This is a genomic window from Paracidovorax valerianellae, from assembly GCF_900102625.1.
Classification (GTDB): domain Bacteria; phylum Pseudomonadota; class Gammaproteobacteria; order Burkholderiales; family Burkholderiaceae_C; genus Paracidovorax; species Paracidovorax valerianellae.
Genome location: NZ_FMZC01000024.1, coordinates 1 through 43,253, shown reverse-complemented (window position 1 = coordinate 43,253; position 43,253 = coordinate 1). Strand labels below are relative to the sequence as shown.

Annotated in this window: 34 protein-coding genes; 11 read left to right on the top strand and 23 right to left on the bottom strand. The window is 68.8% G+C overall.

All coding sequences use genetic code 11. The annotated features are described in order from the left end of the window. The 9 genes from BLT03_RS22610 to BLT03_RS22570 all read right to left on the bottom strand — a co-directional run. Positions 1-1,298 (bottom strand): NAD-dependent succinate-semialdehyde dehydrogenase (locus BLT03_RS22610; protein WP_092746032.1); only part of this gene is annotated, 1,298 nt, incomplete at its 3' end. A 357-nt stretch (positions 1,299-1,655) separates the two neighbouring features. Next, a complete protein-coding gene (locus BLT03_RS22605; RefSeq protein ID WP_092746031.1) occupies positions 1,656-2,744 on the bottom strand; it encodes a tartrate dehydrogenase in 1,089 nt (362 codons plus the stop codon). Positions 2,745-2,760: 16 nt separating this feature from the next. Further along, entirely contained in the window at positions 2,761-4,449 is a 1,689-nt protein-coding gene (locus tag BLT03_RS22600; protein ID WP_092746030.1) for an ABC transporter ATP-binding protein, read from the bottom strand. 2 nt (positions 4,450-4,451) lie between these two features. Beyond that, positions 4,452-5,345, bottom strand: coding sequence for an ABC transporter permease (locus tag BLT03_RS22595; protein ID WP_092746029.1), 894 nt, complete (start codon positions 5,343-5,345; stop codon positions 4,452-4,454). 25 nt (positions 5,346-5,370) lie between these two features. Beyond that, a complete protein-coding gene (locus BLT03_RS22590; RefSeq protein WP_092746028.1) occupies positions 5,371-6,327 on the bottom strand; it encodes an ABC transporter permease in 957 nt (318 codons plus the stop codon). Positions 6,328-6,390: 63 nt separating this feature from the next. Next, positions 6,391-8,010, bottom strand: a complete 1,620-nt coding sequence (locus BLT03_RS22585; RefSeq protein WP_092746027.1) for an ABC transporter substrate-binding protein — start codon at positions 8,008-8,010, stop codon at positions 6,391-6,393. Between the two features lie 105 nt (positions 8,011-8,115). Next, on the bottom strand, positions 8,116-9,405 hold the full coding sequence (locus BLT03_RS22580; protein WP_092746026.1) for an NAD(P)/FAD-dependent oxidoreductase: 1,290 nt from the start codon (positions 9,403-9,405) through the stop codon (positions 8,116-8,118). Positions 9,406-9,443: 38 nt separating this feature from the next. Then, positions 9,444-10,109 (bottom strand): haloacid dehalogenase type II, encoded by a 666-nt coding sequence (locus BLT03_RS22575; RefSeq protein ID WP_092746025.1) that lies wholly within the window; start codon positions 10,107-10,109, stop codon positions 9,444-9,446. Between the two features lie 215 nt (positions 10,110-10,324). Then, positions 10,325-11,818 carry an aldehyde dehydrogenase family protein gene (locus BLT03_RS22570; protein ID WP_092746024.1) on the bottom strand — a complete coding sequence of 498 codons (1,494 nt, stop codon included), beginning with the start codon at positions 11,816-11,818 and terminating at the stop codon, positions 10,325-10,327. A gap of 245 nt (positions 11,819-12,063) precedes the next feature. On the opposite strand from BLT03_RS22570, the gene BLT03_RS22565 reads away from it, so the two are divergent. The 7 genes from BLT03_RS22565 to BLT03_RS22535 all read left to right on the top strand — a co-directional run bounded on the left by BLT03_RS22565 (position 12,064) and on the right by BLT03_RS22535 (position 19,168). Further along, positions 12,064-12,963: a GNAT family N-acetyltransferase gene (locus BLT03_RS22565; protein WP_092746023.1), complete on the top strand. Its 900-nt coding sequence runs from the start codon at positions 12,064-12,066 to the stop codon at positions 12,961-12,963. 84 nt (positions 12,964-13,047) lie between these two features. Continuing rightward, positions 13,048-13,998 carry a 2-hydroxyacid dehydrogenase gene (locus BLT03_RS22560; protein WP_092746022.1) on the top strand — a complete coding sequence of 317 codons (951 nt, stop codon included), beginning with the start codon at positions 13,048-13,050 and terminating at the stop codon, positions 13,996-13,998. 173 nt (positions 13,999-14,171) lie between these two features. Then, entirely contained in the window at positions 14,172-15,575 is a 1,404-nt protein-coding gene (locus BLT03_RS22555; RefSeq protein ID WP_092746021.1) for an aspartate aminotransferase family protein, read from the top strand. Between the two features lie 80 nt (positions 15,576-15,655). Then, on the top strand, positions 15,656-16,150 hold the full coding sequence (locus BLT03_RS22550) for an Lrp/AsnC family transcriptional regulator (RefSeq protein ID WP_092746020.1): 495 nt from the start codon (positions 15,656-15,658) through the stop codon (positions 16,148-16,150). A gap of 17 nt (positions 16,151-16,167) precedes the next feature. After that, positions 16,168-16,542, top strand: coding sequence for a (2Fe-2S)-binding protein (locus BLT03_RS22545; RefSeq protein ID WP_092746019.1), 375 nt, complete (start codon positions 16,168-16,170; stop codon positions 16,540-16,542). Beyond that, entirely contained in the window at positions 16,539-17,963 is a 1,425-nt protein-coding gene (locus BLT03_RS22540; protein ID WP_092746018.1) for an FAD/NAD(P)-dependent oxidoreductase, read from the top strand. The genes BLT03_RS22545 and BLT03_RS22540 overlap by 4 nt, the downstream gene beginning before the upstream one ends. Beyond that, on the top strand, positions 17,960-19,168 hold the full coding sequence (locus tag BLT03_RS22535) for an NAD(P)/FAD-dependent oxidoreductase (protein ID WP_092746017.1): 1,209 nt from the start codon (positions 17,960-17,962) through the stop codon (positions 19,166-19,168). The genes BLT03_RS22540 and BLT03_RS22535 overlap by 4 nt, the downstream gene beginning before the upstream one ends. On the opposite strand, the gene BLT03_RS22530 is transcribed toward BLT03_RS22535, so the two are convergent. Next, positions 19,113-20,111 (bottom strand): LysR family transcriptional regulator, encoded by a 999-nt coding sequence (locus BLT03_RS22530; RefSeq protein ID WP_092746016.1) that lies wholly within the window; start codon positions 20,109-20,111, stop codon positions 19,113-19,115. The genes BLT03_RS22535 and BLT03_RS22530 overlap by 56 nt on opposite strands. 185 nt (positions 20,112-20,296) lie before the next feature. Here BLT03_RS22530 and BLT03_RS22525 point away from each other — a divergent pair, with 185 nt between their 5' ends. After that, positions 20,297-20,740, top strand: a complete 444-nt coding sequence (locus BLT03_RS22525) for a RidA family protein (RefSeq protein WP_092746034.1) — start codon at positions 20,297-20,299, stop codon at positions 20,738-20,740. Between the two features lie 33 nt (positions 20,741-20,773). On the opposite strand, the gene BLT03_RS22520 is transcribed toward BLT03_RS22525, so the two are convergent. The 8 genes from BLT03_RS22520 to BLT03_RS22485 all read right to left on the bottom strand — a co-directional run bounded on the left by BLT03_RS22520 (position 20,774) and on the right by BLT03_RS22485 (position 27,453). After that, positions 20,774-21,127, bottom strand: a complete 354-nt coding sequence (locus tag BLT03_RS22520) for a cupin domain-containing protein (RefSeq protein ID WP_092746015.1) — start codon at positions 21,125-21,127, stop codon at positions 20,774-20,776. Positions 21,128-21,194: 67 nt separating this feature from the next. Further along, positions 21,195-22,475 carry an amidohydrolase gene (locus tag BLT03_RS22515; RefSeq protein WP_092746014.1) on the bottom strand — a complete coding sequence of 427 codons (1,281 nt, stop codon included), beginning with the start codon at positions 22,473-22,475 and terminating at the stop codon, positions 21,195-21,197. Positions 22,476-22,478: 3 nt separating this feature from the next. Then, on the bottom strand, positions 22,479-23,189 hold the full coding sequence (locus tag BLT03_RS22510; protein ID WP_092746013.1) for an HAD-IA family hydrolase: 711 nt from the start codon (positions 23,187-23,189) through the stop codon (positions 22,479-22,481). Between the two features lie 222 nt (positions 23,190-23,411). Continuing rightward, positions 23,412-24,521, bottom strand: coding sequence for a PA0069 family radical SAM protein (locus BLT03_RS22505; RefSeq protein WP_092746012.1), 1,110 nt, complete (start codon positions 24,519-24,521; stop codon positions 23,412-23,414). 159 nt (positions 24,522-24,680) lie between these two features. Next, a complete protein-coding gene (locus BLT03_RS22500) occupies positions 24,681-24,941 on the bottom strand; it encodes a hypothetical protein (protein ID WP_175537844.1) in 261 nt (86 codons plus the stop codon). A gap of 261 nt (positions 24,942-25,202) precedes the next feature. After that, positions 25,203-26,234, bottom strand: coding sequence for a trypsin-like peptidase domain-containing protein (locus BLT03_RS22495; protein ID WP_092746010.1), 1,032 nt, complete (start codon positions 26,232-26,234; stop codon positions 25,203-25,205). A gap of 109 nt (positions 26,235-26,343) precedes the next feature. Continuing rightward, positions 26,344-26,562 carry a transcription antiterminator/RNA stability regulator CspE gene (gene cspE / locus BLT03_RS22490; RefSeq protein ID WP_092746009.1) on the bottom strand — a complete coding sequence of 73 codons (219 nt, stop codon included), beginning with the start codon at positions 26,560-26,562 and terminating at the stop codon, positions 26,344-26,346. A gap of 186 nt (positions 26,563-26,748) precedes the next feature. Beyond that, entirely contained in the window at positions 26,749-27,453 is a 705-nt protein-coding gene (locus BLT03_RS22485; protein ID WP_092746008.1) for a Crp/Fnr family transcriptional regulator, read from the bottom strand. Positions 27,454-27,775: 322 nt separating this feature from the next. On the opposite strand from BLT03_RS22485, the gene BLT03_RS22480 reads away from it, so the two are divergent. From BLT03_RS22480 to BLT03_RS22470, 3 genes are all read left to right on the top strand, one after another. Continuing rightward, the gene (locus BLT03_RS22480) at positions 27,776-28,030 is read left to right on the top strand and encodes a DUF1488 family protein (protein WP_092746007.1); all 255 of its coding nucleotides are present in this window, start codon (positions 27,776-27,778) and stop codon (positions 28,028-28,030) included. Between the two features lie 121 nt (positions 28,031-28,151). Beyond that, positions 28,152-36,683, top strand: coding sequence for a GH36-type glycosyl hydrolase domain-containing protein (locus BLT03_RS22475; RefSeq protein WP_092746006.1), 8,532 nt, complete (start codon positions 28,152-28,154; stop codon positions 36,681-36,683). A 158-nt stretch (positions 36,684-36,841) separates the two neighbouring features. Beyond that, positions 36,842-37,246 (top strand): hypothetical protein, encoded by a 405-nt coding sequence (locus BLT03_RS22470; RefSeq protein WP_245711525.1) that lies wholly within the window; start codon positions 36,842-36,844, stop codon positions 37,244-37,246. A gap of 73 nt (positions 37,247-37,319) precedes the next feature. Here BLT03_RS22470 and BLT03_RS22465 read toward each other — a convergent pair whose 3' ends face one another. The 5 genes from BLT03_RS22465 to BLT03_RS22445 form a co-directional block, all read right to left on the bottom strand. Continuing rightward, on the bottom strand, positions 37,320-38,477 hold the full coding sequence (locus BLT03_RS22465; RefSeq protein ID WP_092746005.1) for an acyltransferase family protein: 1,158 nt from the start codon (positions 38,475-38,477) through the stop codon (positions 37,320-37,322). 177 nt (positions 38,478-38,654) lie between these two features. After that, a complete protein-coding gene (locus tag BLT03_RS22460; RefSeq protein ID WP_092746004.1) occupies positions 38,655-39,611 on the bottom strand; it encodes an NAD(P)H-dependent flavin oxidoreductase in 957 nt (318 codons plus the stop codon). Positions 39,612-39,718: 107 nt separating this feature from the next. After that, a complete protein-coding gene (locus BLT03_RS22455; RefSeq protein ID WP_092746003.1) occupies positions 39,719-41,509 on the bottom strand; it encodes an acyl-CoA dehydrogenase in 1,791 nt (596 codons plus the stop codon). 77 nt (positions 41,510-41,586) lie between these two features. After that, positions 41,587-42,519 carry an electron transfer flavoprotein subunit alpha/FixB family protein gene (locus BLT03_RS22450; RefSeq protein WP_092743548.1) on the bottom strand — a complete coding sequence of 311 codons (933 nt, stop codon included), beginning with the start codon at positions 42,517-42,519 and terminating at the stop codon, positions 41,587-41,589. 2 nt (positions 42,520-42,521) lie between these two features. Next, the coding region (locus tag BLT03_RS22445; RefSeq protein WP_245711328.1) for an electron transfer flavoprotein subunit beta/FixA family protein at positions 42,522-43,253 on the bottom strand (732 nt) is incomplete at its 5' end.

Here is a 43,253-nt window from a genome sequence, read left to right as displayed (position 1 = left end):
CGCCAGATGCGACGCACGTCCTGGCTGTAGAAGTACGCGGCCAGGCCGAACGGTGTGTCGTTGGCGGCGGCGATCACTTCCTCTTCCCTCTCGAAGCGCGTGAGCGGCGCCACCGGGCCGAAGGTCTCTTCGCACGCGCAGGCCATGGTGGCGTCGGCGTTCTCCAGCACGGTGGGGGCGTAGTAGGTCGCGCCCAGCTCGGTCAGGCGCTTGCCGCCCGTGAGCACTTTCGCGCCCTTGGCGATGGCGTCCTGCACGTGGCGGTCGATCTTCTCCACCGCGCGGTTGTTGATCATCGGGCCGATCTGCGAGGCCGGGTCGCTGGCTGGGCCGACCTTCAAGGCCGCCACGCGGGCGGTGAGCTTTTGCGCGAATTCGGCGTGGACCTGGCTGTGCACGAACACGCGGTTGGGGCACACGCAGGTCTGGCCGCCGTTTCTGAACTTGGCGGCCATGAAGCCTTCCACGGCGGCGTCCACATCGGCATCCTCGAACACGATGAAGGGGGCGTTGCCACCCAGCTCCAGCGAGAGCTTCTTGAGCGTGTCGGCACCGCGGCGCGCCAGGTGCTTGCCCACGGGCGTGGAGCCGGTGAAGGTGATCTTGCGCACGCGGGAATCATCGAGCCACACATCCACCACTTCGGGCGTCTTCTCGCGCGAGGCGGTGACGATGTTGAGCACGCCGGGCGGCACGCCGGCTTCGTGGGCGAGCAGCACGAGGGCCAGGGACGTGAGGGGCGTGTCTTCCGCGGGCTTGCAGACCACGGTGCAGCCAGCGGCCAGCGCTGGCGCGATCTTGCGGGCGATCATCGCGGCGGGGAAGTTCCAGGGCGTGATGGCGGCCACGACGCCGACGGGTTCTTTCAAGGCGAACATGCGCCGGCCGGGCACGGGGGCGGGAATGACTTCGCCGTTCATGCGCGTGGCCTGTTCGCCGAACCATTCGATGTAGCTGGCGGCGTAGGCCACCTCACCCTTGCCCTCGGCCAGGGGCTTGCCCTGCTCCAGCGAGATGAGGGCGCCCAGGTCGTCCTGGTGGGCCATTACCAGATCGTTCCAGCGCTTGATGATGGCCGCGCGCTGCTTGGCCGGCACCTTGCGCCAGGTGGGGAAGGCGGCGTGGGCGGCTTCGAGGGCGGCCAGGGCTTCAGGCGCGCCGGAGTCGGGCACGGAGGTGATGACGGTGCCGGTGGCCGGGTCGGTGACGGGCAGCAGTGCGCCGGGGCCGGGTTGCCACTGGCCGGCGATGAAGTTGGCGCTGCGGATCAGGTCGGGGCGGGTGAGGGTCAGGGGCATGGGAAAAAGGCCATAAAACGAGGGTTTGAATGAAATCGGACTCTGGCGCAATCAGCACTAGGGAGGTGTGCTATCGATTTAGTAGTGAATGGATTCGGGTCGGCTCACGGTGCGCAGGTGCCAGGGCGCTCACTCGAAGGGCCCAACTGCGCCATGCAGAGTCAGGCGTGCGAACGGTTGCCCGGTCACTGGATGGCGTTGCCGGCGGCGCTGCGCGGCAGTTCGGGAGCGGTGGTTTCATGGACAGGGGCTGTGCATGGGGTTTGAATGAAATCGGGCTCCAGCGCAATAAACACTAGGGTGGTTAGCTATTAATTCAGTAGCAAACTGCCGAAGCAGCCATTCAGGCGCCGCTCACTAAGCCTGGGCGACGCGGGCGGCAATCGCCTCCCCCACCTGCGTGGTATTGGCCGTGCCCCCCAAATCCGGCGTCTTCGGCCCGGTCTTAATGACCTCTTCGATCGCCGCCACGATCGCATCGTGCGCCTGCCTGCCCGCGCCCTGGCCTTGCGTCAGAAAGTCCAGCATCAGCGCGCCCGACCAGATCATGGCGATAGGGTTGGCGATGTTCTGGCCGTAGATGTCCGGCGCCGAGCCGTGCACGGGCTCGAACAGGCTGGGGAAGTGGCGCTCGGGGTTCAGGTTGGCCGAAGGCGCCAGGCCGATGGTGCCGGTGGTGGCAGGGCCCAGGTCGCTCAGGATGTCGCCGAACAGGTTGGTGGCGGCGACTACATCGAAGCGGCCGGGCTGCAGCACGAATCTTGCGGTGAGGATGTCGATGTGCTGCTTGTCCAGCGTCACTTCCGGGTACCCCTTGGCGATGTCGTCGGCGCGGGCGTCCCACCAGGGCATGCTGATGGCAATGCCGTTGCTCTTGGTGGCGAGCGTGACGTGCTTCTTGGCGCGGCTTTGGGCGAGGTCGAACGCGAACTTGAGCAATCGGTTGGCACCGTGGCGGGAGTAGACCGATTCCTGGATGACGATCTCGCGGTCGGTGCCTTCGTACATGACGCCGCCAAGGGACGTGTATTCGCCCTCGGTGTTCTCGCGCACGACGAAGTAGTCGATGTCGCCGGGCTTTCTGCCGGCCAGGGGACACGGCACGCCTTCGAACAGGCGCACGGGGCGCAGGTTGATGTATTGGTCGAACTCGCGGCGGAACTTGAGCAGCGAGCCCCAGAGGGACACGTGGTCGGGCACGGTGGCGGGCCAGCCGACGGCGCCGAAGAAGATGGCGTCCACCCCGGCCAACTGCGCCTTCCAGTCGTCGGGCATCATTTTTCCGTGGGCGGCGTAGTAGTCGCAACTGGCCCAGTCGATGGTGCGGCATTCCAGCTCGAAGCCGAAGCGCTCGGCCGCGGTGTGAATGGCGCGCAGGCCTTCGGGCATGACTTCCTTGCCGATGCCGTCGCCCGGGATGACGGCGATGCGGAACGTGGGGTGCATGGCGGTGTCTCCGGGTTCAGGCGGCCGCAGCGAAGGGAGCCGGCGTGGCCGGTGGCGCCAGCGAGGCGGATGCGGCCTGCGGCCCCTGCCCTGCGGGCGGATGGGCGCGCTCGTCCAGCCAGCCCTGGCGCAGCTCGGGAACCGAGCGCGCGAGCAGTTCGTAGTACGGGTGGTGGGGCCCGCGGTCGTAGTCGGCGCGCGCGACCTGGGCGAGCTTGCGGCCGTGCTGCATGACGACGATTTCGTCGCAGACCGAGCGCACGGTGTGCAGGTCATGGCTGATGAAAAGGTACGACACGCCCAGTTCGCGGCGCAGCTCGGCCATCAGGTCGAGCACGGCAGCGCCCACCACGGTGTCGAGCGCGGAGGTGACCTCATCGCACAGGATCAGGTCGGGGTCGGCCGCGAGGGCGCGGGCCAGGTTGACGCGCTGCTTTTGCCCGCCCGAGAGGCCGCCGGGCAGGCGCGCCGCCACGCCGTGCGGCAGCTTGACCAGGTCGAGCAGTTCGCGGATGCGCCGCTGCAGCGCCTCGCCCTTGAGCCCTTTGTAGAACTGCAGCGGGCGCGCGAGGATGCGCTCGATGGTCTGCGACGGGTTGAGCGCGGTGTCGGCCATCTGGAAGACGATCTGCACACGGCGCAGTTCTTCCTTGGTGCGCGCGGCCAGCGTGGGCTTGAGCTCGGCGTTGTCCAGCAGCATGGTGCCGTGCCAGGGCTGGATCAGCCCGGCGATGGCGCGCGCCAGCGTGGTCTTGCCGGAGCCCGATTCGCCGATGACGCCGATGGCCTGGCCGCGGTAGAGCTTGAAGCTGATGTCTTCCAGGATGGGCGCGGCCGGGCGGCCGGTGGCGTCCACCGGGCCGTAGCCGGCGGAAAGCTCGCGCACGTCGAGCAGCAGCTCGCCCTCGCCCCGGCAGTGCTCGGCCACGCGGGGCGTGGGGCGTGCGGCGGCCAGCAGGCAGCGGGTGTATGGGTGCGCCGGGGCGGCGAGGATGTGCGCGGTGGTGTCCACCTCCTGCATCTGCCCGTTGCGCAGCACGAGGATGTGGTCGGCCATTTGCGCGACCACGGCCAGGTCGTGGCTCACGTACACGGCGGTGGCGCGGCGCTCGCGCACCACGCGCCGGAAGGCGAGCAGCACTTCGATCTGGGTGGTGACGTCCAGCGCGGTGGTGGGCTCGTCCAGGATGACGAGGTCGGGGTCGGTGATGAGCGCCATGGCGGCCATCAGCCGCTGCAGTTGCCCGCCCGAGACCTGGTGCGGGTAGCGGTCGCCAATGGTGTCGGGGTCGGGCAGCGCGAGCTCGCGGAACAGCTGAACGGCCTTGGCTTCGGCCTCGGCGCGCTTCATGGTGCCGTGGATGCGCGTGGGCTCGATCACCTGGTCCATGATCGTGCGCGAGGGGTTGAAGGATGCGGCGGCGCTCTGCGCGATGTAGGCCACGGTGTGCCCGCGCAGCGCGCGCTGGGCGGCCGGCGCCAGGTGCAGCACATCGACATCGCCGATGCGCACGCTGCCGCCCGCGATGGTGCAGCCGCGCCGGGCATAGCCCATGAGCGCGAGCGCGGTGGTGGTCTTGCCGGAGCCGGATTCGCCGATCAGCGCCAGCACTTCGCCGGGCGCGATGGAAAAGCTCAGTGCATCGACCAGTGTCTGGCCGCCTGCGGTGATGTGCAGGTCTTTGACGACAACGGATGCCCCCATGGTCAACGCCCTCCGCGTTCGCGGGCCGCGCGGCCCGGCAGGTTGTCGATGATCAGATTGACCGCGATGGTCAGGCTGGCGATGGCCAGGGCCGGTGCGATGACCGAGGCGCCCGCGTCGGGCAGCGCGCCGATGTTCTCGCGCACGAGCGACCCCCAGTCGGCCGCGGGCGGCTGGATGCCCAGGCCCAGAAAGCTCAGGCTGGCCAGCAGCAGCACCACGTAGACGAAGCGCAGCCCCAGGTCGGCCAGCATGGGGCCGATGATGTTGGGCAGGATCTCGCGCAGCATGATGTACAGCGTGCCCTCGCCCCGCGTGCGCGCCACGGTGACGTAGTCGAGCGCGTTGACGTTCACCGCCAGCGACCGCGCGATGCGGAAGGCCCCCGGCACGTAGATGACCGCGGCCGTGGCCACCAGCACCGCGACGGACGAGCCGAAGCCGGCCACCAGGATCAGCGCGAACATCTTGCTGGGAATGGCGGTGACGGTGTCCAGCAGGCGGCTCAGCACGGTGTCGAGCCGCCCGCCGACCGCCGCCGCGAACAGCGCCAGCGTGGTGCCCGTGCCGCTGGCCAGCAGCGTGGCCAGCAACGCCACGCCCACGGTGTAGCGCGCGCCGTCGATCACTCGCACCAGCATGTCGCGGCCGAGGTAGTCGGTGCCCAGCCAGTGCGTGGCGCTGATGGGCGCGAACACGTCGGAGCCGCCGCCGGACTGCAGCGTGCGCGCCAGCAACATGGGACCGAACAGGGCCGCCAGCAGCCAGGCAACGAGCACCACCAGGCCCAGCAGGCCTGAGATGCCGAAGCCGCCCAGCCAGCGCCGCAGGCGGTGGGGCTGGGGCGCAGGCGCGGGCACGGCGTGGGGGCCGGAGGGGTTGGAGAGGGAATCCATGGGGCAGCCCTTCGGTGACGGGGTTTCAGCGATGCCGCAGGCGCGGATTGGCAAGAATGCCGCACACATCGGCCAGGGTGACGAGGATCAGGTAGCCGGCGCAGAAGATCATGGCGCAGGTCTGCACCAGCGGCATGTCGCGCTGGGTCACGCCATCGACCATGAGCTTGGCGATGCCGGGGTAGTTGAAGATGGTCTCGATGATGATCACGCCGCCCAGCAGGTACGACAGCGACAGCGCCACCGCGTTGGCGATGGGCCCGATGGCGTTGGGCAGCGCGTGGGCCATGACCATGCGCAGGGGCGAGGCGCCCTTCAGGCGCACCATTTCGATGTAGGGCGCCTCCAGCTGGTCGATGACGGCGGCGCGGCTCATGCGCATCATCTGCGCGACGATCACGCAGCACAGGCTGAGCACCGGCATGGCGAAGGCGCGCAGCATCTGCCCCATCGATTCGATGTCATTCACGTAAGACAGCGCGGGCAGCCACTTCAGTTGCACGGCAAACACCAGCACCGCCAGCGTGGCCACGAGAAACTCCGGCACCGAGACCACCGCCACGGCCGTGGATGACGCCACGCGGTCGAACAGCGAGCCCCGCCACACCGCCGACGCCACGCCGAGGGTGAGCGCGATGGGCACCGAGAACAGCGCGGTGACGGCCGCGAGCAGCAGCGAATTGGGCAGGCGGCTGGCCACCAGTTCGCCCACGGGCGTTTGCGTGGTGACCGACTGGCCCAGGTCGCCGCGTGCGGCGCCGCCCAGCCAGCGCACGTAGCGCAGCGGGGCGGGCACATCGAGGCCCATCTGGGTGCGCAGCGCGGCCAGGGCTTCGGGCGTGGCGTCCTGGCCCAGCTGCTCTTGCGCGGCATCGCCCGGCAGCACGGCGGTGATCGAAAAGACGATGACCGACACCGCCAGCAGCGACAGCACCGCCATCAGCAGCCGCTGCACGAGGAGCTTGAGGATCACACGGTTCATGAAAGGCTCCACTCCGTATCAGGGGCGCCCGGCGCGCAGGAAGAGCCTGCGCGCAAGGCAGCGTCACGCATCCAGCCAGACGTGCTCGGCGAAAGAGTAGCCCATCAGGCCGCCCAGCGGAATCGGGGACAAGCCCTTGAGCTTGGTGGAATGTCCGTCGATGCTGGCGAGGAACAGCGGAATGCCGATGCCCGCCTCCTGGTGGATCATGGTCTGCATGTCGGCATACATCTGGCGGCGTTTGGCCACGTCGGTTTCGGCGCGCGATGCCAGCAGCAACTGGTCGAACTGGGTGCTCTTCCAGCGCGACTCGTTCCACGCCGCGTCGGACTTGAAGAACTGCGTGAGCAGCGTGTCGGCGCTGGGGCGCGGGTTCACGTTGCCGAAACCCACCGGGCTGTTGAGCCAGTGGTTGGACCAGTAGCCGTCGGCCGGCATGCGCTTGATGTCCAGTTCCAGGCCGATGCGCTGGCCGGACTGCTGCAGCAGCAGCGCGGTCTCGGTCGAATACATGGCGGCGGGCGACGTGACGACCGGCACCTTGCCCGTCACGCCGGACTTCTGCAGGTGGAACTTGGCCTTATCGAGGTCGAACGCGCGCTGCGGCAGGTCCTTGAAGTAAAAGCGGTTGGTCGGATCGACGGGCTGGTCGTTGCCGAGCACGGCGTAGTCGAGCGCGATGCTTTTCTTCATCTGGTCGCGGTCGAAGAGGTACTTCATGGCCAGGATGAAATCGGGGTTCATGCCGGGGCCGACGTCCTTGCGCATCACCAGGTCGGAGTATTGGCCCGACTGCGTGACGAAGATCGCATAGCCGGGCGTGCCCTTGACGCGCGCCACGGCGCGCGGATTGACCGAGGCCACCAGGTCCATGCCGCCGGACAGCAGCGCGTTCACCCGGGCGCTTTCGTCGCCGATGCCCACGAACTCGATCTCGTCCAGGTAGGGCTTGCCGGGCTTCCAGTAGGCGTCGTTGCGCACCATCAGCGAGCGCATGCCGGGCTTGAATTCCTTGAGCTTGTAGGGCCCGGTGCCGATGCCGGCGTTGAAGTCGGTCGTGCCGTCCTTGACGATGTGGAAGTGGAACGTGCCCAGGATGACCGGCAGGTCGGCGTTGGGCGCCGTCAGTTCCATGGTCACCTCGCCCGGGCCGGTGGCCTTGACGGTTTCGATCTGGTCGGCCAGCACCTTGGCCTTGGAGGCCGTGGCGGGGTCTTTGTGGCGCAGGATCGAGAACACCACGTCGGCCGGCGACAGGGCCTTGCCGTCATGGAAGGTGACGCCCTTGCGCAGGGTGAACACCCAGGTCTTGGCGTCCGGCGTGGCGAACGATTCGGCGAGCGCGGGCTGCGGCGTGAGGCTGCCGTCCAGCGAGAACAGGCCGTTGTAGAGCATGGTGCCGCGCGAGTAGTCGGTCTGGTTGGACTGCTTGGCCGGGTCCAGCGTGTCGGTGGCGGCGGCCGTGGCGCCGGCCACGCGGATGCGGCCGCCGCGGCGCGGCGTTTGCGCATGCGCGGTGATCGCCATGCCCGCCAGGCCACCGGCCAGCGTGGCCTGCATGCCGCCGGCCATGAGCATCGCGAGCACGTCGCGGCGCGTGGCGCCCCGCCGCAGCGAGTCCATCACGCGAAGGCTTTCTCGGGGACCGACGAGGGTGTCGAACGGGGTGCGGCTGTCGCTCATGGTGATGCTCCTGTGGACGGGTGCAGTGGGGGACGGGGATTCTCGAAAAACGAAGGGCGGGACGATCGAACGGACGTGCGGTGGAGGACTCGGCGGAGGGCCGGCTCAGGCCAGCCGGTCCTTCAGGCGGTAATACAGCCCCACCGCCGGCAGGAACCACGGCGGGCCGAAGTGGCCGGGAACGGCGGGCCAGTCGCGCCCGCGCCAGGGGTTGGCCTGCGCATCGCCCGCCATCACGGAGGCCATGCGCTCGCCCATGTGCACCGACATCTGCGTGCCGTGCCCGCTGTAGCCCATGGAATAGAACAACCCGTCGCGCTCGCCGGCGTGCGGCAGGCGGTCTTGCGTCATGTCCACCAGGCCACCCCAGCAGTGGTCGATGCGCACGCGGCCCAGTTGCGGAAAGATCTCGGCCAGGCCCTTGCGGAGAATCTCGCCGCTGGCGGCGTCCTGCTGCGGGCTGGAGATGGCGAAGCGCGCGCGCCCGCCGAACACCAGCCGGTGGTCGGCCGTGAGGCGAAAGTAATGGTGGATGTTGGCGATGGTGACGTAGGTGCGCCGCCCCGCCAGCAGGGCCTGCGCGCGCTCGGCGCCCAGCGGCTCGGTCACCACGATGAAACTGCCGATGGGCACGATGCGCCGGCGCAGCCAGCCGAACGTGCCGTAGCCGCCGTGGCGCGAGGCGCCAGTGGCCAGCAGCACCTGGCTGGCCTGCACGGTGCCGCGCGCGGTGTGCAGGCGGTGCACTTGACCCCGCTCGCGCACGATGCGCTCCACGCAGGTGCCGGTGTGAATCTGCGCGCCCTGGCGCTGCGCCGCCACGGCCAGGCCCTGGGCGAACCGGCCCATGTGCATCTGGCCGCTGCGCTGGTACAGCAGCCCGCCTTCGAAGCGGTCGCTCTGCACCTCGTCGCGCACCTCGGCGGCGCCCAGGATCTTGATGTCGGTATCGACGCCGTCGGTGATGAGCCGCTCGGCACTGCGCCGCAGCGCCGCCAGGTGCTGGGGCCGGGTGGCCAGCTTGAGCTTGCCGTGCCGCAGGAAGTCGCAGTCGATGGCTTCGTCACGCACGATGCGCGCCACGGTGTCCACCGCCGCGTCGTACGCGTGGTACCAGTCGCGCGCCTGCGCCACGCCCACCTTGGCGGCTACCTCGGCGTAGTCCACCGCCAGGCCGTTGTTCACATGGCCGCCGTTGCGGCCCGATGCCTCGGGCGCCACGGTGGTGCCCGCCTCCAGCACGGCCACGCTCGCCCCGCGCCGGGCCAGGGCCAGCGCGGCCGACAGGCCGGTGAAGCCGGCACCGACGATGGCCACATCGACCTGCCGCGGCAGGTCGTGCGGGGCCAGCGCCAGCGGAGGCACCGAATCGTTCCAGTAGGACTCGAGCTTCATGGGCAGGGCCGTGCGGTGGGTGGAGAGAGCCGGTTCGATCAGAGGCCGACGACGCCCGGCAGACCGCCGATGTCTCCGATCTCCACGTAGTTGTAGGCCGCGTTGCCCGGGCCGTGGCCACGGTTCACGAACACCTTGTGCTTGATGCCGATGTCGTCGGCCGACATCAGGTCGTAGCGCAGGCTGGAGGACACGTGCAGCACGTCTTCGGGGTTGCAGCCCAGCGAGTCGAGCATGTATTCGAACGCCTGCAGGCGCGGCTTGTACGCCTGGGCCTGCTGCGCGGTGTACACGCGGTGGAACGGCGCGCCGAGCATGGCGACGTTCTTCTGGATCTGATCGTCGGAGGCGTTGGACAGGATCACCAGCGGAATCTCCTTGGCCACCTTGGCCAGGCCTGCGGGCACGTCGGCGTGCGGGTCCCAGGTGGGCACGGCGTCGTAGAACTTCTGGCCGTCGGCGTCCAAATACTGGATCTTCCATTGCTTGCACAGGCGGCGCACGGCGTTCTTCAGCACCACCTCGTACGGCTTCCAGTCGCCCAGCACTTCGTCGAAACGGTAGGCGCTGAAGTTGGCGATGAACTGCTCCATGCGTTCGGCCGGAATGCGGTCGGCGAACAGTTCGCGCGTCATCTCGCCCATGCGAAAGCGGGTGAGCGTGCCGTAGCAATCGAAGGTCACGTACTTGGGACGGAATGTCATGGTCTCGAAGTCCTCGGGTTTGGCCGGTCACCGACCGGGGCGGTTCGCAGTGCCTTATCCGGCGTTTGCGACGGTGTCATTACGAAGTGATTGAAGCACGCGGATTTGCGGGTGTCATAGGGAAATGCGGGGGTGCGGCGCGAGAAAGCTGCGGTTTGCCGGGGGGCTTGCGGCATGCCATGCGGTCTGCACCGCGGGCGTGCGGGTAAGCACTATTAGGGGGCCGCGGCAAAGTCGATGAGCACGCTTTTGAAGCGCAGGTTCGCCTCCACGGCCTGGCGCCCCAGGTCCTTGCCGATGCCCGACTGGTGGTAGCCGCCGGTGGGAATGACGAAGTCCGCACTGCGCCCGTAGCGGTTGATCCAGACCGTACCGGCGCTGATGCCGCGCATGGCGCGCAGCGCGCGGCCGATGTCCGCCGTGTGCACGCCGGCCGCGAGACCATAGTGTTCGTGCGCGGCCAGGGCCAGGCCTTCTTCCTCGGTGTCGAAGGTCTGCACCGTGAGCACGGGGCCGAAGATTTCTTCCTGCACGGCGGGGCTGCCGGCCGACACGCCTTCGATCAGCGTGGGCTGGAAATACGCACCGCCTGTGGCGCCGCCGGCGACCTCGTCGTACAGCCCGCCGCCGCAGCGCAGTTGCGCGCCCGCGTCCCGCGCGCGCTCCACGATGTCGAGGATGCGCGCGGCCTGCGGCGCCGAGATGATGGGCGGCAACGTGGCCGCGTCGTCCCAGGTGGCGCCGGGCCGCAAGGCCGCGAACCGGGCGGCGATGCGCTCCACCAGCGCCTCGGCGATGCCGCGCTGCACGATCAGGCGCGAGCCCGCCACGCACACCTGGCCGGCGTTGCCGGTGATGGCGCCGGCGATGATGCCGGCCAGCCGGTCGATGCCGGGCGCATCGTCGAAGACGAGCTGCGGGCTCTTGCCGCCCAGCTCCAGGGTGACGGGCTTGGGGCCTTGCAGCGCGCAACTGGCCATGATGGCGGCGCCCGTGCGCGTCGATCCGGTGAAGGTCATCTTGGCGATCTTCGGGTGCCGGGTGAGCGCATCGCCCGTGGTGCGGCCGTCGCCCTGCACCACGTTGAAGAGCCCCGGTGGCACGCCCGCCTCCACCGCCAACTGGGCCAGGCGCACAGCGGAAAACGGCGTCATCTCGGAGGGCTTGAGCACGACCGCGTTGCCTGCGGCCAGCGCCGCGCCGACCTTCCAAGACATCATCACCAGCGGAAAATTCCAGGGCGTGATGGCGCCCACCACGCCGTAGGGTTCGGCCACCACCATGCCCAGATGGTCGTGCCGCGTGGCGGCCACTTCGCCGCCCAGCTTGTCGGCGTATTCGGCGAAAAAGCGCAGGCCTTCGGCGGTGAACGGCACGTCCCAGGCGGCGGCATCGCGCACCGGGCGCGTGGAGCACACGGCTTCCAGCGGCGCGAGGTGCGGGCCGTCGGCCTCGATCAGGTCGGCCCAGCGGCGCAGCACCCGGGCCCGCTCGCGCGGGGCGCGGCGTGCCCAGTCGGTGGTGCGCCAGGCATTCCATGCGTCCTGCACGGCGGCGTCCACCGTGGCGGCGTCGGCCAGCGGCAGGTCGGCGTGCCATTCGCCGTCGGAGGGGCGCAGCACGGCGATGCGGCCGGCATCGGGCACGAGGCGCCCGCCGATGAAGTGGCCGGCGGGAACGGCGATGGACCGGGGATCGAAAAGCAGCATGGAACGTGGGGCGCGCAGGGGCCTGCGCACCGGTCTGGAAAAGGTGCTTCGATGCTAGGCAGGAAGGTCCAGCATTTGTGCCCGTAACGCACCGTGCCACCGCAGCGAATTGCAAAACGGACACGCCCTGCAGACGATGCTTGCAAGTTGCGGGCAAACCCGGATTCAGGGTGGTGCGGCGCACCGATGTCGTCCAAGATAGGCGCCCGATCCCACCGCAACGCTTCGCAACGAGGACACCGCCCATGCTCTCCACCGCCCTGCCCGCCACCCCCGCCACCGCCGAGGACGGCGTGCTGCTGCGCCCCATGAACCCCGACGACCTGCCCCAGGCGCAGGCGCTGTCGGCCGAACTGCGCTGGCCGCACCGGCTGGCCGACTGGGAGCAGGTGTTCGCGCATTCCGAGGGCCTGGTGGCCGAGCGCGACGGGCAGACGATCGCCACCGCGCAGCGCTGGAAGTGGGGCGAGCGGCACGCCACCATCGGCCTGGTGCTGGTCACGCCGGCCTGCCAGGGCCGCCGCATCGGCCACCGCCTGATGACCGCGTTGCTCGACGGGCTGCAGGACCACACCGTGCTGCTGCACGCCACCCCCGAAGGGCGCGGCCTGTATGAGCGCCTGGGTTTCGTGCGCACGGGCGAGGTGCGCCAGCACCAGGGCACGGCCCGGCCGACGCCGCTCATCGCCCTGCCCCCGGGCTGGCGCCTGCGCCCTTCGGGCATGAACGAGGCCGCCGCGCTGCACCGGCTCGACGCCCAGGCGCGCGGCATGCCGCGCGATGCGCTCATCGACGATCTGGTGGCGCGCAGCGATGCCTGCGTGGTGCTGGACCACGACGGCGAGCAGCGCGGCTTCGCCCTGCTGCGGCGCTTCGGCCGCGGGCACGCCATCGGCCCGGTGGTGGCGCCCGATGCCGAAAGCGCCAAGGCGCTGATCGCCCACCTGGCCGGCATGAACGCGGGCAACTTCACGCGCATCGACATCGACTTCGACAGCGGCCTGGCCGAGTGGCTGGAGAGCATCGGCCTGCTGCGGGTGGACGCGCCGACCACCATGGTGCGCGGTGCGCCGCTGCAGCCGACCGAGGGCACGGCGCATGGCGCGCCCCGGCTCTTCGCCCTGGCCACGCAGGCGCTGGGCTGACCGGGCAACGCACCGCCAAAGCCCCCGCCCGTCCACTGCACGTCAGCCCACCTCCCCCTGCCCCGCCCCGCCCCGAGCCCCACCGTGCCCACCACAACCACCACAACCACCACCTTCCTCTACAAATCCGACCCCGTGCGCGGGCGCCAGTGGGCGGGCGTGTTCCGCGAACGCGCGCCCGAAATCGACTTCCGCATCTGGCCCGACATCGGCGACGCGGCCCAGGTGCGCTTTCTTGCCGCGTGGGAGCCGCCACAGGACCTGGCCACGCGGTTTCCGCAGCTGCAGGTGCTGTTTTCTTCCGGCGCGGGGGTGGACCAGTTCGACTTCGCCGCGCTGCCGCCCGCCCTGCCGGTGGTGCGCATGGTGGAGCCCGGCATCGTGCAGGGCATGGTGGAGTACGTGACGCATGCCGTGCTGGGCCTGCACCGCGACATGCCCCAATACCGCCGCCAGCAGCAGCAAGGCGAATGGCGCGCGCTGCCGGTGCGCCCGGCCAGCAGCCGCCGGGTGGGCGTGCTGGGCCTGGGGTCGCTCGGGCAGGCGGTGCTGGAACAGTTGCGCGGCCTGGGCTTCGACTGCGCGGGCTGGAGCCGCTCGCGCCATGACATCGGCGGTGTGCAGTGCCATGCCGGCCCGCAGGAGCTGCCCGCCTTTCTGGCGCGCACCGACGTGCTCGTCTGCCTGCTGCCGCTCACCGATGCCACGCGCGGGTTTCTGAACAAGGACCTGTTCGCGCAGTTGCCTGAAGGCGCCGGGCTGGTGCATGTGGGGCGCGGCCCGCACCTCGTCGAAGCCGACCTGCTGGCCGCGCTGGCCGTGGGGCAGATCGGCGATGCGGTGCTCGACGTGGCCGACCCCGAGCCCCTGCCCCCTTCGCACGCTTTCTGGCGGCACCCGCGCATCCAGCTCACGCCGCACATCGCCAGCATGACGCAGCCCTTGAGCGCCGCCGGCGTGGTGATCGACAACCTGCGCCGGTTCCATGCGGGCGAGCCGATGGTGGGGCTGGTGGACCGCTCGCGCGGTTACTGAGGGCACGCCGGCGGCGCACCGCACGATCTGCTGCCATCGCGCCAACAACCGCAGCCTGCTGCGCCAAACCCCGCCAAAGCAGCACCACGCGGCCCGGGCCCTGGCCTAACCTTGAAGCCATCGACAGACGTCTCCCCGCCACCGAACCTCTGCCCACGCGACAGGAACCCGCCATGACCCAACTCACCGACCTGCCCCACCTCGCCTCGCTCGACGCCATCGACCGGGCCCACCTGATCCACCCCGTTTCGCCCTGGCGCACGCATGAACGCCGCGGCCCCAACGTGCTGTCGTCGGGCCGGGGATCGTGGCTGACCGATGCCAAGGGCAACGAGCTGCTGGACGCTTTCGCCGGCCTGTGGTGCGTGAACGTGGGCTATGGGCAAGAGAGCGTGGTGCAGGCCGCGGCCGACCAGATGCGCCAGCTGCCCTATGCCACGGGCTACTTCCACTTCAGCAGCGAGCCGGCGATCCGCCTGGCTGAAAAGCTGGTGCAGATCACGCCGAAGTCGCTGAACCACGTGTACTTCACGCTGGGCGGCTCCGAGGCGGTGGACGCGGCGGTGCGCTTCATCGTGCAGTACCACAACGCCATCGGCAAACCTGCCAAGAAGCATTTCATCGCGCTGGAGCGCGGCTACCACGGCTCGTCCTCCACGGGCGCCGGGCTGACCGCGCTGCCGGTGTTCCACCGCGGGTTCGACCTGCCACTGCCCACGCAGCACTACATTCCCTCGCCCAACCCGTACCGCGCCGCCGACCCGTCGGATGGCCAGGCCGTCATCGCCGCCTCGGTGGCCGCGCTGCGCGCCAAGGTGGCCGAGCTGGGCGCCGACAACGTGGCGGCCTTTTTCTGCGAGCCCATTCAGGGATCGGGCGGCGTGATCGTGCCGCCGGCGGGCTGGCTCAAGGCCATGCGCGAGGCCACGCGCGAACTGGGCATCCTGATGGTGGTGGACGAGGTCATCACCGGGTTCGGCCGCACCGGCCCCATGTTCGCGTGCGATGCCGAGGGCGTGGCGCCCGACATCCTCACGATGGCCAAGGGCCTGACGGCCGGCTACGTGCCCATGGGCGCGACGATGATCTCCGACGCGCTCTATGCCGCCATTGCCGACGGCGCGCCCGAGGGAGCGCCCATCGGCCACGGCGCCACCTATTCGGCCCACCCGGTGAGCGCGGCGGTGGCGCTGGAGGTGCTGCGGCTGTATGACGAAGGCGGCATTCTGGCCAACGGCCAGCGCATGGCGGCGCCCTTCGCGGCGGGGCTGGATGCACTGGCCGCGCACCCGCTGGTGGGCGACTCGCGCCACCGCGGCCTGGTGGGCGCGCTGGAACTGGTGAGCGACAAGGCCACCAAGCGCGGCTTTGCGCCGTCGCTCGCACTGTCGGAGCGCATCGCGGCCACGGCCTATCGCAACGGCATCGTGTTCCGGGCCTTCGGCGACAACATCCTGGGCTTCGCCCCCGCGCTGACCTACACCGAGGACGAATTCGCCCAACTCTTCCAGCGCCTTCGCAAGACGCTGGACGACGTGCTGAACGAGCCCGACGTGCGCGCTGCCGTCACCGGCTGAAAACCCCGCACACGGCCCACACAGCGATCGCGCGCCGCCGCAGAATCGAAGCCTCCTTCACGCCTTTCGATGCCGCCATGATGAATGAAGCCTTCAAGATCGACCGCCTGGACCTGCGCATCCTGGCCCAGCTGCAAAAGAACGGGCGCATGACCAATGTGGACCTGGCGGACGCAGTGGGCCTGTCGCCCAGCCCGTGCCTGATCCGCGTCAAACGCCTGGAGCAGGCGGGCTACATCGCCGGCTACGGCGCCCACCTGCGGCTGGAGAAGCTGGGCGACACGCTCACCGTGTTCACCGAAGTCACGCTCTCGGACCACCGCCGCGAGGACTTCACGCGCTTCGAAGCCGCCATCCGCGAGGTGGACGAGGTGCTCGAATGCCATCTGGTGAGCGGCGGCTACGACTACCTGCTGCGTTTTCTGACGCGCGGCGTGAACCATTACCAAGAGGTGATCGAGGACCTGCTCGAACGCAACCTCGGCATCTCCAAGTACTTCAGCTACATCGTCATCAAGACGCCGTTCGTGAAGACGCACTGTCCGATCGAGCGGCTGTTTCCCCACCAGCGCTGACCCGCGCCCGACGCCCCATGCCCGACACCGCCCACCGCCCGCCAGCCCGCTTCGTGCGGCTGGCCGAAACCGACCGCCCGCAGATCGCCCTGACGATCGACGGGCAACCCGCCACCGCACTCGCGGGCGACACGCTGCTGGTGGCGCTGCTGCAGCACGGCCGGCGCGTGCGCGACAGCGAGTTCGGCGACGGGCCGCGCGCGGGGTTCTGCCTGATGGGCGCGTGCCAGGACTGCTGGGTGTGGACGCCATCCGGCGAGCGGCTGCGGGCCTGCTCCACGCCGGCCGAAGCGGGCATGCAGGTGCTCACACGGCCGCCGGCCCAGCACTGGCCGATGACGGCCGATCTGCGCGAATCGCTGGCGCGCCACGCACCGGGAGAGGCCGCATGACCGCCCCCCTGCACACCGCAGGCGCCGCCCCGGCCGCAGCGCCCCGCATCGTGGTGGTGGGCACCGGCCCGGCCGGCGTGCGGGCCGCCCAGGCGCTGGTGCAGGCCGGGCTGCGCCCCACCATGGTCGATGAAAGCCGGCGCGACGGCGGCCAGATCTACCGCCGCCAGCCCGAGGGCTTCAAGCGCCCCTACGCCAAGCTCTACGGCAGCGAGGCCGACAAGGCCCAGGCGCTGCACCGCGACTTCGACGCCCTGCGCGGGCAAGTCGATTACCGGCCCGACACCCTGGCCTGGAACGTGACCGCGGGCGAGTTGCACGTGGTGCACGCGGGCGAGCCGCAGACGCTGCCGTTCGATGCGCTGCTGGTGTGCTCCGGCGCCACCGACCGGCTCATGCCCGTTCCTGGCTGGCACCGCGCCGGCTGCTACAGCCTGGGTGCCTCGCAGATCGCGCTGAAGGCCCAGGCCTGCGCCATCGGCTCGCAGGTCGTCTTTATGGGCAGCGGGCCGCTGCTGTACCTGGTGGCCTCGCAATACGTGCAGGCCGGCGCGCGCGTGGCAGCGGTGCTGGACACCGCCCCGGCGGCCAAGACACTGGCCGCCATGGTGGGCCTGCTGGCGCGCCCCTCCCTTGCGCTGCGCGGCCTGGGGCTGATCCGCGGCCTGCGGGCCGCCGGCGTGCCGGTGCTGCAAGGCGTGGCGCCCCTGTCGATCGATGGCGACGACCGGCTGGGCGTGCAAGGCGTGGTGGTGCGCGATGCGCAGGGCAAAGAGCGCCGCTTCGAATGCGACGCCGTGGGCCTGGGCTGGCACCTGCGGGCCGAAACGCAGTTGGCCGACCTGGCGCGCTGCGAGTTCACTTTCGAACCCGTGAGCCGCCAGTGGCTGCCCCGCATCGACGAGGACGGCCGCAGCAGCACGCCGGGCGTGTACCTGGCCGGCGACGGCGTGCGCATTCTGGGGGCCGATGGCGCCGAAGCCGCCGGCCGCCTCGCCGCGCTGGCGGCGCTGGCCGACCTGAAGCACGCGGCAGGCCGCACCCGCTATGAAAACGAGGCGGCCGCGCTGCGCCGCACGCTGGGCAAGATGGACCGTTTTCGCCAGGGGCTGGCGCGCGCGTTTCCGTGGCCGCACGCGCAGGCCGCCGCGCTGCCCGACAGCGCCGTGGTGTGCCGCTGCGAGGCCGTCACGGCGGGCGAGCTGCGCCGCTGCGTGACCGAGATGGACAGCCAGGAAGTGAACCGCGCCAAGGCCTTCAGCCGCGTCGGCATGGGCCGGTGCCAGGGGCGCTTTTGCGGCCATGCCTCGGCCGAGATCGTGGCGCACGCCTGCAGCATTCCGGTGGAGCAGGTGGGCCGCCTGCGCTCGCAGGCCCCCGTGAAACCCTTGATGATGAACACGCGCGAGGTGCAGCCATGAGCAGCAGCAACGGCCACGGCCACGGCCACGGCGGGAGCGGCACCACCGCCACGCACGACAGCGATGTGCTGGTGCTGGGCGGCGGCCTGATGGGCACCACCGCCGCGTTCTTCCTGCGCCAGCACGGCCGCTCCGTCACGTTGCTGGAGCGCGAGCTGGTGGGCCGGCAGGCCAGCGGCACCAACTTCGGGAATGTGCGCCGCCAGGGGCGCGAACTGCACCAGATCCCGCTGGCCAACCGCGCGCGCGCCGTGTGGGGCCGCATCCACTCGCTGCTGGGCGAAGACGCCGAGTTCGTGCCCTACGGCCACCTGCGCGTGTGCTACACCGAACAGCAGGCTGCCGTGATCGAAAAGCACGCGCACGACGTGAAGCCGCTCGGCCTGGACCTGCAGTTGCTCACCGCCGAACAATTGCGCCAGCGCTGGGGCATCTTCTCGCCCAGCGTGGTAGCTGGCTCTTATTCGCCCGACGACGGCCACGCCAACCCGCGCCTGGCCGGCCCGGCCTTCGCCCGCGCCGCGCGCCGTGCGGGCGCCCACATCGTCGAGCACGCCGAGGTGATGCAGGTGGAGCGCGACGGCAACGGCTTCGTCGCCCACACGGCCGATGGCCGGCGCTACCGCGCGCCGCAAATGCTGGTGGCGTGCGGCGCGTGGTCCAACCGCATGGCCGAACAGTTCGGCGAGGCCGTGCCGATGGAAGCGCGCGGCCCGCAGATGGGCGTGACCGAGCCGCTGCCCTATGCGCTGGGGCCGTCGATCGGACTGTCGTCGCCCATCGAGACCGAGGGCCTTTACTTTCGCCAGATCGCACGCGGCAACATCGTGTTCGGCGGCGGCCTCAAGGGCACCGCGCATGCCGACCAGATCCGCGCCTATGTGAAGCCCGACAACATCCTGCGCCAGATGCGCGAACTGCGCCGCTTCGTGCCGGCCTTCGGCAACGTGCAGCTGATCCGCGTGTGGAGCGGCATCGAGGGCTACACGCCCGACTGGCAGCCGGTGATGGGCCCGAGCGCCAGGGTCGAGGGCTTGCACTACGCCTTCGGCTTCAATGGCGAAGGATTTGCGATCAGCCCCGGCGTGGGCGAAACCATGGCCGAACTGATCGCCACGGGCCGCACGTCGATTCCGCTCGCGCCTTATTTCATCGGGCGGTTCGCTGCGGCGAAGGCGGCGCCGGCGTTTCAGAAGGCGGCCTAGGCTCCTGCAGCTCCTGCGTTCCCTGCGGTGGCCCGAGCAGCGGCGCATGCTGCGCCATGAGCGCTGCGACCCATTCGATGAACGCCCGCACCTTGGGGCTAACATGCCGGTTGGGCGCGAAGGCCACATAGAGCGGCATCGGGTCCAGCCACCAGTCCTGGAACAAGGGCACCAGCTCGCCCCGCTCCAGCGGCTCGTGCGCCATGTAATGCGGCAGCCACAGCACGCCGAGGCCCGCCACGCCGGCTGCGAGATAGGCATTGCCATCGTCTACCGAAAACACATGGTGGCCCTGCACCGTGATGCGCTCGGCGCCGCGGTGCATGGCGTAGGGCACGGCCTTGCCAGTGCGCGCCCATATGAAGCCCACGGTGCGGTGGTGCGTGGCTTCCAGTTCGTTCGGATGCAGCGGCGTGCCCGCCCGGTCCAGATAGCCGGGCGCCGCGTACACGCCCAGCTGCAGGTCGCCCACCCGCCGGGCGATCAGCGACGGGTTGGCAGGCTCGCCGCCGCGCACCACGCAATCCACGTTGTCGCCGATCAGGTCCACCATGCGGTCGCTCACCCCCATGTCGATCTGGAGGTCGGGGTACTGCGCATGAAAGGCGGGCAGCGCCGGTACCAGGATCAACCGGGCCAGCGGGCTGGGCACGTCCACGCGCAGGCGCCCGCGGGGCACGGCGGAGGCGCTGGACAGGCTGGTTTCGGCATCGTCCATGTCGGCCAGAAGGCGCACCACCCGTTCGTAATAGGCGGCGCCATCGGCCGTCACCTGAACGCGCCGGGTGGTGCGGTTCAGCAGCTTCACGCGCAGCCGCGCCTCCAGTTGCTGAACCAACTGGGTCACGCTGGTCTTGCTCATGTGAAGGGTGTCGGCCGCCTTGGTGAAGCTGCCGGCCTCCACCACGCGGGCGAACGCCTGCATTGCATCGAAACGGTCCATCGCGGTGTGGTTCCTGCGGGTGAAGGATTTGAAAGGGCCCGGGGGGCTGTGGCTTTGGGCTGTGGGATTGTTTGGAGTCTACGAACAGTGATGCGTGGACTTGCCCCTTTATCCCCCCGGCCCGCCTGCCTACAGTGCCTTCATCGTTGAACCGGGGCGCCCCTGCCCGCTTGAAGGACCCTGCCATGACCCTCTCCCCCCCCCAGCGCGACGTCGTGTTTCCGCCCGGCCGCCGCGCGCTTTACGACCGCAACCACTACTCGCCCGCCGTCCGCTCCAACGGGTTTCTGTTCGTGTCGGGCCAGGTCGGCAGCCGCGAAGACGGCTCGCCCGAACCGGACCTGCCAGCGCAGGTGCGCCTGGCCTTCGACCATCTGAATGCCATCCTGAAAGCCGCGGGCTGCAGCTTCGACGACGTGGTCGATGTCACGGTGTTTCTGGTCGATCCCGAATCGACGTTCGAGACGGTATGGGCCATCGTGCCCGAATACTGGGGCAGCGCGCCCTATCCCACGCTGACGGGCATCGGCGTGACCTGGCTCTACGGCTTTCAGTTCGAGATCAAGGTGATCGCAAAGCTGCCGGACGCCGCAACGCGTGAGCCCGCTGCGGCCAGCGACGCGGGCTGACGCGAACCCTCTGCGGCGATCTTTTCAAAGGGGCTAAGCCGCCAGCACCACGAACACCTTGCGCAGCGTTTGCGTCACATGCCACTCGCCGGTGGTGTTGGCGGGGAAGAACAGCGTGTCGCCCGCCCGGATCGCCAAAGGCTCGCCATCCGTGGGCGTGAAGGTGCAGGCTCCTGCCAGGATGTGCATCACTTCGGCATTGGCGAGCTGGCGTTCGAAGCGGCCGGGCGTGCATTCCCACAGGCCCGAGCGGTTCTCGCCCGCGCCCGCCAGGTCCACATCGATGCCGCTGAAATCGCACGGCGGCAAGGTCAGCGGACGGGCGGGCGTGCCCTGGTGTTCGAAGCCGTCCAGGGTGGCGGACTGGCGCAGCACGGTGATGCTCATGGAAGGGCTCTCTTGAAACGTCGTTGAGGGAAAGAAGGGAGGAAGGGAGCACGCGAGTTGGGGGACGTCAGCCCGCTGCCAGCGCCCGCGCCACCACCTCGCAGAACCAGCGCACGCCCAGCGGCAAGGCCTCGTCGTTGAAGTCGTAGCACGGGTGGTGCAGCGCGCGTTCGCCGTCCGGCCCGGGGTCGGCGCGGCCCTGGCCGAGCCAAAGGTAGGCGCCCGGGCGGCGCTGCAGCATGAAGGCGAAATCTTCCGAGGTGAACGCAGCGCGCGGCGCCACTCCGGCCTTCAGGCCGATGGCGCGTGCGGCCTCCAGCGCCAGCGCCGCTTCGGCCGGGGTGTTGAGGGTGGCGGGGTAGTAGCGCAGGTAAGTCACCTCCACCTCGGTGCCGCTGGCCAGCGCCACGCCCTGGGCGGTGTCGCGCAGCGCGGCCTCGATGCGGTCTTGCGACGCCGCATCGAAGCTGCGCACGGTACCGGTGATCTGCACCTCGGCCGGCAGCACGTTGTGGCTGTGGCCGCCTTCGATGCGCGTGACCGACAGCACGGCCGATTCGCCCGGGTCGATGCGCCGCGCGACGATGGTGTTGAGCTGCGCCACCAACTGGCTCGCGGCCAGGATGGCATCGGGCGTGTGGTGCGGCTGCGCCGCGTGGCCGCCGCGCCCGCGCACGGCGATGTCGAAGCGGTCAGCCGCCGCCATGATGGGCCCGGGCCGCGTCTGCGCCTGGCCGAGCGGCAGGTCGGGCCAGTTGTGCAGCGCATAGACGCTGTCGCACGGAAAGCGGTCGAACAGGCCGTCTTCGATCATCTTGCGGGCGCCGCCCTTGCCCTCTTCGGCCGGCTGGAAGATGAAGTGCACCGTGCCGTCGAACGCCCGCGTGCGCGCCAGTTGGCGCGCCGCACCGATCAGCATGCTGGTGTGTCCGTCGTGCCCGCAGCCATGGTGCGCGCCGGGTGTGCGGCTGGCGTAAGGGGCCTTGCCCAGTTCGGCCATGGGCAGCGCGTCCATGTCGGCGCGCAAGCCCACGCTGCGGGCACCGCTGCCGCAGCGCAGCGTGCCGACCACGCCCGTGCCGCCGATGCCTTCCTGCACGTCCAGGCCCAGCAGCCGCAGCGACTGCACCACGATGCCGGCCGTGCGCCGCTCCTGAAACGCCAGCTCCGGATGGGCATGCAGGTCGCGCCGCAGCGCGACGAGGTCCGGCAGCAGATCGGCGACCGGCCGGGCGATGGCGTCGAGGGCCGCGCTTGCCGGCCCCTTCGCAACAGCTTCCGCGAAGTCACGCAGTGCATCGGCTGTGGGATGTGCCGCAGGCGCTACCGAAGATACCGAGGAGGCCATCGGCTACGCCTCTACCGCATCTACCGCCTCTACCGCATCAGCCAGTTGCGCCAGCGTGTGGAAGTGGTAGTCGGGCACCGTGTGTTCCGATTCGATGGTGCCGCCCGAGCCCGCCATGCCATGGCGGCGCTCGATCCAGCAAGTGGCGATGCCCAGCTTCTTGGAAATGCCGATGTCGTGGTACTGGCTTTGCGCCACGTGCAGGTTGTCAGCCTGCCGGTAGCCCCAGGCGCCTTCGTAGCGGCCGCGGGCATAGGCGAAGTAGCGCGCATCGGGCTTTTCGCACAGCGCATCGTCGCAGCTCAGCAGCAGATCGAACGGCGCACCCAGGGTTTTGTGGAAATGCGCCAGGGCCCAGCTTTGGGCATTGGTCATCGTCACCAGCTTGAAGTGCTTGCGCAGGCGCTGCAGCGCCTCGACGGAATCCGGGAACGCCGGCCAATGGGCCACCGAATCGCGCAGGCCGCGCGCCAGGGCATCGCTGTCGGGCAGGCCGAGCGGGGGCGCGATCACATGCCAGCAGCGCTCCAGGTCGTCGGGGTACCAGCCCGTGTCGCCGCTTTTGCGGGCGGTGCGGTAGGCGGCAAGAAAGGCGTCGTCGGTCACCGTGCTGTCCGGCACGGCCTGCCGCAGGTACGCCAGCATGCCTCCCTCGAAATCGATCAGCGTGCCGACGACGTCGAAAGTGAGAACCTTGAACTTCCGAAGGGACATGAAAACGCTCCTGGGCAGATGGATGAGTACAACGCCCTGCGCGCCACTGGCCGGCGGCTACCGGCAAGGCGCCAGGGACTCATGCAGCCACTTTAGAAGTTGTCGCGCCCGCGATGGCGTTGATCGCGGTGGGCGCAGCGGCAGTGAATTGCGTTGTTCGCTGCAAAGCACGCAGATTGTTCGGCGAAGGGCAATGCGGCCTTCTCGCCGAAGCGGAGCGCTCTAGAAAAGACTGCCCTGCCCCCGCGCCAGCCCGGGCCGGTACTGCGACAGGTCCAACTCCACGCGCTGGCGGTTCAGCCCCAGGCGGCGGCAGGCGGTGGAGAACCGCTGGCGCACCAGATCGGCCCACAGGCCTGTGCCCTTCATGCGCGTGGCGAAGTCGCTGTCGTAGCTCTTGCCGGCCGCGCGGTCCTCGGCGCTCAGGCCGTGCAGGTCCTGGATGCGGGCCATCACCCGCGCCGCGCGCTGCGGGTAGTGCAGCGCCAGCCACTCGCGCATGATCGGCGCGACCTCCCAGGGCAGGCGCACGACCGTGTAGAAAGCGCTCGTGGCGCCCGCGTCGCGCGCCGCCTCCAGCACCTGCTCCATGTCGTCGGTGATGAAGGGAATCTGCGGGGCCACGCTCACACCCACGGGCACGCCGGCCTCGGCCAGCGCGCGGATGGTGCGCAGGCGCCGGTGGGGCGCGGCGGCGCGCGGTTCCAGCCGGCGGGCGAGCGCTGCGTCCAGCGTGGTGATCGTCACGTAGGCGGCGGCCAGGCGGTCGCGCGCCAAGGGCGCCAGCAGGTCCAGGTCGCGCTCCACCCCGCTCGATTTGGTGATGACCGAAAACGGGTAGCGCGCCTCGGCCAGCACTTCGATCAGCCCGCGCGTGAGGCGCAACTCGCGCTCCACCGGCTGGTAGCAGTCGGTGGCGGAGCCGATGTTGAGCAGTTGCGGCACATGCCCGGGCCGCGCCAGTTCGCCGCGCAGCACCTCGGCGATGTTGTGCTTGGCGATGATCTGCGTCTCGAAATCCAGCCCCGGCGACAGGTTGAGGTAGCTGTGCGTGGGCCGGGCGTAGCAGTAGACGCAGCCGTGCTCGCAGCCCCGGTAGGGATTGACCGAATGGTCGAAGAAGATGTCCGGCGAATCATTGGCGCAGATGGCGCTGCGCGCCGTCTCCATCACCACGCGGGTGACCTGCGGGGCGGGCGAGTCTTCAGCCGTACCCGGGTCGGCCCAGCCATCGTCGAACGCATCGCGCACATCGCGCAGGAAGCGGTGAGGGATCTGCGTCGCGGCGCCGCGCCCTTTGATGGCGTGCACCGGAAGGTGGAATTCGGACATGGGCGGTACCTCGGCAAGCGGCTCGCTGCGAAAGAGCCTGCGCACGCAACGCCTTTCGCAGCCAGCAAAATACTGTATATAAATACAGATATTAGCGCCGTTTGCCTTCGCCCGGTCCTCTGCAGCGCCGAAGCCCTGTACGGGCCGGGCGCGCGCCGATCAAGCCGCCAATGACAGCCGGCGCAGCAGGCCGCGCAGGTGCATGCGCTGCAATTGGACGTCCATGGCCAGCAGCGCCCGGCCTTCGGGCGTGAAGTCCGTGACTTGGGCGGAGACGGTGGCGCCCTCTTCGTTGACCGAGGTGGTGCCGGTCAGCAGTCCGGCGGAGCGCAGCAGCTCGAAATGCTGGATCTCTTCAGGGTCGGAGGTCAGGTATGGCAGGGGCTGTTCCGCCACCCTGCCCAGGAACGCGACGTTCATAAGCACTTTCTTCGCCGGGCCGGCGCGCATCGGCCAGAACTCGGGGATCGAATCCATGGCGCAAACGCTGCGGCCCGTCGGCAGAGCACACGGTAGGCGACAACGGCGTGCAGCACAAGCGCAGCCGCGACGGATTCCGGCGGCCGGCCGGGCGGAACACTCAGGGTGTTTTTGGCCTCCAGCGCAATAAAATCGCCGGTGTATAGCTATTAATTTAATAGCACCTGCCAGCCACAGTGTTGCGGCACCGCAAACCGCCGGTCAGGGTGCCGTTGCGGGCTGGCCGGCCGCCGGTGCCGGTCCGGTCAGGGTCATCAGCACGTCGGCGTACCAGGCGCAGTTCAGGCCCAGCGATTCGTCCAGCACCAGGTCGCGGGTGCTCATGTCCATGCGGGTGGAGTGCACGCCGAGCAGTTGCCAGGGCAACGGCGCCGCGCTCGTTCCCGCACGCCGCCGCAGCACCGGTGCGCCGCTGCTGCCCCGGTGGGTGCGTGCGTCGGTCAAAAAGTAACCCTGCTGCTGAAAGCGCACCCCGTAGGCCGAGGCCACCGAGGCGGCGCGCACCACGGGAAGGTGGTGCACCGTGTCGTGAAACCCGAGCGGAAACCCCACCACCACCAGCGCATCGCCCACCTGCGGCGGGTTGCCCGCGGTTTCCAGGTGGCTGGCATCGAACGCCTCGACGATGCTGCCCTCCGGCAGGCGGGCGATGTCGATTTCGATGGCGGCCACATCCACGTCGCCGCCGCCGTCGCGCGCCTGGCGCCACAGCCCGAGCCCGTCGCGGTACAGGGGCAGCGAGAAGACGGCGCAGCGCGTGAGGTCCTGCGGATCCAGGTGCAGATCGATTTCGATGCGGTCCGGAAAATGGGCGCTGGGCGCATCGGCCAGCACGTGGCGGCTTGTCACCAGAAACAGCCGCTCGTCGCGGCGAAAGAAAAACCCGCTCGCGCCGGTCAGCGAGCGCTGCCCTTCGAAGGTGCTGATGCGGGTGGTGGTGAGCAGCACCGGTTCGGTCGCGTAGCCCGCATTCGCGCGGTCTGGCGCCAGCCCGCCGAGCACCGCCTGCGTGCGCGCCACGTCGCGCTCGAAGGTCGCCAGCACGTGGTCGGAAATGGGCGCGTTCAGCATCACCGTGCGGGCGGCCTCGGCATGGGCGGCGAACGATTGCCCCACCACGGCGAGGCTGGCCGGCGGCAGCGCGTGCAGCACGGCAGGCAGCAGCGCATCGACGGCGATCATGCCGCCCTTGAGTTCGCAGATGCGCTCGGTGACGTCTTGCAGATTCTTCATGGGAGGCGCCTTACCAAAGAAAAAACGCGGACCAGCCGCGTTTGGAGTTCAACCATCAACCGATGCCCCGGCAGGACCGAAGGCCGCGCCGGGGACGGCTGCATGCCGCTCAGTCCGCCGTGCGGATGTTTGAAGCCTGCGGGCCTTTGTCGCCCTGCGTGACTTCGTACTGAACGCGCTGGTTTTCCTTCAGGGTCTTGAAGCCGCCGCCCTGGATTTCGCGGAAGTGGGCAAAGAGGTCCTTGCTGCCGTCGTCCGGGGCGATGAAGCCGAAGCCCTTGCCATCGTTGAACCATTTCACGGTGCCGGTTTGTGTGGGTGTCGTCATATCGATTCCTTTCAAGTTGCCGCAGCGCAAAGAACGCGCGCAGCGCAGAGACGCCAAGAAAATCATCGATGGGGGATTCGACAACGTCCGCCGGCCAGATGCCGGGGAAAACTGGGAGACCTAGGGTGACGGTCTTGTACATGCCTACGCGGCCCATGGTACACCCGCCGCACCGGCGGCCGTGCGTCACGGCAAAAGGCGGTCGTACTCCCGTTGCACCAGCCGATAGCATTCGCAGCTGCGCAGCAGCAGTGCTTCGGGGTTCAGCACGGTGATGCGGCCCCGGCGGTAGCGGATCCATCCGGCCTGTTGCAGATGGCCCGCCGCTTCCGTCACGCCTTCCCGGCGCACGCCCAGCATGTGGGCAATCAACTCCTGGGTGACCACCACATCGGCACCCTCCAGGCGATCGAGGCTCGTCAGCAGCCAGCGGCAAAGCTGCTGGTCCAGCGAGTGGTGGCGGTTGCACACGGCCGTCTGGGCGATCTGAACCATGAGCGCCTGCGTGTAGCGCAGCAACTGCCGCCGCCATGCAGACGATCGATGCATCACCTCCAACAGCACCTGGGCAGGCAGTCGCCAGCCCTCGCCCGCGCACTGCACGACGGCCCGGTTGGGCATCGAATCACCGCCGAGCAGCAGGCAAACGCCGACCATGCCTTCGAAACCCACCACGGCGACGCCTGCGCATCCACCGCCTTCCAGGCGATGCAGCAGCGAAACGATGGCAGTGGTCGGAAACACGGCATGGCCGACGCGCTCGCCGGACTCGCACAGCACCTGCCCGACGCTGAGGATCACCGGTTCGAGGTGCGCTTGCAATCCTTGCATCTCGGGCGCTGCCAAAGCCGCGAGCAGGCGGTTGCGTTGAGGCTCTTCACTGCGGGGCATCGCATTCTCCAGAAAGCCGATGCATCAGCGATGGAACATCCACCGGAAACGTTTGAGCCGAATTCAGTATAGGGCGTGGTCCTCGCAACCTGGCGCTGTGTGCGCCACCGCACAGACACGCGGGCGATCGGGGGCTAGCCTCACCCGCGAGCAGCGCGAAGCCATGGCCTACGCACCGTGGCCTGCCGGGTGGTTGACCCACGGTCTGTCCCGTCGCCTGTTCCGCACATGTGGCGAGGTCACACCGCCGCGCGGCCATTCCGCCACCACGCCATACCGTCCCGTGGCATGCAAGCCCGTCCCCCTTCCTTGGAGTTTCCCCATGTCTCAGCCGCCCTTCTTTCACGACGCCTCGGGAACCGTGCGTTTCTGGATCGAGATTCAGGCGCAGTGGATCGGCGCCAGCGTTGGCAAAGACACCTTGCACCACCGCTATTGCCCTGGGTCCGTCGATGAAGACCCCCTGGACACATACCGCAGCCACGCGGCCGAAATCGAGCAAGCCGTGCGCCGCAAGGTCGAACAAGGCGCCATCGAGCCCGTGATGCTTCGCGAATTCGATCTCCGCGCGGCCTAGGGCTGCCTTGCCTGTCCCCCTCGCGGGGGCCATGAATTCTCCAAATCACCGGGGGCAGGCCGTGCACTGCCCCCTTTCGCCGTTCAGTTGCCTGGGCGCACCACCGTCCCTGAAAGGCACCATGAATCCCTTCTTCCAGCGCATCCTCGGCCGCGGCCATGCCTCATCGTTGTGGGCGGGTTCAGCACCGGTCCGCGGTGAACTGTTCGGCCTGGAACGGCTCGAGCAGCATGCCCAGAGCCTTGCCGCGGCCCAGACCGTGAGCGCCAGGCCGCCGTCAGTGCCCCCGCTGCGCAAACGGCTGGACGACAACGCACGGGTGCTGCTGGCGGCCTATCGGGCCAGCGCTTCCGAGCTGGAGGCAGGCCGGCGCGTCGTTCCCGCCGCCGAATGGTTGCTGGAGAACTATCACCTGGTTGAAAAGCAGGTGCGCGACATCCGAGGCGATCTGCCGCCCGACTACTACCGCCAATTGCCCAAGCTGGCCTCAGGGCCCTTCGCAGGCTATCCGCGGGTGCTGGGACTGACGTGGGCCTTCGTGGCCCATACCGACAGCCATGTGGATGTTGACACGCTGCGGGCATTTCTGCAGGCCTACCAGCGTGTGCAGCCGCTGACCATCGGCGAGCTGTGGGCCGTTGCGATCACCCTGCGCATCGTCCTGATCGAAAACCTGCGGCGGTTGGTGGACCAGATGACCGTGGGGCTGGCAGCGCGGGCAGACGCCGACCGGCTGGCCACGCATCTGCTGGCCGGTGGCGCCGCCCGCTCGGCACTGGAGGAGGACATCGCTGCGCGGTCCCCGCTGGCACTGTCCGAGCTCTTTGCCGCCCAGCTCGCCAAACGGCTCAGGGACCGCGACCCGCAGGCCATGCCCGCGCTCGGCTGGCTGCAAGAGCGCCTGCGGCTGCAGGGCACCACCATCGATGAAGTGGTGTCGCATGCCCAGCAACGCCAGGGGGCGTCCAACGTCACGGTGCGCAATGTGATCACCAGCCTGCGGCTGATGTCGGACATCGACTGGGCCACGCTGTTCGAAAGCGTGAGCCTGGTGGACGAGCGGTTGCGGGAGGGCAGCAGCTTCGCCGCGATGGACTTCTCCACGCGCAACCTCTATCGCGACGCCATCGAACAACTTGCCCGGCGCTCGAACCAGTCCGAACTGGACATTGCCGGACACGCATTGGCGGCCGCGAAGGCTGCTGCCGACGCCGCGGGTTCCTCCAGCGAGGCACGCGACCTCGGAGCCGACGACCCCGGATACCACCTCATCGCGGGAGGCCGCGGCGCGCTCGAGAAAACGATCGGTTTCCAGGTGCCGCTGCACTGGCGCATCGGGCGCCTGCGGCGTGCCCACGGCCTGCGCGGATATGTCGGGGCCATCGCGTTCGGTACCGCAGCGCTTTGTGCTGCAGGCTGGTTCGTGCTGCCTGCGGAGGCCGGCGCAGGGCTGGCCGCGCTGTGGCTGCTGGGCCTGGCGGTGCCGGCGTCCGAGGTGGCGACCAGCCTGGTGCATCGGCTGGTGGCCTGGCGCCTGGGTGCGGCCCCGTTGCCGGGCCTGGAGCTGGCTGGCGGTATTCCGGCCTCGATGCGAACGCTGGTGGCCATTCCCACCTTGCTGACCAGCGAAGCGGATCTGCTGGAACAAATCGAACGGCTGGAAGTGCACTTCTTGGCAGGAGGGGATGGCGACATCGGCTTCGCGCTGGTGGCCGATGGTGTGGATGCCGCCACGCAGGAGCTGCCTGGCGACGCCGCTTTGGTCGCCCTGGGCCATCGGGCCGTCGCATCGCTGAATCTGCGCCACGGCGCGGCGCCCCAAGGACCGCGGTTCCTGTTCCTGCACCGCCGACGGGTTTTCAATGCGGTGGAGAACACCTGGATGGGCTGGGAACGCAAGCGGGGCAAGCTCCATGAGCTGAACCGTCTGCTGCGCGGGGCGGCAGACACCACCTTCGTGACCACGGACGTGCCGACAGATGTGCGCTACGTGCTCACGCTGGACGCCGACACCCGGCTGCCGCGCGATGCAGCGCTGCGCCTGGTCGGCAAAATGGCCCACCCGTTGAACTGCCCCCGATTCGACCCCGTTTCCCAGCGTGTCACGAGCGGCTACGCCCTGCTGCAGCCGCGCATCACGCCCTCGCTGCCCATCGGCACCGAAGGCTCTTTCTACCAGCGGATTTCCTCCAGCCCGGGCGGCATGGACCCGTATGCAATGGCGATTTCGGACGTCTACCAGGACCTCTTCGGCGAAGGTTCGTACACCGGCAAGGGCATCTACGACGTGGATGCTTTCGAGGCGTCGCTGCAAGGCCGCGTGCCGGACAACACGCTGCTGAGCCACGACCTGTTCGAGGGCATCTTCGCCCGCGCAGGCCTGGCGTCCGACATCGAACTGATCGAAGAAGCACCGGCCCGCTATGACGTGGCGGCTCGCCGCCAGCACCGCTGGACCCGGGGCGATTGGCAACTGCTGCCCTGGATCTTCGGCCACTGGCGAGGCCGCCAGGCCGTGTCCGCCGTCGGGCGCTGGAAGATGATCGACAACCTGCGCCGTTCGCTGCTGGCGCCATCGGCCCTTCTGGCGCTGGGCACCGCCTGGTTCATGCCTGCCGCGCCCGCTGCTGCCGGCATGCTGGCTGTGCTGCTGGTGCTGGCGGCCCCGCCTTTCCTGTCCTTGATGTTCAGCGCCCTGCCGCGCCGGCCGGGCGTTCGGTGGCGCAGCCAATGGCAGGCCCTGGCCTCGGACGCGCGGATGGCGGCCGCACAGACGGTTCTCGCCTGGAGCCAGCTGGCGGACCAGGCCTGGCGCATGGGCGATGCCGTGGTGCGCACGGCGGTGAGAATGTTCGTCACCCGGCGCCACCTGCTGGAATGGACGACCGCCGCGCAAGCCGGGCAGCGCCCCCGACTCGGCTTCTCGGGCTTTTACCGCCAAATGACGGCCGGGATCGCACTGGGCCTGGCCATCGCGGCGTGTGCCCTGGCGCTGGCCCCAGTGCCATGGGCCACCACTCTGGCACTCGTGCTGCCGATGGTGTTGCTTTGGTTGGCAGCGCCCGCGCTGGCCGCATGGGCCAGCAAGGCGCCAGGCACACCGCCCCTGATGGACCTCCAGCCTGCGCAGGCAATGGCTCTGCGGCTGATCGCGCGGCGCACCTGGCGCTATTTCGAGGCATTCGTCACGCCGGCAGACCACATGCTGCCGCCCGACAACTTTCAGGAGACGCCAAAGCCGGTGGTGGCGCGCCGCACCTCGCCGACCAACATCGGTCTTTATCTGCTGGCCACGGCATCGGCACGTGATTTCGGCTGGGCGAGCACGCTGGAGACGGTAGAGCGGCTGGAGGCAACGTTCGCCACGCTGCAAAAGCTCCCGCGCTTCAAAGGCCACTTCTTCAATTGGTATGGCACGGCCGATCTGCGCGCGCTCGATCCACCATATGTTTCCTCGGTGGACAGCGGCAACCTGGCCGGCCACCTGATCGCCCTGGCAAGCACTTGTGACGAGTGGCGCACTTCAGGCGCGGTATCGCCCGAGGTTCGCAACGGTATCGGAGACGCCCTGCATCTGGCGCGCACGGACCTTGCGGCGCTGTCGAGCGCACGCGGTGCGACCGCCGCGAAACGCGTGGCGGAACTGCTGGACGACATGGCGGCATTGATTGCCGGGCCCCTGCCCCTCTCGGAACTCGCTCCAGCGCTCGGCCGCCTTGCAGACAAAGCCGTGAGTGCCGCGACACCGCCCGGAACGCCGGACGATCCCGGTGTGGACGAGATGCTGTTCTGGACGCGCGAAATCGCCCGTGCTGCATTGGCCCACTCCGGCGATGCGCCGGCATCAGCGCCATACGCGCCACTGGACAGCCGATTGCAGGCGCTTGCCGGCACGGCCCGCGAGATGGCCATGGCCATGGATTTCGCTTTCCTGATGGACCCCGACCGCAAGCTGCTCTCGATCGGCTACGCCCTGGCGGACCAGCGCCTTGACGAAAACTGCTACGACCTGTTGGGCTCGGAGGCGAGGCTGGCGAGCCTTTTCGCCATCGCCAAGGGCGACGCCCCGACCCGCCACTGGTTCCGCCTGGGACGGACCGCCACCGCGCTGGGCAGCGGTTCCGCGTTGATCTCGTGGTCGGGCTCGATGTTCGAATACCTGATGCCCTCGTTGGTCATGCGCGCGCCGGCAGGCAGTCTGCTGGAGCAGACAAACCGCCTGGTGGTGCAGCGGCAGATCGCCTACGGGCAGGCGCTGGGAATCCCATGGGGCATCTCGGAATCGGCCTATAACGCGCGGGATCTGGAGTTCACCTACCAGTATTCCAACTTCGGCGTGCCAGGTCTGGGCTTGAAACGCGGTCTTGGCGACAACCGGGTCATCGCCCCCTACGCCACCGGCCTCGCGGCGATGGTCGACCCTCGGGCGGCACTGCGGAACTACGACCGCCTGGCAGCCATGGGCGCGCTCGGCCACTACGGTTTCTACGAAGCGCTGGACTTCACGCCGACACGCCTGCCCGAGGGGCAGCCGGTGGCCGTGGTGCGCAACTACATGGCCCATCACCAGGGCATGACGATCGTCGCCATCCTCAACGTGCTGCGCGACGGCAGCATGCGGGAGCGTTTTCACCGCGAACCCATAGTCCAGTCCAGCGAATTGCTGATGCAGGAGCGCACGCCGCGCAACGTGGCGGTGGAACGGCCCCGTGCCGAAGAGGTGAAGGCCTCGCCAGACGGCCATGGCAGCCAGCCGCCCACGTTGCGCCGCGTGCGCGCCGGGGCGGCCGGGCCCGTCACGCACCTGATGTCCAACGGCAGCTACACGGTGATGCTCACGGCCGCCGGGGCCGGATACAGCCGCTGGCGCGCCATGGCGATCACGCGCTGGCGCGAAGACGCCACGCGCGACCACCACGGCAGCTTCATCTACCTGAGGGACGTCCACAACGGCCAGGTGTGGTCGCCGACCACCCAGCCGCTGGGGGCCAGCAGCCACCATGGGGACGTGCTGTTTGGCGAAGACCATGCCACGTTCTCGCACCAGGACCGCGGCCTGCTCACGACGCTGGACGTGCTGGTGTCTGGCGAAACGAATGGCGAAGTGCGCCGGATTTCGCTGGCCAACAGCGGCAAGCGTGCGCGCGAGGTCGATGTGACCTCCTATGCCGAGGTGGTCCTCGCGCCCCAGGCTGCGGATGAAGCGCACCCAGCGTTCTCCAAGCTTTTCGTGCTGACCGAATATCTGCCGGAATTCGGTGCCCTCATCGCCACGCGCCGGCCGCGCACGCCGCACGAGCCGCAGGCGTGGGCAGGGCATTTCGCGGTGCTGGAAGGCGAGATCACCGCAGCGCCGCAATACGGCTCGGACCGCGCGGGCTTCATCGGCCGCGGGCGCCATGCCGCCACGGCTGCCGCCGTACTGCTGGACCAGCCGCTGTCAGGCTTGGTGGGGACCGTGCTGGACCCGGTGTTCTCGCTGCGCCGGCGCGTTCGCGTGGCCCCGGGTGGATTGGCCCGCATTGCTTTCTGGACGGTCGTCGCCTCGACCCGCGCCGGTCTGCTGGACCTCATCGATCAGCACCATGAGCGCAGCGCTTTCGACCGCGCTGCCACCCTGTCCTGGACGCAGGCACAGGTCCAGCTGCGCCATCTGGGGGTGGACGGTGACGAAGCCGCTGATTTCCAACGGCTCGCCGCGCCCCTGTTGTATTCCGACCGCCGGTTCCGCGCGCCGCCCGAAACATTGCTGCAGGGCGCCGGGCCGCAATCGGGGCTGTGGGCCCACTCGGTATCCGGCGACCTGCCCATCGTGGTGCTGCGCATCGACGATATCGAGGACATGGCACAGGTGCGCCAATTGCTCAGGGCCCATGAATACTGGCGCATGAAACAGTTGAGCGTGGATCTGGTCATCCTCAACGAACGCGCCTCTTCGTATGTCCAGGATCTGCAGATCGCCATCGAGACCGCGGTGCGCAGCAGCCAGGCGCGTCCCGAGATGGCCTTGGGATTGGCGCAAGGCTCGGTCCACGTCCTGCGGGCCGACCTCCTGGGCGTGAACGCACGCGCACTGCTGCAGTCCGCTGCGCGCCTCGAACTCATCGCACGCCAGGGGACGATCGCCGATCGCCTCGCCCACCTGTCGCAACCGGTTTGGAGTTCCCCGGCCACCGCCACAAAGCTGGTGGCGGCTCCGCGGATGCCCCTGCCGCTGGATGGCCCCGCCACCGCCGACGCACCGCAGGATCTGGAGTTTTTCAACGGTCTGGGCGGGTTCGCGCTCGATGGCCGGGAGTACGTCGTGCGCCTGGGCGGCGGGCAGACGACCCCTGCGCCCTGGATCAATGTCATTGCGAACCCTGGATTCGGTTTCCAGGTGTCCGAACGGGGCAGCACCACCACGTGGTGCACCAACAGCCGCGAAAACCAGCTGACCCCCTGGTCCAACGACCCGGTGAGCGATCCCTCCGGAGAAGCGCTGTACGTGCATGACGAAGCCACGGGCGAATCGTGGTCGGCGACGGCGCAACCTTTGGACAGTGACGACGGACTCTACGAAGCACGCCACGGCCATGGCTACAGCCGGTTCTCGCACGCATCCCGCGGTATCGGGCTGGAACTGCTGCAGTACGTCCCCACCGAAGACCCCGTCAAGATCTCCCGCCTGACGCTTCGCAACCACACGGGCGAGACGCGGCGCCTGACCGTGACCGCCTATGCCGAATGGGTGCTCGGGACATCGCGCGGCACATCGGCCCCTTTCGTCGTGACCTCGGTCGATGGGCACAGCGGTGCCTTGCTCGCGAAAAAACCGTGGGACATGGCGTTTCCGGGCCGGGTCGCCTTCGCGGACCTGCGTGGCCGGCAAACGGCCTGGACGGCAGACCGCACCGAGTTCCTGGGTCGCAACGCCGGCATGGGGGCGCCTGCCGCATTGGGTGGGGGCGCAACGCTGTCAGGCAACACGGGGGCAGGACTGGACCCATGCGCTGCGCTGCAGTGCGTTGTGGAGTTGGCGCCCGGCGCCTGCGTGGAAGTGGTTTCGCTGCTCGGGCAGGGAGCCTCCCTGGAAGACACCCAGGCGCTCATCGCGCGCTACCGCACCTGCGATCTCGACGCCGTCCTGGCGCAGGTGATCGCAGGCTGGCAGAAAACCCTGGGCGCGGTGCAGGTGCGCACGCCCGACCGGGCCATGGACATCCTGCTCAACGGCTGGCTGCTGTACCAGACCATCGCCTGCCGGCTTTGGGCCCGGGCGGCCTTCTACCAGGCAAGCGGCGCGTACGGGTTTCGCGACCAACTCCAAGACGGCATGGCGCTGCGCTTCACGCACCCAGAGCAGACCCGCGAACATTTGCTGCGAGCCGCCGGACGCCAGTTTCCGGAAGGCGATGTGCAGCACTGGTGGCTACCGCATTCCGGCCAGGGGGTGCGGACCCGCATTTCGGACGACCGGGTGTGGCTCGCTTACGCGGCGGCGGAATACATCGCCACCTCCGGCGACCTTCGGGTGCTGGACGAAGACGTGCCCTTCCTGGAAGGGCCCGCATTGCAACACGGCGAGCACGATGCATTCTTTCAGCCCATGCCCTCCGGCCTGTCGGCTTCGCTGTTCGAGCATTGCGCGCGGGCGTTGGACCAATGCATGGCACTCACGGGCCCGCAGGGGCTGCCGCTCATCGGCACCGGAGACTGGAACGACGGAATGAACCGGGTCGGCTCCGAGGGGCGCGGCGAGAGCGTGTGGCTCGGGTGGTTGCTGGTGCGAACCGTGGCCCTCTTCGCGCCGCTGGCCGAGGACCGTGGCGATGCCCGGTCCGCGCTGTGGCGCACGCATGCGGAATCGGTGCGGCAGGCCATCGAAACGGTCGGTTGGGATGGCGCCTGGTACCGCAGGGCCACCTTCGACGACGGCGCATGGCTGGGTTCGAAAGACAGCGAGGAATGTCGGATCGACGCCATCGCGCAAGCCTGGGCCGTGCTTTCGGGCGCAGCCGACCCTGCCCGTGCGGCACAGGCCATGGATTCGCTGGAGCAGCACCTGATCCGCAAGGACGACGGCTTGGCCCTATTGCTCGCCCCCCCGTTCGACCAGATGACCCGCGACCCGGGCTATATCCAGGGCTACCCGCCGGGCCTGCGTGAAAACGGTGGGCAGTACAGCCATGCCGCGATGTGGTCCATCCTCGCCTTTGCCCAACAGGGCCAGGGCGACCGGGCTGCGGCGCTGTTCAGGCTGGTGAATCCCATCCTGCACGCGAGCACGCCCGAGCAGGCCGCGCGCTACAAGGTCGAGCCTTACGTGATCGCCGCCGACGTGTACGCCGTGGCGCCGCATGCCGGACGCGGCGGCTGGACCTGGTACACCGGTTCCGCCGCCTGGATGTACCGCGCGGGCATCGAGGGCATTCTGGGCATGCGCCGGGAAGGCACGGGGTTGCGCATCAACCCCTGCATCCCGGCCGACTGGCCGGGGTTCGAAGCGACGATCCACATCGAAACCAGCCACTGGGCGATCCGTGTCATCCGCGCTGCAGGCACCGGCGGAGTACCTCAGGCTTTGCTCGACGGGGTTTCAGTGCCGATGGACGAGCGCGGCGTTCGCATCGCGCTGGACGGCGGAAAGCACGATCTCCTGCTCACGATTTGATGCACCGAACGGCGGCCGCCGCCGTTCGGCCATCCATACTGTATTTAAATACAGACACCATTCAACTATCCCCCACCATGGATTTCGCTCTGTGGCACAGTTCCATGGCACGCCTGCAGGCAACCCGCCCGGCACTGCGCAGTGAACCCCCTCCACCCATGACCACCGCTTCTTCCCGCGACCCGGAGCCCCCGCTTCCGCCCGACAACACCTTGACGCAGGCCTCCGATCCCGCGTCCGCCGCCGCACTGCAGCAACGCGTCGAATGCGCGCCGGAGTGGTTCTGCGCCTTCCTGGCGGGCGGAAAGCGGGAGAAGAACCGCTTCCTCAAGGAACTGGCGACGATGAAGGGCTCGGTCTCCTGGCTGGTGCAGCAGCGCCGCCAGGGCCTGTGGACTGCTGAGGAGCGCGACCGGCTGCGCAGCGTGATGCGCTCGGCGTCGTCCGTCAGCCCCTACCTGCTGGTGTGGGTCGTGCCGGGCTCCATGCTCATCCTGCCGTTCATGGCCTGGTTCATCGACTGGCGCCGACGCGGCCGCGAAGTGGTCAAAGACGCGGCCTGAGCCGCCTGCCCCGCTGCCCGGCCTGCGCGGGCAGCAGCGTTGAAACAGGCAGGACGGTTCAACCGCCGCCCGCCTAGCCGAAGCGCCCTGCCGCGAAGGCCACGACCAATCCCGTTCCCACCAGCCCGGCCTGCCAGCGCAGCGCCACCGTCCACGACGGTAGCTGCCGCTCCACCCGCAGGTACAAAAGGCGCCCCGCCGCCAGCGACAACCCGAATGCCGTCGCCATGCCCAGCAGGTTCATCACGGCGGACTCGGGCCAGGCATGCAGGAACGCGGCATTCACCAGCAGGCACACGGGAAAGTGCACGAGGAACACCGAGTACGACATGCGCCCCAACCGTTCCAGTGGATGCGGCGTTGCGGTGGCTTGCTGATCAGCGCCGCCAGCCGCCTGCCAGCGCGCCGTCAGCCAGGGTTGCCCCCAGCGCAGCCAGACCACCAGCAGCAGCGCGCACACCCAGGCCACGGCGATGCGCTCGCGAAACTCCACCCACAGCGCAGCCGCGCCCAGCGCCGCGATGGCCAGAAGGCCGGCGCGGGCGCTCGGTGCACGCACGGCCCAGCACGCGAGCATGCCGATGCCATAGGCGCCGAAGAAATAGCAGGCCCACATGTCCAGATCGGGCTGGCGGTTGAGCCACAGCAGCGACAGCGCGGTGGCGCCCAGCACCAGCGATTTGCCCAGGCGCTCGGCCTGCAGCCGGGTCGCGCCCGGCCAGCGGCGCACGGCAGAAAACAGCAACGCCGCCAGCGCGAAGAGCTGAAAGTCGATGCCCACGTACCAGACGCCGGCGGACAGAGCTTCTTCGCCCACGATGTCCTGGATCATCAATGCGTTCGCCACCAGTTGGGCCAGGCTGGGTTCGTCGGGCACCGAAGGGTGGTCCAGAAACGGACGCACCGCCGCCGCGGCCAGCACGGCCAGCAGCAGGGCCACAGCGTAAGGAACCGCCAGCCGCACGAAGCGCCGCCCGATCTGCTCGGACGCGCTGTCGAAGCGCGCCACGCCGGTCGGCGCCAGGCTGGCCGCCGCCAGGTACCCGCCCAGGACCAGAAACACCTGCACCGCCATGCGGCCATGCTGGGAGAGCCAGGCCATCAGCTCCGGCATCAGCGGCAGGGCGGCATCGGACATGGGGCCGTAGAAGGCCAGGTGGTGCGCGACGATGGTGGCGCAGGCCAGGCCCTTGACCGTGTCGATCAAGGAACTGCGAGAGGGGGAGGACATGCGTGAACCGGCAGGAAACGAAACAACGGACGGGGCCACGCAGCACGACGAAAGCGCTGCGGCCCGCAAAAAAGCGCTCCTTTCACTGGCCCGCAACAGTGCAGGCAGTGCGGGGAGCGCAGGGAGCGCGGGGGGTCGAAAAGTATAGCTGCCCGGTAACTACCCAGCGGCAGCGGTTCAGACCACTGCGAGGCGGCCCTTGGCGGCCTGGTATTCGCGGCGCAGGCGCGCCACCAGGTCGGCGGCGCTGGTCACTTCGGTAATGGCGCCGATGCCCTGGCCGCAGCCCCAGATGTCTTTCCAGGCCTTCTTGGCGTCACCGCCGAAATTCATCTTGCTCGGGTCGGACTCGGGCAGGTTGTCGGGATCGAGCCCCGCCGCGCGCACAGACGGCGCCAGGTAATTGCCGTGCACGCCGGTGAACAGGTTGCTGTAGACGATGTCGTCGGAGTTGCCGTCCACGATGGCCTGCTTGTAGGCGTCCTGCGCGCGCGCCTCGTGCGTCGCGATGAAGGCCGAGCCGATGTAGGCGAAGTCGGCGCCCATGGCCTGCGCGGCCAGCACGGCGCCGCCGGAGGCGATGGCGCCGGACAGCGCCACGGGGCCGTCGAACCACTGGCGGATTTCCTGGATCAGCGCGAACGGGCTCTTCACCCCCGCATGGCCGCCAGCGCCCGCCGCCACGGCGATCAGGCCGTCAGCGCCTTTTTCGATCGCCTTGTGCGCGAACTTGTTGTTGATGATGTCGTGCAGCACCACGCCGCCCCAGCCGTGCACAGCCTGGTTCACGTCTTCACGGGCGCCCAGGCTGGTGATGACGATCGGCACCTTGTACTTGGCGCAGACCTGCATGTCGTGCTCCAGCCGGTCGTTGCTCTTGTGCACGATCTGGTTGATGGCGAACGGTGCCGAGGGCCGGTCGGGGTGCGCCTTGTCGTGGGCCGCGAGCGTTTCGGTGATCTCGGCCAGCCAGTCGTCCAGCTGCTCGGCCGGGCGGGCGTTGAGCGCGGGCATCGAGCCGACGATGCCCGCCTTGCACTGCGCGATCACCAGCTGGGGGTTGCTGATGATGAACAGCGGCGAACCGATGACGGGCAGCGAGAGTTTCTTGAGCGCCGGTGGCAACTGGGACATGAACGGTCTCCGGATTTTCAGTGAATGGTCAAAAACGGCCCCAGCGCATATATACCTAGGGCAGATAGCTATTAATTCGATAGCAAATCAACAAAAGACGAAGTGCATCAGAACGCTTCGGGCGCCAGCGCGGTGACGCTGTCCGCGCCCTCCACGATGGCATCGCGCAGACCCGCGGCCTTGACCAGGATGTGGTCGGCATAGAACTGCGCGGTGGCGATCTTGGCGCGAAGGAAGGCTTCGTCCTGTCCCTCTGGCAACAGCCGTTCGGCCGCCAGCAGAGCCCGGCCCATCTGCCAGCCCGCGACGAGATTGCCCGCCAGCATCAGGTACGGCACGCTGCCGGCATAGGCGGCATTGGGCTGCACCTTGGCGCTCGCGGCGATGAAGTCCACCACCTCCAGGAACGCCGTGCGGGCGGTCGTCAGGCGGCGCGCCACCGCGCGGGCGGCGGGCGTGCCGCTGGCGTTGAGCTCGCCCTCGGTCGCCTCGATCTGCGCGGCGATGGCCTTGGCGGTCTGGCCGCCGTCGCGCGCCGTCTTGCGGCCCACGAGGTCGTTGGCCTGGATGGCGGTGGTGCCTTCGTAGATGGTCAGGATCTTCGCGTCGCGGTAGTGCTGCGCGGCGCCGGTTTCCTCGATGAAGCCCATGCCGCCGTGCACCTGCACGCCGAGGCTGGTGACTTCCAGGCTCATCTCGGTGCTGTAGCCCTTGACCAGCGGCACCATGAATTCGTAGAACGCCGTGTTCTGCTGGCGCGCCTCGGCATCGGGATGGTGGTGCGAGGCATCGTAGGCAGCGGCGGCCACGGCGGCCATGGCACGGCAGCCTTCGGTGTAGGCGCGCATGGTCATGAGCATGCGGCGCACATCGGGGTGGTGGATGATGGTCGCGCTGGTCTTCAGGCTGCCGTCCACGGGGCGGCTCTGCACGCGGTCCTTCGCATAGCCCACGGCCTGCTGGTAGGCGCGCTCGGCCACCGCGATGCCCTGCACGCCCACGGCGTAGCGGGCCGCGTTCATCATGATGAACATGTATTCGAGGCCGCGGTTTTCCTCGCCCACCAGGTAGCCCACGGCACCGCCGTGGTCGCCGAACTGCAGCACGGCGGTGGGCGATGCCTTGATGCCCAGCTTGTGTTCGATGGAGACGCAGCGCGCGTCGTTGCGCTCGCCCAGGCTGCCGTCGGCATTGACCAGGAACTTCGGCACCACGAACAGGCTGATGCCCTTCACGCCCTCGGGCGCGCCCTGCACGCGCGCCAGCACGAGGTGCACGATGTTCTCGGCCATGTCGTGCTCGCCGTAGGTGATGAAGATCTTGGTGCCGAACACCTTGTAGGTGCCGTCGCCCTGGGGCTCGGCGCGCGTGCGCACCAGGGCCAGGTCCGAGCCCGCCTGCGGCTCGGTCAGGTTCATGGTGCCGGTCCACTCACCGGTCACCAGCTTTTCCAGATAGGTGGCTTTGAGGTCGTCGCTGCCGGCCGTGAGCAGCGCCTCGATGGCGCCGTCGGTCAGCAGCGGGCACAGCGCGAAGCTCAGGTTGGCGCTGTTGCACATCTCGATGCACGCCGCGCCGATGGTCTTGGGCAGGCCCTGCCCGCCGAAGTCGGCCGGGTGCTGCAGGCCCTGCCAGCCGCCCTCGGCGTACTGGCGAAAGGCGTCCTTGAAACCCGGAGTGGTCGTGACCACGCCGTCCTTCCACGACGACGGATTGCGGTCCCCCACCACGTTCAGCGGCGCCACCACGCCCTCGTTGAACCGGGCGCATTCCTGCAGCACCGCCTGGGCGGTGTCGAGGCCGGCGTCTTCAAAGCCGGGCAACTGGGCCACCTGGGCGATGTTCGCCAGGTGCTCGATCGCGAACAGCATGTCCTTGACGGGGGCGGTGTAACTCATGGGGGGGTCTCCGGGGCGAAAAATGTCGGAAAAAAAGGCATCGCAAGCGATGCCTTCCTGGGAACGTGGCTGCGCGGTCAGAGCGCCTTGACCAGTTCCGGCACGGCCGTGAACAGATCGGCCTCCAGGCCATAGTCGGCCACGCTGAAGATCGGCGCTTCCGGGTCCTTGTTGATCGCAACGATCACCTTGGAGTCCTTCATGCCCGCCAGATGCTGGATCGCGCCCGAGATGCCCGCCGCGATGTACAGCTGCGGCGCCACGATCTTGCCCGTCTGCCCCACCTGCAGGTCGTTGGGCGCGTAGCCCGCATCCACCGCCGCGCGGCTGGCGCCGATGGCAGCTCCCAGCTTGTCGGCCAGCGGGGTCATCACTTCGGTGAACTTTTCGTTGCTGCCCAGCGCCCGGCCACCGGAGACGATGATCTTGGCGGCGGTGAGCTCGGGGCGGTCGCTCTTGGTGACTTCGCGGCCCACGAAGCTGCTCTTGCCGGTGTCGGCGGCGGCATCGGCCTTCTCGACAGCGGCAGAGCCTCCGGTGGCAGCGGCGGCGTCAAAGCCCGTGGTGCGCACGGTGATGACCTTGGTCGCATCGCTGCTTTGCACGGTGGCGATGGCGTTGCCGGCGTAGATGGGGCGCTCGAAGGTGTCGGGGCTGTCCACCTTGGTGATGTCGCTGATCTGCGCGACATCGAGCTTGGCGGCCACGCGGGGCGCGACGTTCTTGCCGTTGGCGGTGGCCGGGAACAGGATGTGGCTGTAGTTGGCGGCAATGGCCAGGACCTGGGCGGCAACGTTCTCGGCCAGGCCGTCCTTCAGGCTGGCGCCGTCGGCGTGGATGACCTTGGCGACGCCGGCGATCTGCGCGGCGGCCTGGGCGGCGGCTTCGGCGCCGTTGCCGGCCACCAGGATGTGCACGTCGCCACCGCAGGCCACTGCGGCCGTGACGGTGTTCAGGGTGGAGGGCTTGATGCTGGCGTTGTCGTGTTCGGCAATTACGAGGGCTGTCATGTTCAGATCACCTTTGCTTCGTTCTTGAGCTTGTCCACCAGGGCGGCGACGTCGGGCACCTTGATGCCGGCACCGCGTTTGGGGGGCTCGGAGACCTTGAGGGTTTTAAGGCGCGGCTTGACATCGACCCCGAGGTCTTCGGGCTTGATGGTGTCCAACTGCTTTTTCTTGGCCTTCATGATGTTGGGCAAGGTGACGTAGCGCGGCTCGTTCAGGCGCAGGTCGGTCGTGATGACGGCCGGCAGCGTGAGGGAGATGGTCTCCAGCCCGCCATCGACTTCGCGCGTGACGTTGACCTTGTCGCCGCTCACCTCGACCTTGGAGGCGAAGGTGGCCTGGGGCAGGTCGGCCAGGGCCGCGAGCATCTGGCCGGTCTGGTTGGCGTCGTCGTCGATCGCCTGCTTGCCCAGGATGATGAGCTGGGGCTGCTCCTTGTCCACCAGCGCTTTCAGGATCTTGGCCACGGCCAGGGGCTGCAGCTCTTCGGCGGTTTCCACCAGGATGGCGCGGTCGGCGCCGATGGCCATGGCGGTGCGCAGCGTTTCCTGGCACTGGGCCACGCCGCAGGAGACGGCGATGACTTCGGTCACCACGCCCTTTTCTTTCAGGCGGACCGCCTCTTCGACGGCGATCTCGTCAAAGGGGTTCATGCTCATCTTCACGTTCGCGATGTCCACACCCGTGTTGTCCGACTTCACCCGGACCTTCACGTTGTAGTCCACCACGCGCTTGAC

What these genes read in the sequence shown, in the direction of transcription:
- BLT03_RS22605 (WP_092746031.1), bottom strand. Translation starts at nt 2,744, where the DNA reads ATGCACCCCACGTTCCGCATCGCCGTCATCCCGGGCGACGGCATCGGC.
- BLT03_RS22600 (WP_092746030.1), bottom strand. Translation starts at nt 4,449, where the DNA reads ATGGGGGCATCCGTTGTCGTCAAAGACCTGCACATCACCGCAGGCGGC.
- BLT03_RS22595 (WP_092746029.1), bottom strand. Translation starts at nt 5,345, where the DNA reads ATGGATTCCCTCTCCAACCCCTCCGGCCCCCACGCCGTGCCCGCGCCT.
- BLT03_RS22590 (WP_092746028.1), bottom strand. Translation starts at nt 6,327, where the DNA reads ATGAACCGTGTGATCCTCAAGCTCCTCGTGCAGCGGCTGCTGATGGCG.
- BLT03_RS22585 (WP_092746027.1), bottom strand. Translation starts at nt 8,010, where the DNA reads ATGAGCGACAGCCGCACCCCGTTCGACACCCTCGTCGGTCCCCGAGAA.
- BLT03_RS22580 (WP_092746026.1), bottom strand. Translation starts at nt 9,405, where the DNA reads ATGAAGCTCGAGTCCTACTGGAACGATTCGGTGCCTCCGCTGGCGCTG.
- BLT03_RS22575 (WP_092746025.1), bottom strand. Translation starts at nt 10,109, where the DNA reads ATGACATTCCGTCCCAAGTACGTGACCTTCGATTGCTACGGCACGCTC.
- BLT03_RS22570 (WP_092746024.1), bottom strand. Translation starts at nt 11,818, where the DNA reads ATGCTGCTTTTCGATCCCCGGTCCATCGCCGTTCCCGCCGGCCACTTC.
- BLT03_RS22565 (WP_092746023.1), top strand. Translation starts at nt 12,064, where the DNA reads ATGCTCTCCACCGCCCTGCCCGCCACCCCCGCCACCGCCGAGGACGGC.
- BLT03_RS22555 (WP_092746021.1), top strand. Translation starts at nt 14,172, where the DNA reads ATGACCCAACTCACCGACCTGCCCCACCTCGCCTCGCTCGACGCCATC.
- BLT03_RS22550 (WP_092746020.1), top strand. Translation starts at nt 15,656, where the DNA reads ATGAATGAAGCCTTCAAGATCGACCGCCTGGACCTGCGCATCCTGGCC.
- BLT03_RS22545 (WP_092746019.1), top strand. Translation starts at nt 16,168, where the DNA reads ATGCCCGACACCGCCCACCGCCCGCCAGCCCGCTTCGTGCGGCTGGCC.
- BLT03_RS22540 (WP_092746018.1), top strand. Translation starts at nt 16,539, where the DNA reads ATGACCGCCCCCCTGCACACCGCAGGCGCCGCCCCGGCCGCAGCGCCC.
- BLT03_RS22535 (WP_092746017.1), top strand. Translation starts at nt 17,960, where the DNA reads ATGAGCAGCAGCAACGGCCACGGCCACGGCCACGGCGGGAGCGGCACC.
- BLT03_RS22530 (WP_092746016.1), bottom strand. Translation starts at nt 20,111, where the DNA reads ATGGACCGTTTCGATGCAATGCAGGCGTTCGCCCGCGTGGTGGAGGCC.
- BLT03_RS22525 (WP_092746034.1), top strand. Translation starts at nt 20,297, where the DNA reads ATGACCCTCTCCCCCCCCCAGCGCGACGTCGTGTTTCCGCCCGGCCGC.
- BLT03_RS22520 (WP_092746015.1), bottom strand. Translation starts at nt 21,127, where the DNA reads ATGAGCATCACCGTGCTGCGCCAGTCCGCCACCCTGGACGGCTTCGAA.
- BLT03_RS22515 (WP_092746014.1), bottom strand. Translation starts at nt 22,475, where the DNA reads ATGGCCTCCTCGGTATCTTCGGTAGCGCCTGCGGCACATCCCACAGCC.
- BLT03_RS22510 (WP_092746013.1), bottom strand. Translation starts at nt 23,189, where the DNA reads ATGTCCCTTCGGAAGTTCAAGGTTCTCACTTTCGACGTCGTCGGCACG.
- BLT03_RS22505 (WP_092746012.1), bottom strand. Translation starts at nt 24,521, where the DNA reads ATGTCCGAATTCCACCTTCCGGTGCACGCCATCAAAGGGCGCGGCGCC.
- BLT03_RS22500 (WP_175537844.1), bottom strand. Translation starts at nt 24,941, where the DNA reads ATGAACGTCGCGTTCCTGGGCAGGGTGGCGGAACAGCCCCTGCCATAC.
- BLT03_RS22495 (WP_092746010.1), bottom strand. Translation starts at nt 26,234, where the DNA reads ATGAAGAATCTGCAAGACGTCACCGAGCGCATCTGCGAACTCAAGGGC.
- cspE (WP_092746009.1), bottom strand. Translation starts at nt 26,562, where the DNA reads ATGACGACACCCACACAAACCGGCACCGTGAAATGGTTCAACGATGGC.
- BLT03_RS22485 (WP_092746008.1), bottom strand. Translation starts at nt 27,453, where the DNA reads ATGCCCCGCAGTGAAGAGCCTCAACGCAACCGCCTGCTCGCGGCTTTG.
- BLT03_RS22480 (WP_092746007.1), top strand. Translation starts at nt 27,776, where the DNA reads ATGTCTCAGCCGCCCTTCTTTCACGACGCCTCGGGAACCGTGCGTTTC.
- BLT03_RS22475 (WP_092746006.1), top strand. Translation starts at nt 28,152, where the DNA reads ATGAATCCCTTCTTCCAGCGCATCCTCGGCCGCGGCCATGCCTCATCG.
- BLT03_RS22470 (WP_245711525.1), top strand. Translation starts at nt 36,842, where the DNA reads ATGACCACCGCTTCTTCCCGCGACCCGGAGCCCCCGCTTCCGCCCGAC.
- BLT03_RS22465 (WP_092746005.1), bottom strand. Translation starts at nt 38,477, where the DNA reads ATGTCCTCCCCCTCTCGCAGTTCCTTGATCGACACGGTCAAGGGCCTG.
- BLT03_RS22460 (WP_092746004.1), bottom strand. Translation starts at nt 39,611, where the DNA reads ATGTCCCAGTTGCCACCGGCGCTCAAGAAACTCTCGCTGCCCGTCATC.
- BLT03_RS22455 (WP_092746003.1), bottom strand. Translation starts at nt 41,509, where the DNA reads ATGAGTTACACCGCCCCCGTCAAGGACATGCTGTTCGCGATCGAGCAC.
- BLT03_RS22450 (WP_092743548.1), bottom strand. Translation starts at nt 42,519, where the DNA reads ATGACAGCCCTCGTAATTGCCGAACACGACAACGCCAGCATCAAGCCC.